Raw genomic sequence first — 43,414 nt, forward strand, 5'->3', positions numbered from 1 at the left:
TTTCTTATCATGAATCGTTGATTTAACAACATTTCCATTGACAAGACGTAGAAAAGAGTCCCGGGTTACTGGGCCACCCTGGTCGTGATGACCGGTGGCCGATTTCCCAGACGACACTTAATCCGCCACCGGTCCGCGTTGCGCTACCCCCACCAATTGGTTGTAGAACTTCGCCATGCTCAGGTCGTAGTACGGCATCACGAAAAGACTAGGCAGACCCCAGAACAGGCCACCCAAGATGAACCAACCGATAAACGACAGGTTCATCACGAATAAGAACGCCTTGTTGCCGTCCATGACCTGCCGCGACCGGGTAATCGCCGCCAACGCGGTAATGGGGTGGCCCTGATCGTAGGCGTCGCGATACAGGTAAAAGGCCTGCGAATACGAAAGGGTCTTAATAATTCCCGGAATCACGAACAAGCAAGTCCACAGGAAAATAAACACGGTCGACCAAATCGCAATAAACAGCCAGCCTAGGAAGTACCGGCCGTTTTCAAAGACTCGCAAACTGCGTTGAACGGGCTGGTCAAGTTCGAGCGTTCCCCGGTCCACGTCGATCATGGTCAGCATGGTGCCGGCGTGGAGCACCGCCCCCACCAACATCAAGAGTCCGGCGAACGAAAACGGACCGGCATAGTCGGTCAGCCGTAGGTTCCCCGTTAAGGCTTCCGTAATCCAGCCCAAGTGGCGGTCGTTGATCTGTGCGCCGACCCAGTACAGGGCCAGCCATAAAATAGATAATAATAGATAGAATTTAAACTGGTCCAGAATCTGGCCTTTCGCCCCGAGTTTTAAATTTTTCCGATCTTGTGATGTCATGGGTCATTCCCCTTTCAGATAGTGCGTCATGCCCCCTAGTATACCGTTTTTCGGCGGCGCCCGGCATCCCCAATCGCGCGTAATCGATGAAAAAAGCGGTGTCATTTGATGAAAGCGGTTGTTGTTCAAAATGAATATTGCTAGAATAATTAGGAATATATCAAATACTGCTACTGCAAATTATTTTAGGGAGTTGTCACCATGTCTAAGAAATTCTGGCGCATCACGGGGCTTGCCATTGTCGCGTTACTGGTCCTCGGTGGCGCCACCGCCTACCACGAACGGCACAACATTCGCCGCTACTTACTGGTTCACCAGCACTACACCAAAAAAGATATTTTGGCGACCAGTCAGATCAAGTTGAACTTACGCCCGGCATTGTCGACCAAGCACACCACCGCCACGAATCGTCTGACGGCCAAGTACCAGAAGCAGCTCAAGGCCTTACCGACCGGGGTGACGCACGCCAAGACCATCGTTAACCCGTACCAGACGTCGCCACTCTCCGGGCTGATTTTAGTCAAGACGCCCCACGCGACTAAGGTCCGGCTAACGGTCCATGGCAACACACCGGCCACCACGATTCACCAAACCGTGAGCGGCTACCGCACGCAACACAGTGTCGGCGTGCTGGGACTGTACGCCAACCGCAATAACCGGGTGACGTTGACCTTTACCACCAAACAGGGCACGGTGACTCGGCACACCTACCGGCTCAAAACGGCCAAGACGCCCCACGGTATTGGGACCAACACACTCAAGACCAGTAAGCCCAAGCAAATGGTCCTAGGCAAGGGCCACACCAAATTGACCTTCGCCGTCAGCAGTCAGGGCTACACCTACGGCCTCGATGCCCGGGGGAAGATTCGCTGGTACAGTTCCCTTAAAATTTCGCACGTCTTTAAGGAGCTCAGCAACCACCACCTGTTGATTCTCACCAAGATTGCCCCGACCGAGCACAAATATAACGCACTTCAGGAGACCGACTTCTACGGTCGAGTCTACCGCCAGTACAACTTTAGCGGCCTTTTCCCAACGCGGCAGGACACCAGCAAGTTGGCCACCAACACGGTGATCCACCACGACGCCATCGAGCTGTCCAACCACAATCTCCTGTTGACCGTGGACGACGGGAGTAAGAAGTTCGTCGAGGACACCATGATTGAGATCGACCGTCAGACCGGGAAGATTCAGAAGGTCATCGATTTAAAACGCCTGCTCCCCGCCTCGGCTTACCGGCAATACACCGGGACCCACCGGCCGGACGGTAAGATCGACTGGTTCCACCAAAACTCGATGACTTACGATCAGAAACGCCACGAACTCGTGGTTTCCGGACGGAACCAAGACATGATTTTCGCCATCAACTACAAGACCACCAAGCTTAAATGGATCTTGGCGGCCCCCGAGAAACTACCTAAGAGCTACCATAAGTACCTCTTGAAACCGACCACCAAGCACTACCGTTACAACGGTGGCCAGCACGCGGGTACCCTGATCCACCAGAACCAACACCAGGGCGACTCGGTCGAACTGGAATTCTACGACAATAACGTTCCCGTGACTCGGGGCAAGACCGCGCAGTCCAAGCAGTGGTCCGCCGGGGAAATCGTGACGATCAACCAGTTGAAACGAACGGTCACCAAGACCTGGGAATTCGGTCAGTCCCTAGGCAAGCGCAACTTCACCAACATCGTCGGCAGTAGTTACGCCGTCGGTAAGGGTAACACCCTGATTGGCTTCGGCTATGCCGACTGGGGAAAGCGCAGTGAATTCGTCGAGGTCAACCGGAAGACGAACCGGGTGGTCTTCGATGTCGACCGCACCCACTTCGCGCACGGCGACTGGAGCTACCGGGCCGAACGGCTATCGCTGTATCCGGGTGAGTCAAACCTGAAATTGACCACCATTAAACCTTAATCCAGCGCCTAAAAGGCCTAGAACGGTCGTGTGCCGTTCTAGGCCTTTTGCGTTACTCTCGATTTAAGTGGTGACCCCCGCCCCAAGACGAAGGTTTACGTGGAATGTTCGTTAATTGCTACTACTGCTCTGGCTCGGCGCTCCGCTGGGTTGGCCACTAGGGCGTTTGCCGCCCATGCCTTTAGGCGCCTTTTTCATCTGCTGTGTCTGTTGGGTCTTGGCCTGTTGTTGGCCCAGCATGTAGCCGGTCCCACCGCCCCCAAAGAAGAGAATAACCCCCGCGACTAATAGGGCGAGCCACTTTTTAGGCCGTTGATTTTGACTTGGTTGCATGGTAAACCACCTTTCTGTTAACTAAGCTGGTTCCCAGTCTAACAAAGCTGGCTTAACGTTGCCCTAAAGTTTCGTTACCGGGGCTTGCAATTCACAGCGGCTCCCCGTATTATAAGAACTATCAAAGCGAGTTTTGATTATAATGTTCGTAATAAGAGGGAGAGACTTTTCTATGCGTAATGTCTATTTTAACCACGATGGTAGCGTCGACGATTTAGTATCACTCTTACTGTTACTGCAAATGCCCGATGTCAACCTGACCGGTGTCGGCGTGGTGGGCGCGGATTCCTACCTGGAACCCGCCGTTTCCGCCAGCCGCAAGATTATCGATCGGTTCGGTCACGGCGCCACGCTTAACGTGGCGGCTTCTAATTCCCGCGGTGTCCACCCCTTCCCTAAGGAATGGCGAATGGATGCCTTTAGCCTCGACGCTCTGCCCATCTTAAACGAAAGCGGCACCGTCAAGACGCCTGTAGCCTCCAAGCCCGCGCACCTGGACCTGATCGACAAGGTCCAGGCCACCACCGGCAAGACCACGCTGGTCATGACCGGTCCCCTGACCGATTTAGCCCGAGCCCTAGAAGTCGACCCGACCATCACCGCTAAGATCGACAAGCTCTACTGGATGGGGGGCACCTTCGACGGTCGTGGCAACGTCGCCGAACCCGAACAGGACGGCACGGTCGAATGGAACGCCTACTGGGATCCCCAGGCCGTCAAGACCGTCTGGGACAGCGACATCGCCATTCAAATGGTCGGCCTGGAAAGTACCCGGCAGGTCCCATTGACGCCCGCCATCCGGCAACACTGGGCCACGTTACGGCAACACCCGGCCCTCGACTTCATCGGCCAAGGCTACGCACTGGTACCCCCGTTGGAACACTTTGAGACGAATTCGACCTACTTCCTGTGGGACGTGTTGACCACGGTCGCCAGCGAGACCCCCGCCATCGTCACCACCAAGGAAGTCACCAGCGACGTGCTGACCACGAGTCCCGGCCAAGGTCGGACCTTTGAGGTCGCAGATGGTCGGCCCCTGACCCTGGTCACCCAGGTGGACCACGATGGGTTCTTCGCTCGGATCGACGCGTTAGCCAAGTTAGCTGACTAACCTTCACAAGCTCCCATTTCGACTTGTGAAAAAATAAGCGAAATGGGTTGCACTTCCCCGATAAGTGGTTTACAATGTTTTTGTGAACTTACTAACAAACTATCGGAGAATTTATGGAGGTTGATGATATGAGCCATCGATTAGACGGAAAAGTTGCCATTGTTACGGGCGGAACTTTAGGAATTGGATTAGCGATTGCTGACAAATTCGTTGAAGAAGGTGCCAAGGTCATGATCACCGGGCGCCACGCCGACGTTGGGGAAAAGGCCGCTAAGGGAATTGGTGGCCCAGACGTGATTCAATTCTTCCAACACGACGCGACCGACGAACAAGGTTGGTTAGACCTCTTTGACGCCACCGAAAAAGCATTTGGCCCCGTTACCACGGTGGTCAACAACGCCGGAATGGCCGTCAACAAGAGTATCGAAAACACCACCACGGAAGAATGGAAGAAACAACTCGCCGTTAACCTGGACGCCGTCTTCTTCGGGACCCGGTTAGGGATTCAACGGATGAAGAACAAACATCTGGGCGCTTCCATCATCAACATGTCCTCCATCGAAGGCTTCATCGGCGATCCAAACTTAGGGGCCTACAACGCTTCTAAGGGGGCCGTGCGGATCATGTCCAAGTCCGCTGCCTTAGACTGTGCCTTAAAGGACTACGACGTGCGGGTCAACACCGTGCACCCCGGCTACATCAAGACGCCGTTAGTTGACGACTTACCAGGTGCCGAAGCAGCCATGTCTGCCCGGACCAAGACGCCAATGGGCCACATCGGTGAACCAAACGATATCGCCTACATCTGTGTCTACCTGGCTTCCAACGAATCCAAGTTCGCCACTGGTGCCGAATTCGTGGTCGATGGTGGTTACACCGCCCAATAATCCACGACCGGTTCCCACTAGTTCATGAGATCATTTTAAATCAAACCACAAATCACCCTCAGACGTGTGCTTGCGTCTGGGGGCTTTTTGTTGGTAGTTAATTATTTGCAAAAAAAAACCGGCATGCTGTCCCCATTTCTGGGGCAACATGCCGGTTAGTCTTAAGCGTATAATTTAGCGACTTGTTCCTGGACTTGCGCGTGACCCAGGAATTCATCGTAACTGGTGTCCGCCCGGTCAACTAAGCCGTTCGGGCCCACCGCGATGATGCGGTCGGCAATCGTTTGGATGAACTCGTGGTCATGCGAGGTGAACAGCATGCTACCCGGGAAAGCCACCAGACTGTCGTTTAACGCGGTGATCGATTCCAGGTCCAAGTGGTTGGTCGGGTCGTCTAAGACCAAGACGTTGGCCTTGCTCAACATCATCTTGGAGAGCATTGCCCGCACCTTTTCACCCCCGGACAAGACGTTGACCGTCCGGGTCACGTCTTCACCGGAGAACAGCATCTTGCCCAGGAAGCCCCGCAGGAAGGTGTTGTCGCTTTCTTCCTTCGCGGCGTATTGCCGTAACCAATCCAGCACCGTCATGTCGTCGGCCGAGAAGAACTCGTTGACGTTCTTGGGCAGGTAGGTCCGACTGGTGGTCTGGCCCCAGGTCACGGTCCCACTATCCGGTTCCAGGTTGCCACCTAAAATCTGCATCAACGTGGTGGTGGTCAAGTCATTTTGACTGACAAACGCGGTCTTTTCGCCGGGCCGTAAGGTAAAGCTCAGGTCGTCGAACAGCGTCACGCCGTCGATGGTCTTGGTCAGGTGTTCCACCCGGACCAGGTCGTTCCCCAATTCGCGCTCGGGCACGAACTTGATGTAGGGGTACTTCCGGGACGACGGTTGGATGTCGTCTAAGGTAATCTTGTCCAGTTGCTTCTTCCGGGACGTAGCTTGCTTAGACTTCGAGGCGTTGGCACTGAACCGGGCGATAAATTCTTGCAGTTCCTTGATTTGGTCGGCCTTCTTAGCGTTGGCGTTGGCCTTTAATTGCGCGGCCAGTTGGCTAGATTCCAACCAGAAGTCGTAGTTCCCGACAAAGACCGTGATCTTGTTGAAGTCAACGTCACACATGTGCGTGCAGACCTGGTTTAGGAAGTGCCGGTCATGGGAAACCACGATGACCGTGTTTTCGTAGTCGGCCAAGAAGTTTTCCAACCAACTGATGGATTGCACGTCCAACCCGTTGGTCGGTTCGTCGAGCAATAACACGTCGGGATGGCCGAACAAAGCCTGACCTAACAAGACTTTCACCTTTTGGGGTTCGGTCAGATCACTCATCAGACTGCTGTGCAGACTGTCGTCGATCCCCAGGTTTTGGAGGAGTTGGGCCGCTTCGGATTCAGCTTCCCAACCGCCCATTTCGCCGAATTCACTTTCCAGTTCGGCGGCGCGAATCCCGTCTTCGTCGTTGAAGTCGGGCTTCAAGTACAGGGCGTTCTTCTCGGTCATGATGTCGTATAGCTTCTGGTGACCGCGGATCACGGTGTCTAAGACCACGCTGTCTTCAAAGGCAAAGTGATCTTGGTTCAAGCTGGACATCCGCTCGTTGGGTCCCATGCTGACCGTTCCCGTCGTGGGTTGTAAGCGGCCTTCCATGATCTTCAAAAGCGTTGATTTACCGGCCCCGTTGGCGCCAATGACCCCGTAGCAGTTACCGGGCGTAAATTTTAAGTTCACGTCGCTGTAAAGCTTGCGACCTGAAAACTGCATACTAACGTTGGAAACAGTGAGCATAGAACAATCCTCCATGGTTTGAATTTTGACAAGAAAAAACAACGCGACGTTTGCGCGTCCACGCTGTTTTTTCTGAAAAGTCGTGGTTAATTTGTGTTAGTTTACCATAAAAAAACCGGTGACGCAACGCTCGCCCCTCGTGAAGGCGGTTTCAGTTCACAAAAGATTAACCCTGCCAATCTTGCCGGGCGGCATACCGTTCCCGGTAGGTCTTGGGCGTCATGTCGAACCGTTGCTTAAAGGTCACGAAGAAGTTCTTCTCCGTCCGAAAGCCCGTCTGGCGCGCAATCTCCTGGATCGACTCTTGCGAGGTCATTAGGAGTTCGGTCGCCCGTTCCAAGCGCACCTGACCCAGATAAGCCTTGGGCGAGATCCCCATGTAAGCCTTGAAATACCGGGAAAAGTACACGCTCGAATAGCTTAGTTTCTCCGCTAGGTCGGCAATGGAGACCGAACTGGCGTAGTTTTCTTGAATCTCGTTGACGGCTTGGCGCAACGGGTGCGGTAAGGGCCGTTGATCATTTAGAATCTGGCCGTTGACCGTCAGATTCTTGATCAACTCCCCTACCAAGCGGTAGGCCATCCCCAGGTCGATCAGATACTGGGACCGTGCCGTCGACTTGACCACGGCGCCTTACCGCGACCTGCAAACGGTGGTCCAGGCGTTGGTCGCCAGTGCGCAGGCTAAGTCGACGGCCTGGTGCCAGTGTGGCAAGACGTTCTTGGGGCCTCCCGTTCCGTGCAAAATTATCCGGAGGGGTAATTCCATCGCAAAATTTAAACGTTCATGATACGGCCGTGGCATCTCAGTTCCCCGTTTCTTTTTCGTGTAACGATCCGCAGACCGTTTACAGCTTCTCTATTTTTCATGAGTCAAAGGTTTCCTGTCATCGACAATAGTATAACGCAGCCGGCCGCTAGGTGGTTAATTTTAGTAATCCAATAAGTAAATTACGGGATTATATAAATGTAACAGTTTGGTTACAATGGGGTCATAAACGTTAAGGGAATTCCAATCGTCACAGTGCTTAAGAATTCTACCGCGTTTACCCATCGCGACCGGAAAACTTGGGGGAGCTTGCCGGCACCACGATGATTTGACTAGTCCGGATACCGCCTTGGGGGAGGCCGGTACCCGGTTTGGTGAATCCTTTCCAACTCACGTTCAGTTCGCTAGCCCGCACCTTGGGGGAGGAACGCGCCAGCCAGCTGAACGCTTAACTGAATCAACAATGGTCATCTGCATAGGGGGAAAATCAGCTAATTCGCATGGTTAGCTGATTTATTTTGGTCAAAACGACAATTAAAGGGGCCCGCACAAACTCGTGCGGGCCCCCTTTTCAGGTTACTTAAGTTAGGACTGTTCCACCGGCCGAGCCGCTTGGGGCCGCCGGAGTAAAAACGCCATCAGGTACGACACAATCAGGAACCCGGCCACCACGATGTACGGGTAGTGGGTGTTCATGTCGAGCAACATCCCCGACATGATGGGACCGGCGATGTTGCCGATGCTGGTCAACGACATGTTTAAGCCGTTGATCAGTCCCTGGTTAGCTTCACTGGCCTTGGTCAGTAACGTGGTAATGGCCGGCCGTAAGAGATCGAACGCCGTGAAGATGATCAGCGTGGCCACCATCACTTCCAGCTTGCTGTGGGCCTGGGTGATCCAGATGGTCGACACGGCCGCTAAAAAGAAGCAGATCCGAATCAACCGCCGTTCCCCCAGCCGACTGACCATGCCATCGAACAACGCGACCTGGAAGAACAGCGAGATCAGCCCGTTCAACGTCAACACCAGCGCGATGTTACTCAGGCTGAAGTTGAAGACTTCGTTGACGTAGATGCTGTAGATGCTTTCGAAGCCCTGCAGGCCAAACGACGAGACCAGGATCATGGTAAACAAAATAATGATGGGCACCGTCCAAAACGCCCGACTCATCGGGTGACTGGTGGGTGCCGTGGTGGTCGCCATGGCCACCGGTTGTTCGTGTTCGGCGTCGTTAGGCAGTAAGGTGATCAAGACCACCGCACTCAACAACCCCAATGCCCCGGCGACCCAAAACGGCGTCTTGTAGCTGACACCGGCCAGGATACCGCCGATCCCGGGGCCCAAGATCAGGCCCCCACTAAAGGCGGCGGACAGCCAGCCAATCACCCGTGCCCGTTGTTGCTTGGTGGTGATGTCGGCGGCTAACGCCATGGCGGTCGGCACCACCATCGCGGCGGACAGGCCCCCGATGACCCGCGAAATGTTGAAGACCCACAAGTGATTGGTCAGCGCGAACAATACTTCGGAGACCATGTAGAGGAACAACCCGGCCGTTAAGACCGGCTTACGGCCGATGCGGTCGGACAACCGCCCAATCAACGGGGAAGCCACGAACTGCGCGAAGGCAAACAGGGCGTTCATAATCCCCATATCGGTGGCACTCAGATGCAGTTGCGTTTTAATAAACGGCATCACCGGTATCACTAAACTAATCCCTAAACACACTAGGAATTCACTAAAAATTAAAATAAAAATGGCCCGTTTCGTCTTCTTCGTCACGTGGCTCCACCCCTTTTCGGCAAAATTTAGAACAATATTGCTATTCTACAGGGTTTAATATTAATTGTCTAATAATAAGCTTACTTAACAAACTAGTGACGAAGCGCACCGGAAGCCGGTATTTCCCCTTTGCCCCCCTACCGGAGCTGAGCGGCGAGCTGGGCGTAATCCGCCGCAAAAAAACTGTCCTTGACGTAGACCAAGTCCAAGTCGTGTTCCAAGCGTCCGGAAGCCAGGGGCAGTTCGACCAGTTGGCCCGCGGCGAGTTCGGCCTGGACCACGGACCGGTAGACAAAGCTGACTCCCACGTTGGCTAATAACAGTTGGCGAATCGCCGCCGGGTGGTTGACCGTGATGACCTGGGGAAAGTCCGCCAGGCTGACGTTGGCGGCCTGCGCCAGGTGCAGCAAGATGTCCCGGCTACCCGACCCGCCTTCCCGGATAATCAGCGGGTAATTGGTCAGGTCGGCCCAGGTCACCCGCGTCAATTGGGCCAGCGGCGACGCGGCCCCCACGATACCCACGAAGGGTTCGTGGCGAATCACCTGGTAGTCGAAGGCGTGCTTTTCAAAGTTTCCTTCAATTAACGCAAAGTCGCTGGTTCCCGTTTGGAGGGCCCGTAACGCCGCTTGTGTGTTCGTAATCTGACAGTTGATTTGGCGATAGTGCCCTTCCCGTTGCAGCACGCGCACCAACTGGGGCGCTAAGAATTCACTGATGGACAGGGTGGTGCTAAAGGTCAGTTGTCGTTGCTGCCCCGGTTGGCGTAAGTCGTTAAGTAACTTGGTCGACTGGGCCTGGGTCCGCTGGATGAACGCGGCCAGCTGTTGACCGGCCGGCGTGATGGTCAGATACGGCCGCTGGTAATGGACCAACGGCACCCCGACTTCGGTTTCTAAGCTCTTGATTTGTTGGGAAACGGCCGGCTGGGTGATAAACAATTCCTCGGCCGTGCGAGTATAGGATTTCGTGGCGACCAGGACCTGAAAGGTTTGATAGCGTTGATCGAGCATATGAAAGCACCTCATCATTAGCTAGATTTATGGAAACATCAGAAATAACAATTTTATCTTATGATACCACTCCGGTATACTCAATTTATCGATTTGAGAGGAGAAAATTGCTGATGTTAGAAATTCGAACGACCTTAGCGTCCCGACCATTCTGGGGGGCCGCCGTGCTCACGTTGATCTGTGCCGTGGCTGGTAGCGAACTGGCCCAACTACCCTACCTCAACCTAGTGGGGGCCCTGGTCATCGCCCTACTCTTGGGGATGGCGTGTCAGGTTCGGCCCCAATTGGTGGCCCCGAACCTGGCCGGAGTCGGCTTCATTTCCAATAAGTTCTTGCGTTTAGGCATTATTTTATTAGGCTTCAAATTGAACTTAATTCAACTGGCCAGCGCCGGGGTCAAGACCATCACCTTGGCCGCCGTCGTGGTCACCGGGATGATCTTACTGACCTACAACCTGAGCCGGAAGATGGGGGTCGAAAAAGACCTGGCCATCTTGACGGCCACCGGGACCAGCATCTGTGGGGCCGCCGCCGTCATGGGCGTGTCGCCGCAGATCAAGGTGCCCGCCGAAAAGGCCGAACAACAACGGGAAAACGAAGTCCTGGCCGTGGCCATCGTGGCCATCTTGGGGACCGTCTTTACCTTGATTGAAATCGGCTTAAAGCCCCTCTTGCACCTGACCGCCGTTCAATTCGGGGTCATGACCGGGGGCTCACTACATGAAATCGCCCACGCGGTCGCCGCCGGGAGCGCTGGTGGTCCGGTCAGTCTGGACACCGCCATCATCACCAAGTTATCCCGGGTGCTCCTGTTAGCCCCGGCCGCCGTGATCATCGGTCTGTGGTACCAAAAGACGACGCCGCAAGCCAACACGGACGCCAATGCTAAGCTACCGATTCCTTGGTTCATGGCCGGCTTCATCCTGACCAGTGTCATCGGTACCTTTATTCCCTTGGGGGACGCTGTCGTCGCTGGACTGGTCAAGTTGGCCTACATCTTCTTGGGGATGGCCATGGCCGCCCTGGGGATGAGCGTGAACTTCAAGGTCATCGCCCACCGCGGTAGTCGCCCATTCTTAGCCGCCACCTTAGCTTCCGTAGTCTTAATGACCTGCGTCACGATTGCCAGCAAGCTGTTCTTCTAATAACCACGTTTTGAAAAGCGCGACCCGCCCACTGCGGATCGCGCTTTTTTTGATTACCTTAACTGATGCAACTGTTTCTTCTGGTCTTTGGTAAACAGGTAAACGGCTAACAGGCCCAACCCGACCGTGACCAGCCACGACCGTGGGGCTAAGGCCAATTGGACCACGCCCGACCAGCCGGTGGCGAGCCAGCTGACTAGGAACTGACCCACCCAGAAAAACACTAACAAGCGGCTCGTTTGGCCCGCCACGCGCCACCTTAACGCCCGTAATCGCTGGGCGTAATGAGCAGTGTCGACCTCTTCGACGGCTAATTTTAGCCGATTGATGGCCCGGCTCAACCACCATTCGACCAGCAAGATCAACAGCAGATTACTGCCGATCAGTCCCCCTAAAACCAACGTCGTTGAAAACCGCAACGTGGCAAGTAACGCCACCAGGTTCGACAGTAACAAGTACCCCCATAAAACCTGAAAGGTGCGGTTGCCTAGCCGATTGAGTTCGGCCACCCGATACTCGTCTAACACGCCGTGAATGTGGTAAAAATGCTGCAATGCCCATAGATAACCCTGAGTCATAACCTGCTCCTCCCGTCGATTGTTATTTACACTGGTCGCCCGTACCGCTCACTCGACAATCTTCAAGTGTAACCGCCAAACCACGTACATCCAGACGCCAAAGAATACGCCCCCACTTAAACCGGTGCCGTAGAAACCGGGTGAGGTGAAGGTCGCCACTAGGCTGGTCCCGTCAAACCACCAATCCAGTAAGCTTTGCGTCAGCAACGTGATTCCGAAAAAGTAGAGGCCCGCGCCCAAGGCCCGCCAGCGCAACCGCTTTACCCGCTGGGGCAACTCGGCCGCCGTAATCTCGACGTCATCCAATTTAAGTTTCCGTAAGACCCCGATCAGCACGCCAATCACGATGGCCACGACCACTAAATTGGCAAAGATGGCGACGGTCAGAACCTGCTCGGCGGGCACCTTCACCAAGGCAACCATGAGGGCCAAATCGCCCAATAGTAGGTACCCCATGAGCCACAGAAACATCACGTTGCCTAAATGATTGATCTTTTGTAATTTGTACTCGTCCAACACGCCGTCGATGCCGTAAAAACGCTTGACCAGCCGGACATATAAACTCGGTTTCCCCATACGTCATTCCTCCCAGAATAAACTGTTTAAATCCGTCCCCAGGGCTTTAGCGATGCCTAGGCACAATTTGAGTGACGGATTATACTTCCCATTTTCGATCAAATTAATGGTTTGTCGCGCGACCCCCACGGTCTGCGCAAGCTTCAACTGCGACAATCCCCGTTGTTGTCGATAGTCTTTAACGTGGTTCATGGCCCGCCACCTTTCGAAATGTCACTTATAATTGACACCTTTAGTTTACCCGTGGCTCCAACCCGTGTCAACTATATATGACACCGACTTGCAAAAAAAAGAGCCACCCAGGGCAGCTCAATCCGTAATCGTTAAGTGGGTCCGCCAGGTCTGATAGGCGTCGATTGCGACTAATCCCGCGACCACGACACTGAGCCCTAGCGTCGCCCGCCAGTCCCCGACCGGTAACATGGTTCCCCAGAGCACCAGAGCCAGACCCCCGCCTAACCCCAAAGCCCGGCGCCGTAATCGCCGCACCCGGGCCGGGTAATCGCGCCGGGTCGTTCGCAATTCCCGAAAGCCCAGTTGATGAGTAAGGTGCCGAAGCCAAAGACATAGCCCACTGATCACTAGCCACACGACCACTAGCGTCCAGCTACTAATCTCTCGCGACCCCGCCGTCAGTCCTAGGGTGCTCAGCCCTAATGCCCCTAAGAGTAGGACCAGAACATTACTGGTCGCCCGATTAAACTGGGCGACCTTCGTGGGGTCAAAGTGTTCGTCCTCGACCCCGTTAAAATACCTGATCAAAATCATCGTTAAATTAAGCTGACGCATTAAAACTCCCCATTTGCTTAGATTTAAGGTTCCCTGTCCACTAACCAGGATAACAATCGACGTAATTGGTGTCTAGATTTACTGTTGATTAACCATTAGACCGCCCAGTACCCCTAACACCACCAGTAACAATGCATAACTGCCCGCAACGACCCACCGCTCACGGTGGCGTAAACGTTGTTGCCACAAGGTCGCGACGTCCTGACCGGCGAAGTAGCCCAGGATTTCTCGATAGTGTTGCCGGTCACTGCGATGGGCGCGGCCGTCCAAATGCCACACTAACCCCATCACACCCAGCCAGAGACTTAGTGGCACCCCGAGCACCCACGGCCAGTGACGCCACACTAACAAGACCGGAACCCATGAGAACCCAAAAAACAGACTCAACGCGAGTAATAGATCCGTGTCCCGGTGGGGATTTTTGCCGTGCAGCTCCTGCCGCATCCGGCCGAGATCCGCCTGTACCAACCGGCGGACCGGGACGTTGAGGATCCGACTCAAGCCTAATATGGCTTGTAGACTGGGATAGTGAATCCCCGCTTCCCAAGTCGCCACCAAGGTCGGTGGGACCCGTAATTTTTCCGCCAGTTGGGCCACCGAATAACCCCGAAACTGACGAATCTGTGTGAGTTGTCGTGGTAATTCCATGAGACCTCCCCTGAACCATTAACCGTCAACGCTTTAGTCCAGGATACCAAGTCTTTCACATTTCTCCAACCAAAAACAGCTCCGATTATCCAGGCTTACGACGGCTTAACCACTCGCGGAATTGGTGACTAAGCCGTTAGTCGGTTGAATGGATCATCACCTTTTGTTAGCGGTTTCATAAAGATTGATAATTTGTTATAATAAATTATCAGATTGAGAATTGAGAGGTGTCCCATGACTAAAAAGCTCGCCGCCGTCTTGGCCGGTACCGGGGCCATTTTCTTCGGCATTAGCGGTATACTCTCCAGCATCTTGTTTGCCCGCATCGCCGTTTCGCCGGGCTGGCTGGTATCCGCCCGCATGTTTTTCTCCGGCTTGCTCCTACTCGCCTACCTGCTGGTGACCAAGCAACCCATCTTTAAAATCTGGCGATCGTGGCGCTCGGCCGGCCTGGTCATCGCTTTCGGGGTCCTGGGCGTGTGCTTTGCCCAATCGACCTTCCTGCTGTCGCTCTACTACGGCAACGCGGCGGTGGCCACGATTCTCCAATCGCTAGGCCCCGCCATCCTGATTCTCCTGGTCGCGCTGGCCACCCGACGCCTGCCCCGGTGGCTCGACATTGGCGCAGTCCTGCTCTCGTTGGTGGGCATCCTATTGTTGGTGACCGGGGGTAAACTCACATCCCTAGTGGTGCCCACGCCGGCCTTCGTCTGGGGGGTGGCGTCGGCTTTCGGTATCGTCGCCTACACACTGATCCCCTGCCCGCTGCTGAAACACAACCATTCCCTGGTGGTCACCGGTTGGGGCCTGTTCATCGGTGGGGTTGCCGCCAACTTTTTGACGCCCCTCACCACCATCCCCGCCGGTTTCGACGGTCTGGACTTTCTCCTGGTCGCGGGCATCGTGGTGGTAGGCACCCTACTGGCCTACGCCTTTTACGTGGAAAGTTTAAACGCCCTGGACCCGGCCGTCGTCAGCATGTTGGGGACCCTCGAACCCTTGACCGCCACTGTCTTATCCGTACTGTGCCTGAACGTGTCCTTTTGCCCGGTCCAATTCGTGGGTATCGTGCTCACCATTGTCGCTATTCTCCTCATCAATCTTCCCCAGTCCGTCCCCAATTTGCATTGACAGTTCTCCCTAACCAGTTTAATGTCTTAATTAATCGGATTAGGGGGTATTCAGCATGCTTAACACATTAGCAACCTTTTACTTGTTTGACAGCCTTTACTACGTTGCCGTTTTCTTGGTCCAAATCGCCATCATCGTCGGCCTAGTCGTACTGGTTCGCAAACTATTTAAACGCAAATAAATTTTTCGCCAAAAAGCGCCCAGGAGAAAATCCTGAGCGCTTTAATAGCTAGTTGACTAACCGTTAACGAAGGCCTTCCGGTCCCACGATAGCGTTGGCGTACAGCCACCGGCAAAACGTTTCCGCGTCGGCGTTCCGGTAGAAGTCGTGACGGACCCGTCGGAAAGCCGCCTGTTGGTCATCCGCCACTAACAACAGGCCCGCACCCCGTTTTGCCAACACCTGATTGCCGACGAGTAGGGCCGTTTCCAAATTGCCATCGCTAAACAGTTGCTTGTGCAACACGTAGGCCACCGCTTGCAGCGCCCGGTCGGTGTAGTCACTGTGATCAAGCCGTAAATCCAACAAATCCTTTTGGACGGCGGCTTGTTCGGGTAGCGGTAGTTTGACCGTCTGGTCGCCCCGGGTCACCACGGGCATCTTCCGCAGTTCCCCGCCGCCTAGCCCGACGCCGGCGGTCACCAGGTCGTTGATGTGGCTAAACGTCAAAAGCTCAAACCCCTCCGGCGAGCCGGTAATGAAGGCCACGGCCGTTCGTAGGTTCAAGAGGCGCTGTACCGTGGCGTCGTTGAGCTTACGATTGGTCACCGTGCCCTTCAGGAAGGCGTTGATTTGGTTAAACGGCGTCTCGGAATCCGTTAACCGCAAGAGTGACGTCACCAAACTCACTTGGTTTCGAATCAATAACTGCTGCTGATCAAACTGGCTGATATGATAATGCCCCTGCGGGTAACTGGCTTTTGCATCCATGAACCAGACCGTCCTTTCCGTTCGCGATTAACTGACCTGAACCCAAGACCCTTTCTTGTGAGTTCTTATTATTTCTATTATATCTTAAGAACCTTACCCGGACGCTAAAACAGCCTATAACCGACGAAATTCTGACGGTTACAAGCTGTTTTTTAACGTTATTGGTTGAGAAAATGCGTGAGTCGCAATGGCCGTTAACCCCTGAATAGAATTGGAATTGGGGGCGTTTCGCTGCTAGACTAGCGCCATCTGCGGCCTCCAAAACGTGCTTATCAGGGGCAACAGGTTCCGCTTAACCCCATTTTAGCAATTAGCCAAGCCCGGGCTTTCGCCCTTAGATTGGCGCCACCTGCAGCCGCCGAAACGTGCTTACAAGGAACAACCGGCTCCGCTTAACCCCATAACGGAAATTTGACGGGGTCAGGCTTTCCCCCTTAGACTAGCGCCATCTGCGGCCTCCGAAACGTGCTTATCAGGGGCAACGGGTTCCGCTTAACCCCATTTTAGCAATTAGCCAAGCCCGGGCTAATCACTAAAATGACGTTAATGCTCGCCCGCTGACCGCCCCTGAACGCACTCTGCTACATCTTCATTCCCATCTTATCATACGAACTCATCCCCGCGAGATGGAGGTCCTTGACGTCGATGCCCCGTTCCTTCGCGAACGCGTTCATCAGCGTATCCATATCCATCAGCTTGTACGTCTTCGGGTGGGCTGGATCATAAGCCTCAATCTGCGCCATCATCCCACCATCTTCGTGTTCAATGATGTGGCAGTGGTACATGAAGACCCCGGGCTTTTCAAACCGTACCTTGATGCGGACCGTTTCACCCGGATTGACCCCGACCGTGTCCTTATAGCCCCGTTCGTTCGGGTACGGCGCCTTGCCGTTGCGGGAGACCACCAAGAATTGCGTGCCGTGCATGTGGAACGGGTGAACCATCCCACTATCGGTCTTGTTATTGTTCTTGATGTCCCAAAGCTCAACGTTACCGACCTGTTGTCGCGCATCAATCCGTTGCATGTTGAACTTCTTCCCGTCGATCATCACGTATTCGTCCATGCCGTCCATGACGACCTTCCGGACGGGCGTGTTTGGCGTCACTTCCGGGTCGGGAATGTCGACCAGGTGGTCCGGCAACGTCACGTCTTCGCGTTGGTAGTCGTGAATCCGGAACTTGACCAGCGGGGTGTCGTCGGAGTACAACGTGACCGTTTCGCCCGGCTTGACGCTGCCGAAGTCCACGATGATTTCGGCCCGTTCGGCACAGGTCAACATCAGGTGGGTGAATTTAACGGGTTCGGGCATCACGCCACCATCGGACGCCACCTGGGTAAACGGTAAGTCGTTGCTAAAATGCAACCGCCATTCCCGCCGGTTCGCGCCGTCCAGAATCCGGAGCCGTAACCGTTGCGTGGTCACGTCAAAGTACGGGTTGATGGTCCCGTTGATCATCGCCGTGGGACCCTGAACGCCATCGGGATCGTAATCTTGATTATAATCCCACTGGTTATCTTCGTGGAACCGCCGATCCTGTAAAACCAACGGAATGTCATCGACCCCGTAGTTCCGTGGGAACGGCAACTTTGCTTCTTGGTCGTCGGTGACCAGTACCATGCCGGCCAGACCGTGCCAAACCTGTTCGGCCGTCGATGGGCACGGGTGGGCGTGGAGCCACAGCGTCGCGGCGGGTTGGTCGACCGTGAAGTCGATGTGCTTGGTCTCTCCCGGATAAACGGGAGCGTGGCACCCACCATCGGTGTACGGGCCCGGTACGTTTAACCCGTGCCAGTGGAACGTGGTGAGTTCCTTTAAACTGTTCTTCAAATCAATATGCATGGTCTTCCCCTTGGCAAATACCAGGGTCTGACTCAAAAGGGTCGTGTTGTACCCCCAAGTCTTGGTCTTCTTACCGGGCAACAATTGCGTTTCGCCGGCTTGGGCCTCGACCGTGTAATAAGTATCCGTCGCCGTTTCCTTATCGGGTTTTAACAACGGTGGAATCCGTAACGCCATCTCGGGTGCATCGGCGACCTCCAGCGGCACGTAGCCCCCATCGTGGGTGTTGTACGCTGGTTCGTCAAAGAAATAATCGGTATAAATTGGTTTAGTCATGTGGTTCTAGACGCCCCTTCCTCAGATCTATTGACTCGTGTTCCTCCTTTATGATAACGCAATTTCGAAACGGCGGTGTAAACGTTTTTTTATGCGAGCGGTTTCCCCGCCAATCAAAAAAGTCCGACAATGTAGTCGGACTTTCCGTCAAGCTTAATTTAGAAATGACGCCGAATAACGGTTACGGCCGTTACCGCGGCTAACAGGCTCAGACCCGCAACAGCGGCGAGACTGGCTTGGTCGTTGGTTTGCGGCAATTTCGCGTTCCGTCGTACCGTTTTAGCCTTGGTTTGCGTTGCCACGACCGGCTTAGCGTGATTGGCTGTCGTGGTTGGCTTAGCTACAGCCTTCTTGGTCGCGGCTTTTTTGGTCGTTGTGGCCTTAGTTGGCTGCTTGGTTGCGGCCTCCTTAGCGGCTTCTTCCTTTTCACGAGCCGCTTCCTCGGCCGGCGTCTCGGTCCCGGTATCGACGTCATCGACCCCGGTACCCGTTCCAGGATCAACAATATCGATGTCCCCGTTTTCGTCGATGTCTCCATCGCCGTCTTTGTCCTCGTTACCGTCCTTATCTTCGTTGCCGACGTTGTTACCGTTCCCGGAGCCGGAATTACTGCTGGACGTGGAAACTTTCCCGTTGGCCTGTTCGGAGTTTGGCGTGCCCGACGTACCGCCACCCCAAGTCATGGTCGCCTGGTTGGTGAAGACGTAGCCGTCGTGGATCACGGACGGGTCATCGACCTTGGTGTAGTAGTCGATGGCGTACATCTGGTCGACGGTATCCTTGAATTTCAGGGTAAATCCATCGCTGGTGTAGTCCACGGTATACTGGTCCGCACTTAACGCTGGGGTTTCCCGCTTGTAAGACGTGTCGGTGACCCAGTAAGCTGGGGAGACCGTAACGTCGTGAATCATGGTCTGGTTGGCCCCAATGGTGTCTTCCACCTTCAGATTCTTCATCTTAAGGCCCCGCCGGTTAACCAAGACCGTCCAGCGTACGGTATCGTTATCCTGGATTTCACCCTTCTTGGAGAGGTTGGCCAGGTTTTCGACGATGTTGATCTTGTCGGGATGGTTGTTCGGGAAGTTCACGTCCTGTTCCCCGTACTTAGTTCCCGCATATTTGGTGGCAATCTTCAGGTCCAAGACCTTATTGTCGAGGTTCTCCACCTTGTCGTTCAGGGTCACTTCAATGCTGTCGCCCCCCTTAGTCACGCTCCCGGTCCCAATCACGGTCTTGCCGTCGGGCCCCGTCACGTCGAAGGTGTCGGTCTTAGACGATTTTAAATTGTCAGGCAACGGGATCGTAATCTTGTCGCCACTATGTAAAGCGATGTTGCCAAATTCTAAGTGATATTCCACGTTGATGGTGTCTGCCATTTTGAAGTCCGGACCGTTGATAACCTTGGCGGACGTGACGTACGGGCTACCGTCGATTGTCGCCGCCTGGGCCAGTGGTGCGCGCCCACACAGGGTCAGTACCAGTAAACCCATCAAAGCGATTAGCCATTTGATGATGCGATGGTTGTTTCGCAAAAAATCCCCTCCTAAAAATTGTTCTTAGGGTTAAGTATACGCGCGCAAGTACCTCCATTTCAATAGCAACCCGCAAACCCGTGCCAAATCGTGTCCGATCAACAAAAAACCGTCGATTGGCTTAACAATCGGCGGTCAAAGCTTCTATTCCGTTAGCAAATTCGCGTGCCCAGGGTCTGCATTTCCTTCTTTAAATCCAAGTCGGATTTCTCTGCGGCCGTGTAGGAGATGAGTCCGACTGCGCTATCCAAGATCCCGCTGTCGTCCTTTAAGACTAACTGGTTGTGGACCCGGTCGAGATTCAGGCCGTTGCCCAGGTAAATCGCGTCGTTTTGGTTCGTCCGCATCTGGTAGCCGGCGTTGTTCTCCATCATTAATTGATAATCGGGATCTTCGGCCGTTAACGCGACCAGCTGGAACTTATTGCCGATGGCACACGACCCACCAATGGTCGAGTACTTGTTCGACCCGTCGTCAGTCACCAGTAATAAAATACTGCCGGCCGTGACGTGGGCTGCCAAATAGTCCTTCGCTGCGTCTTTAATCTTGATGTCCATGTGAAGTCCCTCTTTCTCTGTGCTGACAATTAAATTGTGTACAATTATTTTATACACCGCTTGACCGCATTTGTAAACTCATTAGCTCACAGAAAAAGGGAGAGTGTGCCCAGAGGCGATTTGCTGACGAGCATGAATGTCGTCAGACAGGCAATCCTGAACTTGGATTGTTTGCCTGACGGGATTCAGCGGAATCAGCAGCCTTTGGGTGCACGTTTCGACACCGCCCATTTGGAGAGACAAAGGAGGCCGCGACTTTTGTCACGGCCTCCTTCCGGTCAGTCCTGGTACGCCCGTTGAATCAGGGCGATGACTTCTGCTTCCGATAAATTTAATTTTTTAGCCTCGCTGGTAAAACGACTCACGTACCGGTCGTAGAACTGGGCACGCCGCTTCTCACGGATCATCTCCGCGGCGTTGGCCGTCACGAACATCCCCACCCCCCGGCGTTTCTCAATCATCCCCGCCGCGACCAACTGGTTGATCCCTTTCAGGACGGTTGCCGGATTGATGTGAAATTCTTTGGAGACTTCCGTGGTGGAAGGCACCTGTTCGCCCGCCTGATAGACCCCCGTGAAGATTGCTTCTTCAACCTGTTCGGCCACTTGTAAATAGATGGGTTCTGGACTATCAAAATTAAATCTCATGTTTTATCTCACATTCTTCTTGAACTCGTCTTAATCCCGCGCTACGTCGCGTGGCATGACCAAGTTAAGGTATAACCCCAAGGTAATCACGTAATAAATGACGTACAGCCCGATGAAGATGGCAAAGGTGGTCCCGATTCCCAGATAAGGACTCATGGGTTTGCCCATCAACGGCTTAAACATCTGTAACCCGAACAAGACATCGATTACTCCCATGATACCAGGAATTGCGAATAAAATCCCGATTTCTTTTGCCAGACTACCGCGCATCAAGCCCCGCCGGACTCCGACCTTATTGAGCATCGCGTAACGCCGTAAATCACCGGGGGCGCCGGACAGAATTTTAAACATTAAGCAGGACGCCAGCATGGCTAGAAAGGCAATCCCTAAGAAGTAGCCGATAAATTCCAACCCACCGAAGATTCCGTTCATCATTTCAAACGATTGGTAAGTCCCAATGGTTAACTGAGACGCCGTCTGGGGAAACCGACGTTGTTCGCTGTGGTCAAGTTGTTTCAACACCGTCAGGTCATCGGCCATGTGCTTCACCCGCACCGTGGTGACCCGGTAAGTCGCCCCCTTAAGTTGCTTAAAGGCCGTCGCACTCACGATTTTCGGCGCCGCAAAATCACCTAACTTGTTAGGATTCAACATGATGAAGTCGAGTTGCGTGGCCCCGCTGGTCTTGAACTTGGCCAGGGGTTCCGTGTAGAAGTGTGGCCGACCGTTAGCGCTACTCTGCATGCTCTTGATCAGTTGGAACGGTTGGGCCTTTAATTCGGCCGCGTTGTAGTAGGTGGTCTTGCCCTGAACCTTCTGGGTGTAGGTGGCCTGGTGCGCCACGTGGAGTTGCTTGATCAGACGCTTTTGGTGCGCGTTGGCGTCGTGGACGGCCACCGTGTAGGCCCCCAGTGAATCGGCGGTCATCGGCATTTGCCGGTGGTAGCCGGACCCCACGGTGATGGCGCCCAAGGCCATCGCAAACAGCAACGACACGATGGTCAGCATCCGGGTGTAGTCGTGTACCCGGAAATTCAATTGGCCTAATAAGAAACCGTTGAGCCGCTTTTTAGCCCAGGTCGTCCGCCGTAAGCCCCGAATCACGGCTAGCACGGCCGCGTGGAACAAGAGGTAGGTCCCTAACGTGATGGTGACCAACGCCAGCGGAATCGCCGTCATTTGTAGCTGCTCGATGGCGGCCAGCGCCCAGTACCCCACCGCGAGTAATCCGATACCGATGAGGCCCAAAATGAACTGACGGAACGGCCGGCTCTTGGGTTGGTTGGCCTGTTGGTCGGCGTGTAAAAGTTGTTGGACCGTGGTCCGCATCAACCGCGTCAGGTTAAACAACGACGCCAGGATGAACAGGCCGATGTAGAGGACCGCCGTAAACAGAACGGCCGGCAGATAAAAGGACGTCAGGTGGGCCAGGTGCAACCCCAGTTGGTCCAAGAGAAAGCCGACCAACAACTTGCTGACCACGATCCCCAGCACGATGCCGATGGCCGTGGCGATGGTCCCCAAAATCAAGGTTTCTAAGAAGACCAGCTGACCGACCCGGCGGCGTTTAGCCCCCAGCATCATGAACAACCCGTAATCGTGCTGTCGCATGCTCAGTAAGAATGAGTTGGCGTACATAATGTAGACAATGGTAATTAACGCCAATAGAACCGCCCCGAAGCCAAAAACCACGCTTGCGGATTTGACCACGGCATTGGCCTTGATGAAGGCCTGGTTGGTCGCGAGGTTGGCGAACATGTAGAAGATGGCCGCCGACATGGTCAGCCCGGCCAGTAAGACCAGGTAATCGCGGCGCCGGTTCTTCACCCCGGCTAAAGCTAATTTCGTTAACATCTGTTGCGTTCCCCCTATTCGCTAAACGTCCCCAGTTCGGTCAGGACTTGTTGGTAAAAGTCCTTGCGGTCCAGCTCCCCCCGCTTGAGTTCGGAGCCAATCTGCCCGTCCTTGATAAACAAGATGCGTTGGCAGAAGCTGGCGGAGAACGGATCGTGAGTCACCAGTAACACGGACATGTGCTGGTCGCGGTTGATCGTGGTCAGTAAGTCCAATAACTCGCGCGCACTGGTCGAATCCAGCGCCCCGGTGGGTTCGTCCCCCATCAAGATCGACGGTTGGTGTACGATGGCCCGCGCGGCGGCGACCCGTTGCTTCTGACCCCCGGAAAGTTGCGCCGGGTACTTCTTTAAGAGGTCCGTAATCGATAAGGTCGCGGCCACGGCTTGAATCGCCTGGTCCATGACTTTCGACGGCGTGCCTTGTAAGGCTAACGGCAGGCCGATGTTTTCCTCGGCGGTCAGGCTTTCCAGCAGGTTAAAGTCCTGGAAGATGAACCCGACTTCTTGGGCCCGAAAGTCCGAAAGTTGGTTGCCCCGCATCTTGGTGACGTCGTGACCGTTGACAATCACGTCCCCCTTGGTGGGCGTGTCCAGCGTGGACAACATGTTCAGTAAAGTGGTCTTCCCCGAGCCCGACGCCCCCATGATGCCGACAAATTCCCCCTCGGCTACCGAGAAGTTCAAGCCCTTTAAGGCGGTGTATGGCCGTTCACCGGCCTTACCGTAGGTTTTTTCTAAATGATGCACGTCAACGACTGTCTTCGTCATGTTGATTTTCCCCGTTTGTTAGTTCATTGGTTAGTTACTTGTGTAATTAACTATACTGCTGAAATTTGAAAAGTCAATAAGTAATTTTAGCTAACGGCGGTGGTCGGGGGCGATTACTAGGGTCCCGGCCTCGTTGGGTGTAAACTTGATTTGTATTGAATGAACCAGGAAAGGAAGGATTTTTAGCATGAAACAACTTAACTTGGGTGGTACCGATTGGCAAGCCTCCGCCGTCGCCCTGGGCATCATGCGGATGGCCGATCTTTCAGTCGCGGACGCCGCTAAGGCCCTGGAAGCCGCTCACGACGCGGGCATCACCTACATCGACTCCGCGGACATTTACGGGGACGGTGCGTCAGAGAAGAAGTTCAAGGAAGCCTTGGCTGCCTCGAACTTGTCTCGCGACGACTTTTACATTCAATCTAAAGGGGGCATCGTCTTAGACCCCGCCCGCAGTCACGACGGCTTGGTCTTCGGGAAGCGTTACGACTTCTCCAAGCAACACCTCTTGGACGCCGTGGATGGCATTCTCTCCCGGATGGGCGTGGACTATCTAGATGCGTTCTTGCTGCACCGGCCGGACCCATTGATGGAACCTGAAGAAGTGGCGGACGCCTTCAACACGCTCCAACGTGAAGGTAAAGTACGGCACTTTGGGGTTTCCAACTTCAACGTTCAACAATACCTGCTGGTCCAAGACGCGGTCGACCAGAAGTTGATGTTCAACCAACTGCAATTTGGGCCCGCCCATACCGGCATGATCGACGCCGGCATGCACGTCAACATGGAAGACAAGTGGGCCGTCGATCACGACGGGGGCATGCTGGAATTTGCCCGGCGCCATCACGTCACCATTCAGGCTTGGTCTCCGTTCCAATACGGTCTCTTCGCTGGAATGATCATCAACGATCCGAAATATCAAAAGTTAAACGACGAACTGCAGAAGTTGGCCGATAAGTACGGCGTTTCCAAGAACGGCATCGTGATTGCCTGGATCTTGCGGCACCCGGCTAACATTCAGGTCCTGTTGGGGACCATGAATCCCGCTCATATCGCCGACAGCGCGGCCGGTGCGGACGTCACGTTGACCAAGCAAGAATGGTACAACGTCTACTTCGCAGCGGGCAACACGTTACCTTAATTACCGTTGTTTGGGTTTCCCCATCTGGGGTAGCCCAACTGGCTAAAACCAAACGGATACGTTAAAATTCATTAATCTAAAAATTCGACCAGCTGAACGGCTGATCGAATTTTTTTATAGTTATTTAAAGCTTGGCCATGCTAAAATTCGCATAAGGAGATGATTATTCCTAGGCAAACCGATTCTTGGTGTGACTAATCTAAGAAAAAGTCGCTTTTTGCACTGATTTTTTAGCGATGAAGGCGTACGCAATACGCTCAATAACAAAGTCAGATATTGTAGAGGAGCTTGACGATGTCATTCAAAAAGGTATTGCCTCTGATGAGCGGCCTATTGATTATTAGTGTGGGGTTAGGTGCTTGTGGACAAGCAACCACCAAAACAAAACACAAGACCAGTACGGCGGCCCAAGTGGCAAAAGCGACCAAACAGACCGTCACCAAGGCAGACGTGACCAACGCCAAAAAGTTGTTAATCAATCACAAAAAATGGCGCTACAACGCGACTAATAAAGTGTACTATCAAGTCGGCATCAAATATGGCACGAAGACCACAAGTAGCACGTACGAATCGATGGGCATTTTTATTCCAGCTAAGTACGTCAAAGCCAAGACTAGCGGTCATCAAACTTACACGATTACGTTCAACCGCAAAGCCAAGGTCAAAGGCTACACAGCCAAAACTGCACCAATCGTCATGCCGGTCAATACCCCCGGTTACGCGGCCCAAGCAGCACCAACGGGTTACGATAGTAGTGCCAACAAGTATACTAAGGCCGGCTTTATCTATGTTGCCGCCGGGTGTCGCGGCTTGAATCAGTCTGATAAATCTAATGGCTCATCGCCCTGGGGGGTAACCGACTTAAAAGCAGCCGTCCGCACCCTCCGTTTAAATCGCCAGAACATTGCGGGGAATACGAATCGGATCTTTACGTTCGGCCACAGCGGTGGTGGTGCGCAAAGTGCTTTGATGGGGGCCACGGGTGATAGTAAAAAATACACCACTTACCTAAAAGCCATCGGTGCCCCGTTAGCAACGACCACCGGCAACGCAACTAGTGACGCGGTGGCCGGTGCGATGGCGTGGTGCCCCATTACCAGTCTAGACACGGCTAACGAAGCTTATGAGTGGAATATGGGCCAATATTCCAACTCCGGAACGCGCAAACAAGGGACGTGGACCAAAGCGTTGTCAAATGATATGGCAACGAGTTACGCGCAATACATTAATAAATTAGGTTTAAAAGATGCTAGCGGTCAGACACTAACCCTCAAGAAATCGGCTAATGGCATCTACACCTCGGGAAGCTACGCAACGTATTTGAAAAAAGAAGTCGAACAATCACTGAATAACTTTTTGAAAGATACCACCTTCCCGTATAAAGCAACCAGTAATGAAGGGCCAAGTAGCGCGGCCACGCAAACTTCAGGAAAGAAACCTAGTGGCAGTAAACCAACCGGCGCCACCAAGAGTGGGAGCAAGCCTTCCGGGAGTGCCCCGACTGGTGGAACGACCTCTAGTGGCAAAACTTACAAAACGGTCACGGCATATATTAAGTCGTTAAACAAAAATGGCAAGTGGATCACGTATAATGCCAAGAAAAACACCGCCACGATCACCAGTATGAAGGCGTTCGTCAAGCACTGTAAGACGGCTTCAAAGGACGTTGGCGCATTTGACGGTTTGACACGGCAACAAACGGAAAACAAACTATTTGCGACCAGCGGAAGCAGTGCTAATCACTTTGACTCAACGATTAGTAACTTATTAACGACCAATCAAGCTAAGTACGCCAAGTTAAAAAATTATAAAACCAGTTACGCGAAGGCTTATCGCGCAGACTTAAAGAAGACTGATGCGCAAGGCAGTTCAATGCAAACGCGACTGAATTTGTATAATCCACTGTACTACCTGACTAATTATTACGCTGGGTATAACACGAGTAAAGTTGCCAAGTATTGGCGAATTCGGACCGGTATTAACCAAAGTGACACTGCGTTAACCGTCGAAACGAATCTGGCCTTGACGTTACAACAAAATCAACAGGTTAAGAGCGTTGATTTTGCGACCGTTTGGGGACAGGGACACACGGAAGCGGAGCGTACAGGCAATAACGAAACGAACTTTATTAAGTGGGTCAATCAAAGTTTAAACTAATTGGGGTCTAGAAACGGTAGCTTGACCGTCACAACCCCTAACCGCATTTAATTAAAAAAGAATCTTCAATTGACTAAGTCAGCCGGTTGAAGATTCTTTTTTATTGATTCCGTTCTTAGCGTTGCCTACACAATTTCTCAGTGGTGATTATTTTCGCTTACACCCCAAAACCGGCGTCCCCCTGAACTGCGAGGCGCCGGTTAGTTTAGTTTGAATTTAGACGGTCGCTCCCGTCATTTTGGAGTCGCGATAAACCGTACTCCCCACCAGTTCACCGGGTGCGGGGACTGGTGCGTGACCAACGGCGTAACGGTCAACGCCACCCCATGCGGCAAACGATAACGGGTCATTGGCAAGGTCGTCACGTGGCGAACCACCACAGGCCAGTGCGAACCGGCAGTCTGGAACCGCCAGACCTGATGCGGTAACGTTAGCCGTTGAATATTCTGTGGCCGGCCCCGGTAGACCCACTGTTTGTTGGCCGTGACGTACCGGCCGTTGGTCAGCTGGTAGCGGGTGGTCTGCCCGTGGCGGACTAAGCGTTTGACCGCCAAGTGCTGGCCCTGCCGGTAATGTAAGTGCCGGCCGGCAAGTTTGGCCGTGTGGTACCCGTTGATGCCGCGGGCGTTGATCACCGTAATCACGTGGGTCCGTTTGTGGTGCTGGTAGTAGGTCGGCTTAACGTACGCGGACCGCGTCGTGATATACCCCACTAACCCGTACGTTGGTGAGTAGCGGTTGATGTCGCGCACCTTGTACCGCAACGTGCCGTGGGCGGAGTGGGTCCGCCCCAGCACCTCAAACATCGGCTGGTGGGTCCGGGCCCGTTGCGCGTACCAGGTCAACCGAGTGTGCCGACTAAAGTTGGGCGAGCGGTACAGGCCCAACTTCTTCACGCCGGTGACCCGGAACCGTTTGAACCGAGGGTGCTTAGTCGTAAAGTGGTGGGCTTGATGGCCCCCGGTGTGGACCAGCTGACTCCCCTGACCCGCAACGATTTGGGGACTCAGCGGCGTCGGTTGTGGCCGGGAGGTGCCTAACGGCGATGTTGGGGCCGCATTCCCGGCACCTGGGGCCGGCACGACCGGTAGCGGTTGGTTGTGCGCCGCAGCGAGGCTTTGGCTGGCGAGTGCCGACTGGGTCTGCTGTGACGCTAAGCTGAGACTGGTATCGGCTTGCGACGTTGCGACACTTTCGCTAGTCTGCACCGATTGTACCCGTTGTGACGCGAGACTCAGGCTGGTGGCGGACCGAGAAGCCACCACGCTCTGACTGGTCTGCGCCGACTGAATCTGTTGCGACGTGGTGCTCAAACTCGTGGCGGCCGTAGAAGTGGCCTGGGCCACGCTTGCCAAAGCGTGGGCTTGTTGGCCCATGCTGTGGGTTGCCGTGGCCAACGAGGCTGCTAAGCTCATGGCGGCGCGGGAACGGTCCGCTAAACTCCGCTCGGCTTCAGCCACACTGACTTGGGCCAGTGAATGTTGCGACTGGCTGTTGGTCAGCAGGTCACTGGTGGCCCCGGCCGCCTGCGTCAACAGACTGGTGACCTGGCTTTGTTCCCCTGGCGTCGCGGCTTGGTGATCTTGGGTTAAGCTCAGGGAGGCCGTTGACGCCGCGCTGAGTTGACTGATGGTGGTCGCCAACGAACTCAACAGGCTTTGGGCGCCGGACTGTAACTGACTGGCCGCCGACGTTAATTGCGTCACGACCGATTGCGATTGGCTGGTCAACGAAGCCTGAACCCGACTGCGGGACGCCACGACGCTGGCCGCCTGTTCGGCGGATTGCCGGGTGGCCGAGGCCGCACTCAAACTAGTCTGGGCCGACTGCGCGAGTTGGCTGGTCACGGTAGACAGGTGGGCGCTCAGGCTAGCGGCCACCGAGGTCCACGTACTATGCGCCGATGGTGCCGAGGCGGTGTGGTCGACCATTTGCGAAGCTTGAACACTCTGACTCGCCAAGGCCGACAGTGAGTGCTGGGACTGGACCACCGCGGTACTGCGCAGTTGGCTATCCTGAAGTTGTAAGCTATCTTGTACCGAGGTCGTCACGGATTGCCGTTGAGACGCCGCGGACGCTTGGGACTTTAGCTGACTATCAATCTGGATTTGCTGGCTTAATTGGCTGGCGACTTGGACCGACAACGACAGGCTCGCGCTGGTCGACGCCGCTTGGCTGGCCAGGACGACCAAGCTAGTGCTGGTCAGACTCCGCCGCTGAGTCAACGACTGGAGCGCCTGACTGACCGCATGGATCGCCCGTTGTGCGCTGGTGAGCGCGGAAGTCTGGGCTTGCCACCGAGCCGACTGGTCGCTAGCACTAGTCGCGGCTTGGGAAAGTAACGAAACATTAGCCTGCAACGCCTGCGAGGTCAGGCTTTGGCTGGCCGAGGCCAACGAAATCTGCGCCCAATCCTGGTCGAGACTGACGCTGGTCTTCGCGACCGACAACAGGCTGAGACTGGTCAAGACGCTGTTCAACGCCAATGATGATTTGATTTCAACGGGTTGCTGGGCTAAGACGCCCTGCTGGAAATGGTCGCCCGCCGTGACCTGGGCCGTCATGGAGGTCGCCGACCGTTGAAAGTCTTGTGCGGCGGCCGCACTCGCCTGCGCCTGCGCGGTGACCGTGGCTTGGTCGGTACGACTCTGTTGGGCCACGGCTAGTTGGGCCTGGGCCAACGCTAAACTGGTTTGGGCCTGCTGATCCGTCAATAATAGGCTGGTCGCGCCGTCTAGCACCGACGTGGCGACCAAACTCTCCCGTTGGGCCGTCACCAGACTCTGCGTGGCCGCATCCGTTTGGCTCTGAGCACTAAGGCTGGTTTGGGCGGAACCCAGTGCGCTGAGTTCCGCCGCCGGAACCTGGGCCTGCTGGGCGAGACTTTGCTGAACCTGCGTCCAAGCGGAGACTTGACTCTGGCCAAACGCGGACTGTTCGCTCAAACTCACGTCCACGAGGGAACGCTGACTGGCGGCTTGGGCCAACGACTGGTGAGTCGTCGCCGTAAGCTGGGTGGTCAAACTCGTGACTGATGGTTGGGCGGCGGTCTCCTGCTCCCCTTGCGCCGCAACCTGTTCGGCCTGGTGCTGAGCCGTAGTCAGCAACCCGTTCTGGTGGGTCACCAGTGCCTGGGACTGGTGGCGCCAATCCTGATAACTGGTCGATTGTCCGGCCACTTGTTGCGACACGTCGGCCGACACACTGGCCGTGGCCTGGGACATGACGGCTGAAACGCTCTGGTTAGCGGACTTCAAGCTGGCAGCCATCGAGGTCAAGGTGTGGGCCATGGTGGTACTCTCCGCTTGTTGCGCGTGCCAGTCAGTGAAGGCGCGTTGCTCACTTTGCGATTGCTCGCTAGCGCTGGTCTCGTAGAGTGACGTGAGGGCTTGCCCCGCCGCGTTAACGCTTGATTGTTCGGCTTGATCGATTAGGGTCAGAGACAGGACCGACTCGGCGTTGGATAGGCTGAGGCTGGTGGCCGAGAGGGAGTCCAGGCTCAAGCTGACGGCCGCGCTGGTCAACGACGCTTGGCCCGCTGAATCGGTAGCCGGCTGGGCTTGGCTAGTTTTCTGCCAAGCGGTGACCGCCTGCCCTAGCGACTGTTGTGCCGTTTGAAAATCGTGCTGCCGGGCGTTAATTTGCTGGGTCATCGATTGCTGACTGGCGACTAACTGGTGACGTTGTGAACTCACGGACTGGCTGACTTGGGCCAATGACGTTCGCGCATCATCAGTCGTCGCCAGAACAGACAAGCTCCGCAGGCTATCGGCCGTGCTGGCATCCCCCTGGCTGGTCGATTGGTCCGCCAACTGCGATAATTCCGCGACATTCTGCTCACTCAGCTGGCTCAGACTCGTGGCCGCCGAATTGGCCGCAGTCACCTGCACCGCGGGGGCCTGGGGATTAGCCGTTAAACTAGCCTGAATCACCGACCAGGTCGACTGTTGGGTCCATTCCACCAGGGAAGCCGCGCTCAAACTCGTGTGGATCAACGACCACTGGGCGCTGGTTTGGGCCTGAGACTGCTGCCCCGCGGTCGCTAGAGCCAGTGATAAACTGGCTTCTTGTTTCAAGTGTTGGGGTTGGGTCCATTGGGCCTGATCCGTTTGACTGCGCTGAGCCAGGTCGTTGCTGGTCGTGACCAATTCTGTTTGCCGGTGAGCGGCGGCTTGTTGCTTTTGCGTCTGTTGTAAGGCGCTTTGACTTTGCATGGATTCAATCTGACTCACGCTGGCGAGGGCCCGCGACGTCAACTCACTCGCCACGGTCGAAACACTGGCGAGGGCACTTTGCACCCGCTGACTGAGCTGAGCCGTGGCCTGACTTTGGGCCAGTACGCTGGTCTGGGCCGTCTGCCCCGCGTCACGGTCTCGCTGGGCCGCGGAACTGACCATTGACGTGCTAGCGTTAGCCAACGAGATCAACGACGTCAGCGCCGGCCCCCATTGCGATTGTTGGTCCAAACTCGTTTGAATCAGCGACGTTTGCGAGATGAGGACCTGGGCCGCTTGGCTGGTCAGGGAAACGGAATTGGCAATCTCATGTTGCCCCGCCTGCACTAGGGCCAGCGACTGGTCGGCGGTGGGCGTCGTCTCGGCTTGGCTATCCCGCGTGTAGGCGGCTTGTTGACTGGCCAACGATTCGGCGCCCGCGCTAAGCGACTGGGACGCCTGGGCGATCACCCGCGATTGTGAGGCGGCCGACTGGCTTAGCCGTTGCGACAAACTCCCCACGGTGGAACCCAGGCGACTGTTGCTGGCTTGTTGGCTGGCTAAGTCGGAGGCAGCTGACTGACTATCCCGCGCGGCTTGGCTCAACGCTTGCGAATAAGTCGACTGTTGAGCCGTCCACTGCGAGTTTCGCTGATCAGCGGCCGTACTGAGGCTTGCCTGAGCCGACGTAAACGCTGATTTCTGGGCCGTGGTCAGGTCGGGCCGGGTCAGACTTTGGGAAATGTCGGCAATCTCTCGCGACCCAAAGTTGTCAGCCGCACTCAGACTGGTCTGGACAACCAGACTCTGCTGGCTGGCCTGCTGCGTCACCCGATTGCTCAGCGACTGACGTTTAGCCGTGGCCTGACTCTGGGAACGACTGGCCTGGCTGTAGGCCTGCGAGGCCGTCGACAGCTGGGACTGGAGACTTTGGAAATGTGCGTTCAACTGACTGATTTGGCTATCTGCCGACTGCGATGCACTGACTAACGACGCCTGACTCTGCGCAATCACGCTCAGCGATGCCTGCGATTGGGAAGTCAGACTTTGCGACTGGTCCGCCGAGAAAACGCTGGCGATGTTAGATTCGACTTGCCGCATACTGGTCAATGACTGCTGATTGGCCACCGATTGTTGGGCAACGCTGGCCTCGGCCCGGGACAATTCGGAGGCGAAACTGACCGCTGAAGCACTGCGCTCGCTGACGCTGGCGACGACTTGCGATTGACTGGCGGTAATCAACGAGGCCTGCGACAACGACCCGGTAACGCTCAACGACTGGTCCAAGGAAGTTTGCTGCTGGAGGTGGTCACTCGTATGCGCATGCGCCACCAACGCGTCGCTGACCGAAGCGGTCTTCTTACTCAACTCAGCCAGCGATTGTTCAATCTTATTCTCAATATCTTTATTTGGCTTCACCATCTGTGCAAGATTGGCCGACGCGTCCGACGCAATCGTTAATTGGCTCGCCACGGCTTGCGACTGATCAATCAGACTCTTTTGCAAATCGGCTAACGAGCTCAGTTGACTCTGGTGAGACGACGCGACTTGGGACTGACTCGCGATCAGGCTAGCTCCGGAACCAACCTGTGAGGCGATCTTTGACGCCACCTGACTGGTTTGGCGACTCTGCGATGTTTCGTTGTCGATAGCCTGACTTCGGGACTGGCTAGCCGCCGCGACCTGACTCTGTTCGGCTGACTGGGATTGACTGAGTTGGTGATTAATTTCGGACTGACTCGCGGACAGAGACGCTGATTGTTGGCTCAGACTAGCCACTCCCTGGGAAGCTAGTGAGGCCTCATTAGACGACACGTGCAGCGCCTGGCTCAATGACTGGACCACCTTGTGAGTCTGGTTCTCCGTGGCCGCTATGTTGCGCGAATCGCTGGCCACGTTGCGTGAATCCAGCGCGCTGTTAGCCGAGGCCAGTTGGTCCACTAAGCTGTTAGTCGAATTTTCTAACGAGGTGACGATCGACTGGTCAGATGCGGACTGGGTCGTGAGGCTTTGCTCCTGACTGGCGACGGAGGTCAACTGACTGTTGGCCGAAGCCGTCGCATCACTGGCCGAAGATTCACTGTCGGTCACCAGGCTAAACGACTGACTTTGAGTCGTCAATGAGTCCATTGTTGCGGTCGAGGTCTCCTGCGAGATCACATTAACCATAGTCGTTGCCGTGACCTTTTGTTGACTGGTGGGGTCGGTAAGGGTCAGGTTTACGGACTGGGAACCCATCGTCGCCCAATCATGCGGGTCCATTGTAATCTGACGATGATCAATTGCATTTTTCTGGTCATCGGTGGCCGAAACGACCAGCTCGTCGATAGTTGGTGCCTGCCCCTGGACAACCGTGGCTGGTTTGAGCACCAGGTGAGGTAAAAAACGACCGTTTTGCGCCTGTTGTAGATTAAAGGTTCCTGTCACCTTGGCTAAGTCGTCTTCTGTAGGAAGCTTGTCACCATTTTGAAGTGTGGCTGTTGAGGACGTGAGTTGGTCGATAACGTACGCAATCCCGTCTTGGTTTAAGTGGTACTTATACGAACCAACATGAGTGGCATTCTTATCTACCGTGAGGTACTGTTTAGCAATCCCCAGGGTCTTCGATTTTCCGTCCGCCCAACTCACCGTCAGGGCCGTATCCGTTAATTGGTCGCTCGCTGGCTGCCGGTTATAGGTCCCGTACTGGGTACCGAGTTGCGATAACTGGGCGTTTTTACTCAGGGTATAGGTAAACGTCACTTGGGGAATACCGTCGGACGTCACCGTTTGCTGACCCGCAACCCAACCGGCAATCGACGGGGCCTTGATGTTCACGTCCCGCCCAGCCAACGTATAGTACACGGAACCATACGTTGGGTCCGTTGTTGCGGTAACACCGAGACTGGCGTATAGCTTGGCTTGCACATCCTTGAAGCGCTTATCAGCTGATTGAAAGACCAGATGGATCGGTTGGAGTTGGGACTGGTAACCCTTGCTGAAAATTTGGCCGGATTGCACATCGTTGGGATCGACGGTTGGAACCGGTTCTCCACCCCATTTAGGAGAAACATAATTTAAATATTTATTAGCCGTTCCATCATTTTTAAAACTGCCTTCATCCATTTTGGCTTGGTCAACCGACTGCATTAAACCGTTAGCTAATTTACCATAATGTTCTTTTGCAAATGTCTTACCAGCGGCTAAAGCATTCTTGGCAGCCGTTAGCTCATCTTCGTAAATATTTTTATAATTACGAATTAGCATTGACCCAAAAAGGCTATCCTTCACAGCAAAGTTGTCAAGGTCCATTCCCATATTAAATATCCCTGGGACATCAGCGTTAAAGCTCTCAGTTAATTCCTTATTGGTCTTATCGCTGATTGGTTTATCATCTTTATTTTGTAACACCTGCTGATCAGCCAATTGCATGGCCAAATATGCCACGTTTTTATTCCGTAGGTATTTATAAATCAGACTGTAATTGTTTAAATCAAATTTATTGCCATCTGCCGGATTTACAAAACGATATTGCGACTGTTTCTTCAAAATCTCATCGTCAGACAAGGCTGGGGCTTGCTGATAATCCGCAATTACTGCCTGAATGGCTTGATATTCACTATTATAAATCTTTGTAATCACTTGCCGTACGCCGATTCCATTGCGATTATAAGACTTCGCCGAACCAAAAGAATGCGTAACATTATCAACTAGTATTTGCTTCTTTTCATTATCTGATAACGGAGCATTGTCTGGATCAGGAGTCTTGATTAGCGAAGCATTAACTTCATCGATAATTCCTGCAACCGTGGTCTGAGGAGCATTTCTCTGAGCATCTATCCCCGCTTGCTTAACAACTAACGTAATCAGTTTTCTATACCAAGCATATCCCGCCGCTTGTGCCACCTGTGACAACGGAACTTTGCCAGTCCCATCGTCCAAAATCGATTGCGGATTACTTTCCGAATATCCTGGGGTTCCAGAATAAGGAGACCTCACCCTAGTCGCCGGTCTTCCATTAAATGCATCCGTTAACGCTTTAGAGGCCCCAATTGACCAATTTCGTTCAATCGCATTTTGAGCATTCATCCGAATGCCTTCATAAACATTTTGGATGATTGACGTTCCTAAAACATCATATAGTCCGATATCTTGAAGCATTTTTGTAACATTGACGTTTAAATTTACGGCATCCTTCAACAGATTCGGTGCATAGTCCCCATCCTTAATATGCCCACCAATAGCCCGCACATCTGACAAGGCTTGATGCGCAACTCCGTTAATAATAACTGGCGCCACAATGGACGTATAAAAGTTAATCGCATTGACTGCACTGTCCACATCGGGATTAGCTACATTATGGGGATTTCCCTCGTACTTTAAAATGTTACCCGCATAGTTATTTGTCGTGAAAATTCTTTTAAGCCATGTTAGGAATGTAGTACCAGCTGCACCCGCTTGTCCTAAAAGTCCAGAATTACCTGCTAACTGAGTCCCATCATAATGTCCATAGTTAATTAACCCATCAGCTACACTGGTATCTTTCGATTGAGCTTTGGCCTTAATTCCGGTAACCCAATCGCTGATTCCTTCGGCAAAACTGCGGAGATAGTCTGCATAGCCCAAATTAAAGTCATGGTAAATTAGATTATTGGCTGCTGATTTTCCAATTACGCCGTTGTACCACACCGGTGTCCCATACGGGTCATTATATTGAAAATCCTTTTTCTGATAGAACAGATCCATTAAGTCAGCCATTTTTTTGATGTTTTTCGTAATCGTCTCTGAGACCCCTTGAATCGACGGGTCCATCAAAATATGTAGGATGCCCAGTCCCCCGGTTGACGTGAAGTGCGCCACGATATTGCTAATTTGGCTACTAGCTTCAGTTTGGCCTTTGTTGTAAGACGCTACATCAACTTTAGCGCTTGGATCCGGCACATACTTCTCAAACGAAAAGGCATAAGCCTGGGGCGCTACCGGAACCTTCCGCGCGGCCTCACTAAACGTCGTAGAATTAGCGGTCGCCTGGGAGTCCACCACCGACTGGTCACTCGTACTTAGACTGGTCGCAGTCACCGCGTTACTCTGGTCGGTTTCCTCCGCTGCCATTAATTCCACTGACTCACTGGTGCTTGTCGACGTAGCACTCACTGCACTACCACTCACGTGACTTTGACTTACCGCCACACTAGACGTGGTTCCACTCGCACTCGTTGTTGTTTCGGCGCTGGGCACCTCACTGGCGCTTTGCGACGTGGCTGGGATGGTCATTGACGTCTGGGTCGCCGTCACGTCCTCTGGTGCGACCTGCTGCCCCGCCCCCGGCGTCAACGTTTGGGCCTTCGCCGTCGTTGCTGTGAGCGCACTGCCCCCCAGCAGCCCACTCAGGATTGAAATCCCCGCTATCAGCCATCGTCTTCCTGCTTTATACATCTTAAAATGCGTCTTACAGTTATTCTGAAAGAGCGCCGATTGCTTCTTTGGATTTAATCCTTTCATGTGAGTCTCCCCTTTTTTAACCACCTTACTAGTGTTGATAATACCATGTTCTCCCCTGAATAGTCCGCCTGGTGTTGTATAATTAGTTCAATAAACCCCGGTATAACAGCATTTATAATCAAAACGTCAACGGACCATTCCGATTCTCAGTCTGATATAAAACGGATAATCACTAAAATTAATTTATAAATATTGGCAGCCAACGCATTTATGGTCACTTTCCCGACCATTTTTAATTATTCTCTTGGCCTATGAACCACTTCTTCACCCACTAAATTATTTTTAAAATCCCCCTTGTCTTTTTCGGATTTGGTGTTATGATGAAGTTGTTCTTAAGGGCGAGTGATTACTCGCTCGATAAAAAGAAGGGAGATCTTATGATGTTCACGACTAGTTTTTGGATTCTTGCCATTTGGTTGATTGTTAACGGGATTTGGACTTGCTTTGCGACGCATAATCAATCTCTCATGAAGTGGTTCGCTTGGATCAACGTCATCGCCATCGTCTGGGGCTTCTGGGCCTTCTACGGTGCCGCCAGTGTCACCGCACTGTCCGGCTGGTTCATGACGGTCAACTGGGTCAACGTCATCCTCGCGATTTGCCAGTTCTACCTGGGTTATCGCAAGAGTGGCCACATCGCTCAGCAACACTAGCCTCACCCCCTCACGCTAAAACGGGTAACGCCTGACAAGACGTTACCCGTTTTGCTTATTTTCAGCTAGAATAGACCTAAGATCTAGTTAGGAGCGACTCACCATGCCCAATAAAAAAATCCTCGCCGAGTTTCCCGCGGCGGTCAACGCCACCAAGGACCTCACTCAAAAACAAAAAGACGTCTTAATCACCAGTATCCAGCTCTTCGCCAAACAGGGATACGCCAACACCAGCACGCACCAAATCGCCGTGGCGGCCCACCAATCCGAAGGGACCATGTTCAAGCACTTCAAGTCCAAGGCCAACATCCTACGCATCGCGTTGGACCCCATCATCCACCAAATCATCCCCGACATCTTGGACGAACTGAAACAAGAGACCCTGCAACAGCCCATGACCAACCTGCACGACTTTCTGGAATTCTTCGTCCGTAACCGGATGGCCTTCGCCGCCGAAAACCAGGACGCCATCAAGGTCTTTCTCAGCGAGCTCCTCTATAATGAAGACTTGCGCGCCGAATTCTTGACCAACGCCCCGGCCAGCTTCGTCAACACCTTTAAAACGGTGATTGCCGACTTCCAACGCCGCGGCTTAATGGTTGACTGGCCCTTCCCCATCGTTTTTCGGCACATCATGTCCGTGCTGGGCGGTTACGTGATGGACCGCTACATCCTCTTTCCCGACCACGACTGGGACGACGACCAGCAGGCCCACTACCTGGTACTGGCCCTCGAAAGGGTCCTCAGTGCCTAGGTACGTGCTATACTAAGACTTAACCATCAAAGGAGGGGTTCCCATGCCCGAAAAAACCTACCATATCGGCGTTGAAGCCACCATCGACGTTATCGGTGGCAAGTGGAAGCCAGTCATCTTATGCCATTTACGCCACCAGACCATGCGGACCGGTGAGCTGTCCCGGGCGATCCCCCAGATTTCCCAGAAAATGCTGACCCAGCAACTCCGCGAACTGGAACACGACGGCATCATCACCCGGCAAGTCTTCAAACAAGTGCCACCCAAGGTCGAATACGCCCTGTCCCCCTACGGCGAAACGCTGGTGCAAATTCTGCACGAACTTTGCTTGTGGGGCGAAGACAACGTTGAACGCCGACAGGCTAACGGCGAAGATGTCCAGATTTTAGACCGAGAAAATGTTCCGAATTAATTAATCGTTTATCAAATGATTAATTATTTTTGGCCGCCGGCACCTTATCAGTTGACTATCCCCCAACCCTTTTGTACGCTAAATCTAACTAAGAAAACTGGAGGGATTTAACATGTCAATCGATCCACGCCGTGCTCAAGATGTCTGGAAAGATGCCGGGGAACACGTTCAATTCACCGTTTTAAAGTTCAACCGTCAAGACCCACAACACGAACGCGAAGTCTTCCAAGAATTCGCCGACCGTTCCCAGGCCATCGTGCGTTCTTTGAAGATTCGTGACGCCAAGCCGGAGACCGGCTCACAACTCAAGGTCTCCATCGGGATCAGTAGCACCGCTTGGGATTACCTGTTCCCGGACGCCCCAAAGCCAGCCGAACTGGAAACTTTCACCACCTTGAAGGGACCGAAGTACGAGATGCCCGCTTCCGAAGGCGACCTGTTCTTGCACATTCGGGCCAGTGACAACGCCGTGGTCTACGAAGCCCAAACCCAATTCCGGCGCGTGCTGGAAGACGTGACCACCGTGGTCGATGAAACCCAAGGCTTCCGTTACTTTGAAGGTCGGGCCATCATCGGCTTCATCGACGGGACCGAAGCACCAGCCATCGAAGACGCCGCGGACTACGCGTTAGTCGGCGACGAAGACCCGACTTTTGAAAACGGGTCCTACGCCTTCGCACAGAAATGGCAACACGACATGCCCGTCTGGAACCACCTCAAGACCGAAGACCAAGAAAAGGCCGTGGGACGGGAAAAGTTCAGCGACTACGAACTCGACGACGCCGATAAATTCAAGAACGCCCATAACGTGGCGTCTAAATTTACCGAAAACGGTGTCGAACAAAAGATTGTGCGGATGAACGTGCCTTATTCCACCCCTGCTGGTGGGAACACCGGGACCTACTTCATCGGGTACGCCCGGCACTGGAAGGTCACTAAGGGTATGCTGACCAACATGGTCGAAAAGGGCGACTACCTGTTGTCCTTCTCCAAGCTGTTATCCGGCCAAGCCTTCTTCGTGCCATCCCGCGACTTACTCGCCAAGATGGCCGAAGACGAATTCCACTAAACACTACCGGTAAATTTAAACTGAACCCAAAATAACGTGCACCGCTGGAATGAGCAGTGCACGTTATTTTTATCGTCTTAATAATTAGTTGACTAACCTTACGAAAGGGAGCTGCGATTGACCGTGACCGTAGTCCGCTTAATCGTGGCGGTCGTGCGGACGGTCGACTTAACGGGTTGGGCCCGGCTGGCCGCAATCAACGTGGCTTCGGCGGGAATCCGCCCCTTTTGTTGCATGGACGCCACTTGATGGTAATCAATTGGCTTCGCGATTTCTCCCTTGGGAACGTTCGCGTTGGGTAACTCGGAAGCGGCTCTTCCCGGATCAATCAAGTCGTCCACCGCAGCCAGGGTCGCCGCGAGCCAGACGCCTTTCAACTTATGAGATTTCGAGTGTTCACCACGCAAAGTCGCTTGTTGCTCTGGGGTTAATCCGTTCATTTAATACCGCCTCCATTGATTGACCGAACCATTTTTCACCCTTAGTCTAGCACATTCACTATGATTAAAATTATATTAGACGCAATTAATTACTGCCCAAAATAATCCATTTGGATATGAAAAAGGTCACCCAGTTCACACTGAGTGGCCAATTTTTATCACCTGATTATTGTAAACGTTCTCCCGCTAATAAATGCTGCTGACTAGCGTTGACGTCGTGGTGGTTCGCCGTCACGTACCCCCCGGAGACTCGATAACGTAGTGTACCATTGTTACTATAATTCCATCCAAGAACTTTGATCGTTTGGTGCCGGGCGTAGTGTCGAGCTGTGGACGACTGGAAGTTCACGTCGCGATATAGGTTGGCGCCGTAGGTCACGGTCAGTCGGCGCGGGTACTTCAACCGACCGGCGTACACGAACTGTTTATTGGTCGTGATGTACCGTCCGTTGGTCAGCTGATATCGCGTCGTCAGATGGTGCGTGACGATCCGCTTGATTTTCAGCTGTTGCCCCTGCCGGTAATGGGCCACCTTACCTGTCAACTTCGCCGTCCGGTAGCTATTGATTCCCCGCGGATTAATCACCGTAATGGTCTTGATGCGGTCCACTTGGGTGTGGTAGGTCCGTTTCACGAAGGCGTGGCGGGCCGTGATGTAGCCGGTCATGCCGTAGGTCTTCGAGTGATGGTTGACGTCGCGCACGTGATAGCGTAATACGCCATATTTCGAGGTGGCAACGCCGATAACCACGAATTGGGGTTGCCGCGACCGCGGTTGCTTAGCGTACCAGGTCAAGCGGTTCGCCGCCGTAAAGGTCGGTTTCCGGTACAGCCCGAGCTTCTTTGCCGCGGAAACGCTAAACCGTTTGAAGTGGGTCGGCCGGGCTAAGGCGCTCCCCTCCGATAACGAAGCGGTCGAGGTCACCGTTGGCCGGGGTGTCTGGTTCTGGCTTTGACTCGCTTCCGCCGAACGACTATCCTCACTTTGCGCAACCGACTGACTCAACGCCTGGGAAATGGCGGCACTCCGACTCCGCGATTGCGACTGGCTCTGTTGCCGGGACCGGCTCTGGCTTGCCACCGCCGCGGCACTCGCGCTGCGCGATTGTGAGGTCGAAGCTCTCTGCGAGTTCTCGAGACTTGTGGCTAAGGACTCACTAGCGGATTGCGAAAGGCTTCGAGATGTGGATTGTGACTGTAGTGCCGCACTTTCTGCCGAAGCAATGCTGCGTGACGTTGATTCGGATTGCAATGCCGCACTTTCCGCCGAAGCAATACTACGCGACGTTGACTCTGATTGCGAGGCTGCACTTTCCACCGAAGCAATACTGCGTGACGTTGATTCGGACTGCGAGGCCGTACTTTCCGCCGAAGCAATGCTGCGTGATGTCGATTCGGATTGCAATGCCGCACTTTCTGCCGAAGCAATGCTGCGTGACGTTGATTCGGACTGCGACGCCGCACTTTCCATTGAAGCAATGCTACGCGACGTTGATTCGGACTGCGACGCCGCACTTTCCGCTGAAGCGATGCTGCGCGATGTCGATTCGGATTGCAATGCCGCACTTTCTGCCGAAGCGATGCTGCGTGATGCCGATTGTGATTCTGACGTTGAAAGTGAGGCCTCTTGCGACTTCAAAATCGATGTTGACGTTGAAGCTTCTTGGGACTTAAGTGTCGACAACGACTTTGCCACCGATAACGAAACTGCACTCGCGCTGGCCTCCGCCACGGAAACCGACGCCGCGGCACTCGCCAACGAAGCCTTGCGGGCCGACAAACTAGTCGCACTCGCCGACTCGTCATTGGCCAAACTCTCAACCGAATCGGAGGCCTGTTGTTCGCTAGTCACGGACAGCGAGGTCAGCGAAAGCGACGCGACGGATGCCGCCAACGAAATGCCGCTTAAACTGGTTAGAGCAGACGTATATTGGGACTGCGCCGTGCTCAAACTTGGTTTGTCCCCGTTGAGACTATCTAGCGCCGCCGACTGTGCCTGATTGAGCGTACTTAAGGACGTCAATGAGGCCTCGACCGTGCTTAACGATTGACTGGCGTTGGCCAAACTCTCAACCGACGCAACGACTGCCGAGTTTACCGTCGAAGCGCTGGCTGATTGCTGAGCCAAACTAGTCAGCGATTCAGAATTCGACTGCGACTGTCCTGCCAATTCGACCGACCGACTATCAGCCGCGGAGCCTCGTTGACTCGCCACGGTCGATAACGACGCAACCTCCCGACTCTGTTTAAGACTCGCCGACTGGATGGCCTTTGAATCTAACGTGACCGACCACTGGCTCTGGTCCTGGCTAATTCGTTGCGACAAACTGGTTTCGGACTCGGAAACACTAGCTTCTTCCCGACTAGCTTCATTCGCACTCTTTGCTAAATCGACGGCCGATTGCGACGCTGCCGAGATCACTTGATTGATTGAAGCAACACTAACTTCATTGGCGCTGACCGAGGCCACGCTAGCTGCCCACTGGCTATCCTGTTGTGATTTTTGCGTCGAGGCCGATGCTACCTGTGATTTCAATGTCGAAAGTGAGGCCACTTGCGATTTCAAAGTTGACGTCGAGGCCGAAGCTTCTTGCGACTTCAACGTAGAAAGCGAGGCTTTTTGTGATTCCAATGTCGACGTTGACGCCGACGCTTCTTGTGACCTAAGTGTCGACAATGACTTTTCCACTGATAGCGAAAATTCACTCGCGCTGGCCTCCGCCATGGAAACCGATGCCGCGGCACTCGTCAACGAATCCTTACGAGCTGACAAACTAGTCGCACTAAGCGACACGGCGTTAGCCAAACTCAAGACCGAATTGGAAGCTTGTTGCTCGCTAGTCACGGACAACGAAGTCAGCGAGAGCGACGCGACGGATGCCGCCAATGAAACGCCGCTCAAACTAGTTAAGACCGACGCATATTGGGACTGCGCCGTGCTCAAACTGTGCTTGTCCCCATCCAGACTATCTAATGCCTCCGACTGTGCTTGATTGAGCGTACTCAAGGACGTCAACGAATCCTCTATAGATTGCAAAATCTGACTACCACTAGCCAAACTCTCCGCCGAAGCCACAACTTCCGAGCTTACCGTCGAAGCACTGGCCGATTGTTGAGCCAAACTCGTCAGCGATTCAGAATTCGACTGCGACTGTCCTGCCAATTCGATTGACCGGCTATCAGCCGCGGAACCACGTTGGCTTGCCACGGTTGATAACGACGCAATCTCCTGACTCTGTTTAAGACTCGCCGATTGAACCGCACCTGAATCTAACGAAACCGACCACTGACTCTGGTCCTGGCTGATTCGTTGCGACAAACTGGTTTCGGACTCGGAAACACTAGCTTCTTCCCGGCTAGTTTCATTAACACTCTTCGCCAAATCGACGGCCGATTG

The 43,414-nt window shown here is 54.0% G+C and carries 35 protein-coding genes and 1 pseudogene; 14 read left to right on the top strand and 22 right to left on the bottom strand.

The window, feature by feature from the left end:
- Positions 1-117: 117 nt before the first annotated feature.
- The gene (locus FD38_RS09635) at positions 118-822 is read right to left on the bottom strand and encodes a DUF975 family protein (protein ID WP_057733671.1); all 705 of its coding nucleotides are present in this window, start codon (positions 820-822) and stop codon (positions 118-120) included.
- 201 nt (positions 823-1,023) lie between these two features.
- On the opposite strand from FD38_RS09635, the gene FD38_RS09640 reads away from it, so the two are divergent.
- Complete coding sequence (locus tag FD38_RS09640) at positions 1,024-2,742, top strand: aryl-sulfate sulfotransferase (RefSeq protein ID WP_057733673.1); 1,719 nt, start codon at positions 1,024-1,026, stop codon at positions 2,740-2,742.
- Positions 2,743-2,853: 111 nt separating this feature from the next.
- Here FD38_RS09640 and FD38_RS09645 read toward each other — a convergent pair whose 3' ends face one another.
- On the bottom strand, positions 2,854-3,075 hold the full coding sequence (locus FD38_RS09645) for a hypothetical protein (RefSeq protein ID WP_057733675.1): 222 nt from the start codon (positions 3,073-3,075) through the stop codon (positions 2,854-2,856).
- Between the two features lie 172 nt (positions 3,076-3,247).
- Here FD38_RS09645 and FD38_RS09650 point away from each other — a divergent pair, with 172 nt between their 5' ends.
- Together FD38_RS09650 and FD38_RS09655 are read left to right on the top strand one after the other, a co-directional pair.
- Entirely contained in the window at positions 3,248-4,186 is a 939-nt protein-coding gene (locus FD38_RS09650; RefSeq protein WP_057733678.1) for a nucleoside hydrolase, read from the top strand.
- Positions 4,187-4,314: 128 nt separating this feature from the next.
- Positions 4,315-5,073 carry an NADP-dependent (R)-specific alcohol dehydrogenase gene (locus tag FD38_RS09655; RefSeq protein WP_057733680.1) on the top strand — a complete coding sequence of 253 codons (759 nt, stop codon included), beginning with the start codon at positions 4,315-4,317 and terminating at the stop codon, positions 5,071-5,073.
- Between the two features lie 161 nt (positions 5,074-5,234).
- On the opposite strand, the gene FD38_RS09660 is transcribed toward FD38_RS09655, so the two are convergent.
- The 4 genes from FD38_RS09660 to FD38_RS09675 all read right to left on the bottom strand — a co-directional run bounded on the left by FD38_RS09660 (position 5,235) and on the right by FD38_RS09675 (position 10,421).
- Positions 5,235-6,860 carry an ABC-F family ATP-binding cassette domain-containing protein gene (locus FD38_RS09660; RefSeq protein ID WP_057733682.1) on the bottom strand — a complete coding sequence of 542 codons (1,626 nt, stop codon included), beginning with the start codon at positions 6,858-6,860 and terminating at the stop codon, positions 5,235-5,237.
- A gap of 166 nt (positions 6,861-7,026) precedes the next feature.
- Positions 7,027-7,488, bottom strand: a complete 462-nt coding sequence (locus tag FD38_RS09665) for a helix-turn-helix domain-containing protein (protein ID WP_225430786.1) — start codon at positions 7,486-7,488, stop codon at positions 7,027-7,029.
- A gap of 726 nt (positions 7,489-8,214) precedes the next feature.
- Positions 8,215-9,408, bottom strand: a complete 1,194-nt coding sequence (locus tag FD38_RS09670; protein ID WP_057733684.1) for an MFS transporter — start codon at positions 9,406-9,408, stop codon at positions 8,215-8,217.
- Positions 9,409-9,545: 137 nt separating this feature from the next.
- Positions 9,546-10,421 (bottom strand): LysR family transcriptional regulator, encoded by an 876-nt coding sequence (locus FD38_RS09675; protein ID WP_057733686.1) that lies wholly within the window; start codon positions 10,419-10,421, stop codon positions 9,546-9,548.
- Positions 10,422-10,534: 113 nt separating this feature from the next.
- On the opposite strand from FD38_RS09675, the gene FD38_RS09680 reads away from it, so the two are divergent.
- On the top strand, positions 10,535-11,566 hold the full coding sequence (locus FD38_RS09680) for a YeiH family protein (RefSeq protein WP_057733688.1): 1,032 nt from the start codon (positions 10,535-10,537) through the stop codon (positions 11,564-11,566).
- A 53-nt stretch (positions 11,567-11,619) separates the two neighbouring features.
- On the opposite strand, the gene FD38_RS09685 is transcribed toward FD38_RS09680, so the two are convergent.
- The 5 genes from FD38_RS09685 to FD38_RS09705 form a co-directional block, all read right to left on the bottom strand.
- Entirely contained in the window at positions 11,620-12,144 is a 525-nt protein-coding gene (locus tag FD38_RS09685) for a DUF3278 domain-containing protein (protein ID WP_057733690.1), read from the bottom strand.
- A 48-nt stretch (positions 12,145-12,192) separates the two neighbouring features.
- Positions 12,193-12,720 (bottom strand): DUF3278 domain-containing protein, encoded by a 528-nt coding sequence (locus tag FD38_RS09690; RefSeq protein WP_057733692.1) that lies wholly within the window; start codon positions 12,718-12,720, stop codon positions 12,193-12,195.
- Positions 12,721-12,723: 3 nt separating this feature from the next.
- A complete protein-coding gene (locus FD38_RS09695; RefSeq protein WP_057733694.1) occupies positions 12,724-12,912 on the bottom strand; it encodes a helix-turn-helix transcriptional regulator in 189 nt (62 codons plus the stop codon).
- Positions 12,913-13,029: 117 nt separating this feature from the next.
- Positions 13,030-13,509: a hypothetical protein gene (locus FD38_RS09700; RefSeq protein WP_057733697.1), complete on the bottom strand. Its 480-nt coding sequence runs from the start codon at positions 13,507-13,509 to the stop codon at positions 13,030-13,032.
- 78 nt (positions 13,510-13,587) lie between these two features.
- On the bottom strand, positions 13,588-14,157 hold the full coding sequence (locus FD38_RS09705; RefSeq protein WP_057733699.1) for a helix-turn-helix transcriptional regulator: 570 nt from the start codon (positions 14,155-14,157) through the stop codon (positions 13,588-13,590).
- Positions 14,158-14,391: 234 nt separating this feature from the next.
- On the opposite strand from FD38_RS09705, the gene FD38_RS09710 reads away from it, so the two are divergent.
- The gene (locus FD38_RS09710; protein ID WP_057733701.1) at positions 14,392-15,288 is read left to right on the top strand and encodes a DMT family transporter; all 897 of its coding nucleotides are present in this window, start codon (positions 14,392-14,394) and stop codon (positions 15,286-15,288) included.
- Between the two features lie 55 nt (positions 15,289-15,343).
- Positions 15,344-15,469 (top strand): hypothetical protein, encoded by a 126-nt coding sequence (locus FD38_RS13095; protein WP_263862344.1) that lies wholly within the window; start codon positions 15,344-15,346, stop codon positions 15,467-15,469.
- 63 nt (positions 15,470-15,532) lie between these two features.
- On the opposite strand, the gene FD38_RS09715 is transcribed toward FD38_RS13095, so the two are convergent.
- The 7 genes from FD38_RS09715 to FD38_RS09745 all read right to left on the bottom strand — a co-directional run bounded on the left by FD38_RS09715 (position 15,533) and on the right by FD38_RS09745 (position 23,696).
- On the bottom strand, positions 15,533-16,219 hold the full coding sequence (locus tag FD38_RS09715) for a hypothetical protein (protein ID WP_057733703.1): 687 nt from the start codon (positions 16,217-16,219) through the stop codon (positions 15,533-15,535).
- A 581-nt stretch (positions 16,220-16,800) separates the two neighbouring features.
- Entirely contained in the window at positions 16,801-18,336 is a 1,536-nt protein-coding gene (locus FD38_RS09720; RefSeq protein WP_057733705.1) for a multicopper oxidase family protein, read from the bottom strand.
- A gap of 158 nt (positions 18,337-18,494) precedes the next feature.
- Positions 18,495-19,868 carry an Ig-like domain-containing protein gene (locus FD38_RS09725; RefSeq protein WP_225430787.1) on the bottom strand — a complete coding sequence of 458 codons (1,374 nt, stop codon included), beginning with the start codon at positions 19,866-19,868 and terminating at the stop codon, positions 18,495-18,497.
- A 152-nt stretch (positions 19,869-20,020) separates the two neighbouring features.
- Complete coding sequence (locus tag FD38_RS09730) at positions 20,021-20,425, bottom strand: iron-sulfur cluster biosynthesis family protein (RefSeq protein WP_057733707.1); 405 nt, start codon at positions 20,423-20,425, stop codon at positions 20,021-20,023.
- Positions 20,426-20,703: 278 nt separating this feature from the next.
- Entirely contained in the window at positions 20,704-21,072 is a 369-nt protein-coding gene (locus FD38_RS09735) for a GntR family transcriptional regulator (protein ID WP_057733709.1), read from the bottom strand.
- 30 nt (positions 21,073-21,102) lie between these two features.
- Complete coding sequence (locus tag FD38_RS09740) at positions 21,103-22,926, bottom strand: FtsX-like permease family protein (protein ID WP_057733711.1); 1,824 nt, start codon at positions 22,924-22,926, stop codon at positions 21,103-21,105.
- Positions 22,927-22,940: 14 nt separating this feature from the next.
- Positions 22,941-23,696 (bottom strand): ABC transporter ATP-binding protein, encoded by a 756-nt coding sequence (locus FD38_RS09745; protein WP_057733713.1) that lies wholly within the window; start codon positions 23,694-23,696, stop codon positions 22,941-22,943.
- 187 nt (positions 23,697-23,883) lie between these two features.
- Here FD38_RS09745 and FD38_RS09750 point away from each other — a divergent pair, with 187 nt between their 5' ends.
- Positions 23,884-24,837, top strand: a complete 954-nt coding sequence (locus tag FD38_RS09750) for an aldo/keto reductase (RefSeq protein WP_057733714.1) — start codon at positions 23,884-23,886, stop codon at positions 24,835-24,837.
- Positions 24,838-25,131: 294 nt separating this feature from the next.
- Entirely contained in the window at positions 25,132-26,994 is a 1,863-nt protein-coding gene (locus FD38_RS09755) for a subtype A tannase (RefSeq protein WP_057733716.1), read from the top strand.
- Positions 26,995-27,227: 233 nt separating this feature from the next.
- Here the strand turns inward: FD38_RS09755 and FD38_RS09760 are convergent, their stop codons facing one another.
- Complete coding sequence (locus FD38_RS09760) at positions 27,228-34,829, bottom strand: DUF5776 domain-containing protein (RefSeq protein ID WP_057733718.1); 7,602 nt, start codon at positions 34,827-34,829, stop codon at positions 27,228-27,230.
- 1,704 nt (positions 34,830-36,533) lie between these two features.
- Positions 36,534-36,689, bottom strand: a pseudogene (locus tag FD38_RS13145) (KxYKxGKxW signal peptide domain-containing protein); the annotation flags it as partial.
- Between the two features lie 380 nt (positions 36,690-37,069).
- Between FD38_RS13145 and FD38_RS09765 the strand changes: the two are divergent.
- The 4 genes from FD38_RS09765 to FD38_RS09780 all read left to right on the top strand — a co-directional run bounded on the left by FD38_RS09765 (position 37,070) and on the right by FD38_RS09780 (position 39,577).
- Positions 37,070-37,342 (top strand): hypothetical protein, encoded by a 273-nt coding sequence (locus tag FD38_RS09765; protein WP_057733812.1) that lies wholly within the window; start codon positions 37,070-37,072, stop codon positions 37,340-37,342.
- Between the two features lie 103 nt (positions 37,343-37,445).
- The gene (locus tag FD38_RS09770; protein ID WP_057733720.1) at positions 37,446-38,096 is read left to right on the top strand and encodes a TetR/AcrR family transcriptional regulator; all 651 of its coding nucleotides are present in this window, start codon (positions 37,446-37,448) and stop codon (positions 38,094-38,096) included.
- A gap of 43 nt (positions 38,097-38,139) precedes the next feature.
- Positions 38,140-38,508 (top strand): winged helix-turn-helix transcriptional regulator, encoded by a 369-nt coding sequence (locus FD38_RS09775; RefSeq protein ID WP_057733722.1) that lies wholly within the window; start codon positions 38,140-38,142, stop codon positions 38,506-38,508.
- Between the two features lie 112 nt (positions 38,509-38,620).
- The gene (locus FD38_RS09780; protein ID WP_057733724.1) at positions 38,621-39,577 is read left to right on the top strand and encodes a Dyp-type peroxidase; all 957 of its coding nucleotides are present in this window, start codon (positions 38,621-38,623) and stop codon (positions 39,575-39,577) included.
- Between the two features lie 98 nt (positions 39,578-39,675).
- On the opposite strand, the gene FD38_RS09785 is transcribed toward FD38_RS09780, so the two are convergent.
- Together FD38_RS09785 and FD38_RS12845 are read right to left on the bottom strand one after the other, a co-directional pair.
- Entirely contained in the window at positions 39,676-40,017 is a 342-nt protein-coding gene (locus tag FD38_RS09785; RefSeq protein WP_057733726.1) for a hypothetical protein, read from the bottom strand.
- A gap of 166 nt (positions 40,018-40,183) precedes the next feature.
- On the bottom strand, positions 40,184-41,098 hold the full coding sequence (locus FD38_RS12845; RefSeq protein ID WP_162254320.1) for a DUF5776 domain-containing protein: 915 nt from the start codon (positions 41,096-41,098) through the stop codon (positions 40,184-40,186).
- A 61-nt stretch (positions 41,099-41,159) separates the two neighbouring features.
- Between FD38_RS12845 and FD38_RS12850 the strand changes: the two genes are divergently transcribed.
- The gene (locus FD38_RS12850) at positions 41,160-42,017 is read left to right on the top strand and encodes a hypothetical protein (protein WP_162254321.1); all 858 of its coding nucleotides are present in this window, start codon (positions 41,160-41,162) and stop codon (positions 42,015-42,017) included.
- Positions 42,018-42,443: 426 nt separating this feature from the next.
- A complete protein-coding gene (locus FD38_RS12855) occupies positions 42,444-43,010 on the top strand; it encodes a hypothetical protein (protein ID WP_162254322.1) in 567 nt (188 codons plus the stop codon).
- Positions 43,011-43,414 lie beyond the last annotated feature (404 nt).

The organism is Levilactobacillus zymae DSM 19395 (assembly GCF_001434115.1).
Classification (GTDB): Bacteria; Bacillota; Bacilli; order Lactobacillales; family Lactobacillaceae; genus Levilactobacillus; species Levilactobacillus zymae.

Excerpts from the sequence above, each read along its gene's own strand:
- FD38_RS09635 (WP_057733671.1), bottom strand. The coding sequence starts at position 822 with ATGACATCACAAGATCGGAAAAATTTAAAACTCGGGGCGAAAGGCCAG.
- FD38_RS09640 (WP_057733673.1), top strand. The coding sequence starts at position 1,024 with ATGTCTAAGAAATTCTGGCGCATCACGGGGCTTGCCATTGTCGCGTTA.
- FD38_RS09645 (WP_057733675.1), bottom strand. The coding sequence starts at position 3,075 with ATGCAACCAAGTCAAAATCAACGGCCTAAAAAGTGGCTCGCCCTATTA.
- FD38_RS09650 (WP_057733678.1), top strand. The coding sequence starts at position 3,248 with ATGCGTAATGTCTATTTTAACCACGATGGTAGCGTCGACGATTTAGTA.
- FD38_RS09655 (WP_057733680.1), top strand. The coding sequence starts at position 4,315 with ATGAGCCATCGATTAGACGGAAAAGTTGCCATTGTTACGGGCGGAACT.
- FD38_RS09660 (WP_057733682.1), bottom strand. The coding sequence starts at position 6,860 with ATGCTCACTGTTTCCAACGTTAGTATGCAGTTTTCAGGTCGCAAGCTT.
- FD38_RS09675 (WP_057733686.1), bottom strand. The coding sequence starts at position 10,421 with ATGCTCGATCAACGCTATCAAACCTTTCAGGTCCTGGTCGCCACGAAA.
- FD38_RS09680 (WP_057733688.1), top strand. The coding sequence starts at position 10,535 with ATGTTAGAAATTCGAACGACCTTAGCGTCCCGACCATTCTGGGGGGCC.
- FD38_RS09685 (WP_057733690.1), bottom strand. The coding sequence starts at position 12,144 with ATGACTCAGGGTTATCTATGGGCATTGCAGCATTTTTACCACATTCAC.
- FD38_RS09690 (WP_057733692.1), bottom strand. The coding sequence starts at position 12,720 with ATGGGGAAACCGAGTTTATATGTCCGGCTGGTCAAGCGTTTTTACGGC.
- FD38_RS09695 (WP_057733694.1), bottom strand. The coding sequence starts at position 12,912 with ATGAACCACGTTAAAGACTATCGACAACAACGGGGATTGTCGCAGTTG.
- FD38_RS09700 (WP_057733697.1), bottom strand. The coding sequence starts at position 13,509 with ATGCGTCAGCTTAATTTAACGATGATTTTGATCAGGTATTTTAACGGG.
- FD38_RS09705 (WP_057733699.1), bottom strand. The coding sequence starts at position 14,157 with ATGGAATTACCACGACAACTCACACAGATTCGTCAGTTTCGGGGTTAT.
- FD38_RS09710 (WP_057733701.1), top strand. The coding sequence starts at position 14,392 with ATGACTAAAAAGCTCGCCGCCGTCTTGGCCGGTACCGGGGCCATTTTC.
- FD38_RS13095 (WP_263862344.1), top strand. The coding sequence starts at position 15,344 with ATGCTTAACACATTAGCAACCTTTTACTTGTTTGACAGCCTTTACTAC.
- FD38_RS09715 (WP_057733703.1), bottom strand. The coding sequence starts at position 16,219 with ATGGATGCAAAAGCCAGTTACCCGCAGGGGCATTATCATATCAGCCAG.
- FD38_RS09720 (WP_057733705.1), bottom strand. The coding sequence starts at position 18,336 with ATGACTAAACCAATTTATACCGATTATTTCTTTGACGAACCAGCGTAC.
- FD38_RS09730 (WP_057733707.1), bottom strand. The coding sequence starts at position 20,425 with ATGGACATCAAGATTAAAGACGCAGCGAAGGACTATTTGGCAGCCCAC.
- FD38_RS09735 (WP_057733709.1), bottom strand. The coding sequence starts at position 21,072 with ATGAGATTTAATTTTGATAGTCCAGAACCCATCTATTTACAAGTGGCC.
- FD38_RS09740 (WP_057733711.1), bottom strand. The coding sequence starts at position 22,926 with ATGTTAACGAAATTAGCTTTAGCCGGGGTGAAGAACCGGCGCCGCGAT.
- FD38_RS09745 (WP_057733713.1), bottom strand. The coding sequence starts at position 23,696 with ATGACGAAGACAGTCGTTGACGTGCATCATTTAGAAAAAACCTACGGT.
- FD38_RS09750 (WP_057733714.1), top strand. The coding sequence starts at position 23,884 with ATGAAACAACTTAACTTGGGTGGTACCGATTGGCAAGCCTCCGCCGTC.
- FD38_RS09755 (WP_057733716.1), top strand. The coding sequence starts at position 25,132 with ATGTCATTCAAAAAGGTATTGCCTCTGATGAGCGGCCTATTGATTATT.
- FD38_RS09765 (WP_057733812.1), top strand. The coding sequence starts at position 37,070 with ATGTTCACGACTAGTTTTTGGATTCTTGCCATTTGGTTGATTGTTAAC.
- FD38_RS09770 (WP_057733720.1), top strand. The coding sequence starts at position 37,446 with ATGCCCAATAAAAAAATCCTCGCCGAGTTTCCCGCGGCGGTCAACGCC.
- FD38_RS09775 (WP_057733722.1), top strand. The coding sequence starts at position 38,140 with ATGCCCGAAAAAACCTACCATATCGGCGTTGAAGCCACCATCGACGTT.
- FD38_RS09780 (WP_057733724.1), top strand. The coding sequence starts at position 38,621 with ATGTCAATCGATCCACGCCGTGCTCAAGATGTCTGGAAAGATGCCGGG.
- FD38_RS09785 (WP_057733726.1), bottom strand. The coding sequence starts at position 40,017 with ATGAACGGATTAACCCCAGAGCAACAAGCGACTTTGCGTGGTGAACAC.